A 57,671-nucleotide genomic window follows, 5' to 3' on the forward strand; every position below is an offset into this window, starting at 1 on the left:
GCTGATTTTACGGTAAAACCCGAGATAACGCTGGATAAGTCAGAACAGACGATCGACGGACCGGTAAATATCAGCGGCAGCGGCTTTGCCTACCGCTCCGATATAACTGTTACTATCGACACAGACAGGATTGCCACTACCCCGGCATCCCTGCACACCAACCATTACGGCAGCTTTACGGGAAGCATCACCATACCTTACTATTCCATCTATGTTGGCGGCAAGCCCAGCAAGGTTACCGCCCATGACACCAGCGCCAACTCTGCTTCAGCAGATTTGACCGTTTTGTCTCTCCCTGCCGGGATAACCCTCGAACCGGCTACCAGCCTAGCCTCACCCGGTTACGTCGGAATGGAGCTTACCGTTACCGGCACCCACTTCACACCCGGCAGCAGCGTCACCATCGCCTATAACGGCAGCACTAGCACTCATACCACAACTGTCTATACTGATAGCCTCGGGGATTTTTCAGCTACTTTTGTCGTCCCCGCCAGTGCTGCCGGCATCCACCAGGTAACGGCAGCCGGCAGTGACGGCAGCATAAGCTCGCTCTTTACCATGGAATCGAAGCCGCCGCCAATCCCGGTAACTCTAATACCCCAGGTTACCACTGCCGCACCTGTAAAGACGCGCTTTGACTGGCAGGATGTTACCGACCCCAGCGGCGTGACCTACCTTCTCCAGATTGGGGCTGACAGCAGTTTCAGTAACATACTGCTGGAGAAAGAAGGGTTGACCGGATCGGAATACACCCTTGCTGAGAAAGAGGAGCTCGAACCACGAGGCCAGGATATGCCATATTACTGGAGGGTGAAGGCGATAGACGGCGCCTTCAACGAGAGCGGCTGGACTGCTCCCGGTTCATTCTATGTAGTATCCCCTGCGACGTCAGCATCCGCCTGGACCAAATACCTATGGATAGCAATCGGGGTGCTGGTTTTCCTCCTCATATACCGAATAAGGAGAGGGGGAACTGTGTAGCCGGGGCCGTACCGGTCGTTATTCAATCTTCAGGCCGTAAATACTGGACTATCGTGGCAGCCTTTGCTATCATTTACTACTAGCCCATTCGGGGGATTGTGTCCGGCACGAGAGTAAGGTAGCATAGGGAAGGATAAGGTTAGGACAGTTTAAGGGAGGAGGAAAAGGGAGAAATGACCGATAGCAAGATCAACCCTATGCTGACCACAAGCGACGTAGCCCGCCTGCTCAACGTCCACATCAACACGGTAAGGCGCTGGAGCAACCAGGGGATAATCAAGACCTATCGCATCGGCTCCCGGGGTGACCGCCGGTTCGACCGCAAAGATATCGAGCAGTTTCTCCGCCGGAAAACAAGAACAAAGTAGACCGTTGAGCCGGACATTCTCACCGGATGGACCCGGTGCCTAAGTACAGCATTGGCTTATTTGTTAAACATAATGTAATGTATAGATACTATATATAGTGGTATAATACAAAACAATAAAATATTAGCACCTATATCCCTATAATACCTGACTGAGAGGTAGCTTGAGTGAATAAGATAATCGTAATGATAATTGATGAACAGCCCTTTTTCCGGACCGGTGTCCGTCAGGTATTATCCCAAGAGGCTGACTTCAAGATAATGGACTGCGACCCGACTCAGGACCCGTTAGGGATGATCGAAGCCAACATGCCCAACATAGTCCTGCTGGGCTCGGACCTCGGTGCACACAGCGGTCTGGAACTGAGCCGGAGAATTGCCCGCTACTACCCGAACACCAAGGTAATAATGCTGAGCCCCAACCCCAACGATGAAGAGCTTTTTGAGGTTATCAAGACCGCGGCCGTCGCCTGCCTGAGCAAGAATGCTGATACAACAGAGCTGATCAGCACCATCAGACGGGCCTGTCGGGGTGAATACCCAATAAACGATAGCGTCATAAACCGGCCCAGGATCGCCGGCCGCGTTCTGGAGCAATTCCAGAGCACCTCGCCGATATCAAAAACAATGGAGTCGGTCATCGCTCCCCTCACCAACCGGGAGACGCAGATTATGAGATACATCGCCGACGGCAACACCAACAAGGAAATCGGGCTGGCCCTGGGCATCAGCGAGCAGACTATTAAAAGCCATGTCAGTGCTATTCTGCGCAAGCTGAATGCCAATGACAGGGCACACGCGGTCGCCCTCGCCATACGCAGCAGCTTGATCTCACCGGAAAGCAGGAAACAAGAGCCGTCTCAATAAATAGCTCTAATAAAATCTAAATGACGGCTGCCAGGGTAATCAGCCAGGCGGTTTAAGAACAAAGAAGATGGACAATAATAGAAAGAAAGCCGGGGATAACGCCGATACACTCGACCTTAGCAAATCGAAGGACTTCACCGGGGAGCAATCGGAGGAGAGATCACAGCCGCGGCCGGAAGATGAAGCGGCGCGCGATACTCCGGCCCAGCAGCTAAGGCAGGTTATTCCCGCAGAGGTGTTACAGCTTATTCCCGAGGTCATGGCAAGGCGTTACAACGCCATCCCTATCAGCGTCTCCGGCCATACCCTGAAGGTCGCCATGGCAAATCCGACCGACATCTTCGCCCTGGAGGCATTCTCAGCGAACAGCAAGAAGAGAATCAAGCCGGTACCTGCCGATGCCAAGGACATCAGGAGCGCCATCGACTTTAACTACAAGAACTATGGCGAGATCGAAAAACAGATTTCCAGCATTGCTATTCCTTCCGACGCCCTCGACGAAAGGCTGGCCATCGATGCCGTTGTCGATGCTCCGCTGGCACAGGCGCTTAACCTTATTATCGAGGAAGCAGTTCGCTCCCGCTCATCCGATATCCACATCGAGCCGCAAGAGGACAGAGTGAGGATACGCTACCGCATCGACGGCACACTGCATGACATGATGTCCCTGCCCTTGAACATCCACCGGGCCATTATATCCCGCATCAAGATCCTGGCCGATATGAACATCGCCGACCATCATCACTCCCAGGACGGCCAGTTTTCCACCAAGGCTAAAGGGCGTGATATTGATATCCGGGTAGCTACCGTTCCCACCGTTCTCGGCGAGATGGCAGTTCTGCGCCTCCTAGACAAATCACAGGCTGTGCTCGGGCTGTCCGAGCTGGGCTTCCTCCCCGACAGCCTGGAGAAGTACGCAAACCTGCTCAAGGTCCCCTACGGGATGATCCTCATCAGCGGCCCCACCGGAGCCGGCAAGACGACCACGCTCTATGCCTCGATCAACTCACTGGACACGATAGGCAGAAACATAATCACTATCGAAGACCCTGCCGAGTACCGCTTCCACGACATCAACCAGATTCAGGTCAACCCACAGGCAGGCATTACCTTTGCCAGGGGACTGCGGGCCATACTCCGTCTCGACCCCGATATCATAATGGTCGGCGAGATACGTGATACCGAGACGACCAACATCGCCGTCCAGTCGGCTCTGACCGGACACCTGATGCTCTCCTCTATCCATGCCAGCGATGCCGCCGGCGTGCTTACCCGCCTCATCGACCTGGATGTGGAGCCATTCCTGATCGCATCGTCAGTTATCGGCGTGGTGGCGCAGCGGATGGTACGCCGCATATGCCCCGACTGCGCTCACCTTATCGAAGCACCGATGGTAGAGCAGGCGGCATACCAGAGGGAGATGTCAGATAGCAGGAAGGAATTCTACTACGGCACCGGCTGTGCCTCCTGCTCCTATACCGGCTACCTCGGCCGTACCGGAATATTCGAGATACTGCTGATCAGCGACAGTATCAGGGCACTCATTATTAAACAGGCTTCAAGCAGCGAGATTCGTTCTCAGGCGATTGCCGAAGGTATGATCCCGATGATGGGTGACGGAATGCGCAAGGTAAAGGAGGGCATCACCACTCCCGCCGAGGTGCTGCGCAGCGCCTACTCTCCCGATTTAAAACCATTAGGTTAAAAGATGAAATATGCCTATGTAGCCTACACCAAAAACAAGAAACTGGTTAAGGGCCAGCTGGAGGCCAACAGCGAAGAGACCGCCGCCAATCTGCTGGGTTACGGCGGCTACCAGGTGCTCAGCTTAAAAGAGGTGGTCCCCTTCTTTGACAGTAAGCAGATGTTTGCCCGCTTCAACCGGATCAAGCCGTCGGAGATGGTGATGTTCTCCCGCCAGCTGGCTCTGCTGCTTGAGTCCGGCACCGATATTGTCACCTCGCTGGAACTGCTGCAGGATCAGGTAACCAACTCGAGCCTCATGAAGATTATTACTCAGGTTATCTCCGATATTCGCGGCGGCAGCTCGCTATCGGCAGCGATAAGCAAACACCCGCGTGCTTTCTCACAGCTATACTACCGGGCGATGGCGGCCGGTGAGCAGGGCGGCAACCTGGAAGTGGTTCTACGACAGATGGCCGACCACATTGAGAGAGCAGCGTTAACCGAAAAGAAGGTGAGGGGAGCCCTGATGTATCCCCTGGTTGTTATCATTGTAGCCATCGCTGTGGTATCCATGCTGGTTACTCTGGTATTACCCCATTTCAGCGACCTTTACCGCGCCATGGGCTCGGACCTGCCCATTTTACCCAAGATGCTCATCGGCTTCAGCGACTGGGCACAAAAGTACGGGCTCTATGTTTTGATCGGTATCATCGTGGCCTTCGGCGGTATTACTGTCTATATCAGGACCGCCCAAGGCAAGTACCGCTGGGATAAGTTCATGCTTAATGTACCGCTCATCGGACGCATCAACCTGCTCAATCAGCTCTCCCGCTGCTGCCGGACGATATCACTGCTCTTCCGGGTCGGCGTGCCCCTGCCCGAAATTATCAGCGTTACCATCTATAGCACCACCAACAAGATAATAGAAGAAGCTTTAAGCGGGGTGCAGGGTGATCTGCTCAGGGGCGAAGGCTTGTCCCGGCCGATGTCGAAAAGAAAGGTTTTTCTCCCCTTAATGGTGCAGATGACTAGTGTCGGTGAAGAAACCGGCAACCTCGACAAAACACTGGCTACCGTCGCCGATAGCTACGAAACCGAGTCGGCCGACAGGACCAGTGCCGCCGTGGGCATGATTCAGCCGGTAATGACAATCATCATCGGGCTGATAGTCGCTTTCGTCGCCATTGCCTTGATTACCGCAATGTACTCGATATACGACCAGTTTTAATAACAGGAATAATCATGAAATGAAAAGCGAAAAGGGCTTTACCCTGATCATGGTGCTGGTCGCCATCGCCATACTTGGTCTGATAGCAGTCATCTTCGCCGGCGGCATCTCTACGGGTGCCAAGTCAGTCTTCGTAAGCGACGAGCGGGTTACCGCGGAGAGCCTGGCCAGAAGCCAGTTGGAGAGTATCAAGAACCAGACTTATATTTATTATTCCGATGACCCGCACGATACGTATGACATAATAAGCACCCCTGAAGGCTATATTATTAACCTCGATGTTGCCCCCTTCGACCCGGATACATCAACCCCCTACAGCGAGAGCGACGGGGTTTTTGACGGCGATGACGGCATACAAAAGATAACGGTAACGGTTGACCACCATGATAAAGAAGCCGTGTTTACCCTGGAGGATTACAAGGTAGACCGATGATTACGCGCATGTCGGGGCTGCTACTCAAGAACCAGCGTGGATTTACCCTGATCGAAATACTGATCGTGGTCGCTATCGGTAGTGCTATCGCCGTGGTAGGCAGTATGGCAACCCGACAAGTAATGCTGGAAACCGTCCGCAACAACAACCACGAGATTGCGGTAAGGCAGGTACAGAACGCCGGATTCTGGGTAACCCACGACACCCAGACTTCCCAAACCGTAGCGGTCGAGGCAGATGCCGACGGCCTACCCCTTACCCTTACCTGGCAGGATTTTGAGGGCACCAACGAATATCAAGTGGTCTATTCTCTGGAGGAAGTGGAAGGCGTGCTCAACCTGAAACGGGAACACTACACCAATAGAATCGACAACCCGGACCCCGATGCCACCAGCTATGTCGCCAAATATATCGATGACGACCCGCTGAAGACCAGTTGTAGTTTTGCTAATCCCGTGCTAACATTTACGGTAACCGCTACTGTAGGCGGCGGCTCGCTGCAGGAGCAGAGCGAGACCCGGGTATATGAGATTGTCCGTAGACCTGACGGCAGTTGATGTCCAGGCAGGAGGGCAAGAAATGATACGCAGAATATGGAATAAGATTAACCAGGAGCGGGGTGTTGTCCTGATTGTCGTCCTCATCCTGCTGGCGGTGGGCGGGCTCACCATCGCGCCGATGCTGTCCCATATGAGCACCGGGCTAAAGGCCGGCCAGGCCTACGAGAAGAAAACCAACCAGTACTATGCCGCCGACGCCGGGGTGGAGAATGCGCTGTGGCAGATAACCCGGGAACAGCGGCTCCCCGAGTTTCCCAGCGAGCCAGGCGACCAGTGGCAGTATCCGATTGAAGACCTCAACGGCAAAAGCATTACCGTGACTATAGAGTACACCGGGAAAGATGCCGCGGGGAACGATATCTACAAAATCAACTCCGCTGCCAGTGATGACAGCGGCAATACCGCTATTGAGTCCTACGTTACCTTCGGCGGCGGCTTCGCCTTCCTGCTCGATAACGCCATTACTGCTGTCGGTGACGTTACTCTCATGCCCGGAGTAGTGGTCAACGGAGATATTCAGTATAACGGAGATCTTTCATATAACCCCAATCAAGTCACCATTAACGGTGAAACGTCCGATGACCCGATACCCAGCTGGCCCACTGCTGAGTATTTCTCCGATTATTACCATAAAGACGTCGATGGCCTGACCTGTGTGCCCGACGGCTACAGCATTGATATCAGCGAGGGCACCGAAGCCAACCCGATTCTGATCGGGCCAATCTGCTCGCAAGGAAACCTGACCATCACCGGGACAGACGGAGTAGCCAGGCTGGAGGGGACAGTCTACGTCGGCACGCAGTACAGCAAGGTAGGGGATTTTAACATTATGCCGCAATGTACCCTGCAGCTCAACGGACAGACCATCTTCGCGGAAGGAAATATTAACTTTCAACCGCTCTGTATCACCTCCGGAGAGGGATGCATCATCGCGGTAGGCGATATTGATTACCAGCCCAATATCAGCGGCGAAGATTTTGTGGCACTGATGTCCATCGAAGGAACGGTTCACCTGCAGCCCGGTAACGACTTCTACGGATGTATTATTGGCGACTCTTCGGTTGAGCTTTGGCCGCACACCTCTCTCAACTATATCGCCCCCACCGAGGGAGGTATTAACTTCCCTGGTCTGGACGAGGATGACACCAGCATTATGGAACTTAAAGTCCGCACCTGGGAGACCAGCTAAAGGCAGGATATTGAATGAAACTGGGTAGAACGGCCCGGATAGTATTGATAGTAGGCGCCTTCATCGTCGCCTTTTTTGTCATCAACCAGATGAAAGAGGAAGCGGAGAGCGAGCAGCGTTCCCTAAACGTGCAGCTTCAGTTGAGCCAGGGCATACTGCCCAAGCTTGCTGCTGAAAAAGCAGACCTTCAGGGACGTATTGTTCTGCTTGAGAGTGAACTGGCTGAAGCCGCCGCATCGCTTGAGGCGAGCCGGGCGGAATTTCCTGCCGATATCCAGAGCATCGAATACGACGAAATCATATTCGACATCGCCCACCAGCGGGACCTGGATGTCGTCAGCCTTACCGTCTCCGAGCCAGCTTCACAAAAGGTAGAGGTTACCGTTCAACCGGCCGACCCGCAGGCAAAGAGTGTTACCTACACCGTTAACTACACCGTCACCAACTTCAACATAGCGGTCGAGGGCCAGCCGGTAGAACCCGCCCCGGAAGAAACGAATCAGTTCCGTGAATATATCTATCAGACCGTAGATGATATCTTGGACTGTATTAACTCGATAGCCACCGGGGATGACTTCGCCACGGCGAATGTATCTTCCGTAGACATCAATATCCCGGAACCATGTACAGAACAGCCCTTGGCTATCACCATCCCGACCTGTGCCGCGCTGGAACGAGCCGAAATCGAAGAAGAGGAAGAAGACGAAGAGGCAACAACGGAAGACACGACATCGATAGAAGCCGTACCGGCCAAGGCGATTATTAACCTTGTCATATACAGCTACGAAGGTAATGAATAACTATGGCTGAAGTAAGTCTATTCATTGAAGATACCGCTATCAAGCTGCTGTCAACTAAGGGCCGCCATGTGGATAAATGGGCAATGCTGCCGCTGGAGCCTGGGCTGGTCAGTGACGGTATTATCCTTGATGAAGCTCAGGTTGCCGAAAAGATCAAGGAGCTTTTTAAGCAGCAGAAGATAGGGGCAAAGAAGGTAACCGCCGGTTTAAGCGGCCTGAATTCCATCTACCGGCTGACCTCCCTGCCTGAATTACCCGAGGCAATACTACCTGAAGCCGTAGAGCAAGAAGCCAGCCGGATCGTACCAGCACCTCTTGAGCAGTTCTACCTGTCCTACCAGACCATTCCCGCTCCGGTTGGCGAGACCGGCGTTTTCCTGGCCGCCTTTCCCCGAAACACCGCCGATGCCCTGTTTAGAACGCTAAAAAAATCCGGCATCAAGGCTACCGCTGTAGACCTGGCTCCGTTAGCCCTCTGCCGGACTGTCGATGCTCCAGAAGCCATCATCATCGACGCCCGCTCCGCCGGTCTTGATATCGCCATAATGGTAGACCGCGTCCCCCGGGTGATCCGCAGCTTCTCACTACCCGGCGAGGCTGAGTCTCTGGCCGAGCGTATGCAGACTATCTCAGAAGAAATGGAAAGAACGATTGCTTTCTATAACTCCGGACACCAGGATAAGCCCCTGCCACCGGCGACGCCGGTATTCGTTTCCGGCGATCTTGCCGAGGCACCGGAAAGCTGGACGCTGCTTGTCGGGACGGAAGATACCCCTGTTGCCAGGCTGCTGTCGCCGATGCAGGCTCCCGAAGAATTTGATGCCAGCCAGTTTATGGTAAATATCGGGCTTTCCTTAAAGAACCTGCCGTCGGAGAAAGAAGGCAACTTCTCGATAGTTAACTTCAACGCCCTTCCCGAGTCGGAGAAACCCCAGGGGATATCGCTGGCCCGGATTTTAACCCCGGTCGGCATCGTCATCGGCATCGGACTGGTCTTCTGGCTCTGGCTTCAAGTCCAGGATATCAGGACCAAAAACGAGGCACTGCGCTCCCAGGTAGATATCAACCAGGGCCTGATCACCCAGCAGCGTGAAGAAATAGCCGCACTCAACGAAGATATTGCCGCGATAGAGCCCCAGATTGCCCCCCTGGAGGCCAGGGCTAATATCTTCTCCGGCACCTTTGCCGACCTTGATGCCAACCGCAGCCAGATCAACCGGGACTTAAGCGGGATTGTCGGTCTTAGGCCTGATGATGTCGATCTTGTCAGTATCAGCCATAATGGCTCCCAGATCACCGTAACCGGTACCGCACCGGAAAAAGAAATCCTGAAGTATGCCAGGAACCTGAGAAGCAGCGGCAGGTACTCTGAAGTGAATATCTCGTCACTTAGCTATAAGTTGATACTGGAAGACTGGGAAGACCTGGAAACCGAGGTGGTCTACAACTTTGTGCTGCTGTTGACCAGCATGGCGGTGGAGTGAAGTTGTGGATATCCTATCCATATTAAAGAAGGCAAGGTCGATGGCTGCCTCGGACCTGCATCTGGTTGCCTTTAGCGCGCCGCTGGTCCGGGTCCATGGCTATTTAACGCCCATGGACGATATCAAGCCCCTCAGCCCTGATGATACCAGACAAATATTCCTCCAGATAACCACGCAAGAACAACAGAAGTATTTCCACGAGCACCTTGAGCTTGATTTCGGCTATAGCCTGCCTGATGTCGGCAGCTTTCGCTGTAATGCCGCTCAGGAGCGAGGAGCTATTTGTCTGGTTCTGCGCCTGCTACCTCCGGAAATTCCCACTGTTGAAGAACTGGGGCTGCCCGCAATATATAAGGAGCTTATAATGCACACCAGGGGGCTGCTGATAGTTACCGGCGCTACCGGCAGCGGCAAGACCACCTCACAGGCGGCGATGATACACCATCTCAACCTGACCGAACGCCGACATGTGGTTACTATCGAGGACCCTATTGAATATGCCCACTCCAACATCAAATGTGCCATTACCCAGCGGCAACTGGGCAGCGACACCTATTCGTTCCCAGCTGCGCTGCGCCACATCCTCAGGCAAGACCCGGACATCATCCTGGTGGGCGAGGTAAGAGACCTGGAGACGGCAGCGGCTGTGCTGTCTGTCGCCGAGACAGGCCACATGATAGTGACCACCGATCATGCTCCCAACGCCAGCCAGGCGGTAGAAAGGTTAATCGACCTCTTCCCACCCCACGAACGCGACATGGCACAGAAACGGCTGGCCTCCCTGCTGCTGGCTGTAATCTGCCAGCAGCTTGTGCCACGGTCCGATCGATCGGGAAGGATAGTCGCCGTAGAGATTATGCTGGCCAACTCAGCGGTGCGCAACCTGATTCGAGAAGGTAAGTCCTATCAGCTCCCCAGCGTCATCTGTACCCACCAGGACATCGGAATGATATCAATGGACGAATCTCTGGTCAACCTATACCGTCATGGGAAAATCAATAAGAAGCACCTGTTCGAATTCTGCCATAACGAACACGAAGTAAAGCGGCTGCTCGAAGAGAAAGGCTGCCAGTAACCGCTTCTGGAACTATTCATACCCATTGGTTATTCTTATACCCCAACATGATTCGTATTGACAACATAATCCATCCGGGCTATATTCATTAACAAACCATGAAGCATACCTGGTACGACCCGGCCGCCTGGTTCATAACAGGCGGCACAGATGAGGACAGCGCTGATAGCGGCACCAGTGGCTACCGGAAAGCAATCGAAATATGCTGGCTGGTGGTAATCTTTCTTATCCCCGTCTTCTTTAACCCTCTGGGACACCACCAGTTTGACTTCGTTAAAACCCTGCTCCTTCAGGTGCTGGTCATTACTATGTTCGGGCTCTGGCTGGCCAACCGGATAAAATGCCAATCTTACCACCAGCACATCAAATGGAAGGCTCTTATCGATTCACCCCTCAAGATATCCATCCTGATATTCGGACTCATGTTCATCATCTCAACTGCCGCTTCTATTACTCCCGAAATAAGCTTCTGGGGAACCTGGCAAAGGGGTAGCGGAGGGCTATCGACTCTGTTATGCTGGATAACGTTCTTCTTCATCCTGACTCACCAAGTCCGATCCCACAATCAGTCAATGAGAATTCTATACACACTGCTTCTTACCTCGGCGGTGGTATCAGTAGTTGGCATACTGCAACACTATGTTCCAGCGGTAAGCACCCTGTTTGGATGGTCAGCCACAACCAGGGTCTTTGCCACCATTGGTAACCCGTTGTTCCTGAGCAACTTTCTTGCCATGACCATACCGCTTAATCTGGCACTGCAAATCTATGCGTTTCGACAGAGGGGCAAGAGGTCTCCAGGAAACAATACGCTGTCAGTAGCATCAAGTGTTCTGCTCGCCATTCAATTCTGGTGTCTCTTGCTCGCCCAGTATTCGGTTACCGTCCTGGCTTTTATTATCGGTGCTGTCAGCTTTATCGCCCTTCTGGGCTTTGTGGAAAAGAGAAAACCCCTCCTCATAACTGGCAGTGCGATCCTTATCATTATTACCGTAATGGCTGCAGTTGTGGTAGGGCCGGCATTGATAACCGCTAATAATGAGACATCACCGGGTGACGATAGCAGTGTACCGATATCGGACGAGATGGGGCTTACCACTATCAAGTACCGTGCCGAATACTGGCGTGCCGCAGCCGATATCGTATACCGAACCCCTGAAGTTCCGTTTACCGAAAACAGTCCGGCCACGGTAAGAAGATTGATTGGCTATGGTCCGGAAACATTCATCTTGGTAGCCCAGCAGTACCCTTTTCAGGAAACGATTAATCACTATATCTCCCAGAGGACCGGCGCCCTTATTCTCGACCGGCCCCACAACCACTATCTGTACCTGGCCACCACCGTCGGAGTATTGGGGCTGGCTGCTTTTATTGCCATCATGGCTATCTATTTCCGCAACATGTTCCGCTTTCTGGGCCAGGCCACCCGCGATAACGAGCGGCTAATCATTATTGCCCTGATTGCCGCGATGGTTCAGTATACAATCAACAACATATTTAACCCCGTTTCAATAACGACCGAGCTCTTTTTCTGGCTGCTGCTGGGACTGACACCGCTGGTGGGGAGAATGGTATCGAAAAATCAGCAACAGTCAGTCGCGTATAATGGCGAAAAAATCCCTCACCAGCAAAATAGTACCGATATAGGGATCCGGGTTAAATACAGCGGAGTCATCGCGATAGTATCGCTTGCCTTACTGGTTTTTATCGCCGCCGGGGTGACCGTCAGGCCCTTCCTCGCGGATATGGAATTTCAGAAGGCAAAAAAATTCGAGCAGGTTAACAGTGAGCTCACCATTTTTGCCTACAATCAGACCGTGCGACTGGAGCCCAGGTACCCCGAATACTGGAGCAACATGGGAGCATACATTTTCAATAATGCTGTCGCCGCTCCAACTGATACCGTAAGAGAGAGACTGGTTGATTTCAGTATTGAAACCTATGAACAAGCGCTGGCTAGGGAGCCTTACCTGGCCTTCCGCAACTACTCCATGGCAGATATGTATTGCTACCGGGCATACTGCGGCTCAGCGGATAAATGGGCTAGAGCGCTTGAGCTGTATGACAGAGCAGCTCGGCTTTGCCCCTGGAATCCGGTTATTCTGAATAAGTGGGCATTAGCGCTGATCATCAAGGGGGACCTCTATGCTGCTCGAAATAAGCTCGAGCAATCGGCGATGACCTACCCTGAATGGGTGGAAACCGATTTTCTTGCCGGACTCCTGATACTCGAGGAAGGGGAGAATGATGCGGCTGCCGATAGCCTGGTTACTATCATAGAACAGCACCCGGAGAGCTTGAAAAAGTTATCGGATACCTGCTTCACTCTGTATCTATACGACCTCGTAGTTCCGGTTCACAATTCCGTTCAAGAATACAAGCGTAATCACCCCCGCGAATGGGCACCTCATGCCATACAGGGAATCACCTGTTTCTTCTCCGGTCATCCCGAGCACAGTATCGTTGAATTTGATACCGCCATGTACCTTGTTCCGGAAGATGAGGCCGGCAGTATTTTTGGCGTTGCTCTCGACCTTGCCGGGAAAAGCCCACACTTTAAGGCCCTACTCGCCGGCTCAGCGCCTGCCTGGCGGACCAAGCTATCCGGAATCCCCGGAGCCGACCGGTGGCTTAAAGCGCTTGACAAACTGGCAGAAGCCGGCTTATGAAAACTACAGTATTCCGGGCATAGCCCTGGTCATGTCGATAGGACAAAGCCGTAAAAACAAAAAGCCCACCGGAAGATTGCTATCAATTCTTCCGGTGGGTCTTCCTTTATTAATTAGGAAACTAACTCTTACGCTTTAGGGAGAGGGAGTATATTCAGCTCCCTGCGTCACGGTACCATTATCATCCCAGATATATGTCCAATTTGTGTCAGTCTGCAAGTAATTACCAATTAGAGCGGTGCTAGGAGTTAGCTGTATATACGTAGCTTGTGGGCTTACCGTAGCCGTTTTTGCATCGGTCATCGCGGCCACCATCGCCGTCTGGACAATGGAAAGCTCGGTTGTGGCTGCCTCAGTCTGCCCCCTGCCGATCAAGCCGGTGAACCGTGGTATGACCACCGCTGCCAGGACACCCAGGATGGCCACTACTATCAGCAGTTCCATCAGGGTAAAGCCCTTCTGACCGCGGTGGAGTCTCCTGGTGAAGCTCAGATCGAAACCCCCTATCCGCTTTATCAAACCCTTCATCGATTAAACCTCCTTGCGATTTTCAATTTATTTACTCTATGATGAAGTTTGTATAACTAAGGTCACTTAAAACTAGTTTAGCATATCTCAATCACAGGCACAAGTCAATCACTCGTTAGGGATAGTAATATCGTATAATTACCGCCGGTGTTTCTGACCGGTACTTACGCCACAAGTTAAGAGCTGCCAAAACACCCTTAAAGGCCTAAAATATGCCCTGGCGAGTTATATATACTATCCTAAGCCGGATATTATACCATAAGAGTATAAAATAGACAATACATAAAGTAGATAAAGTTCAACCCCGTCAAGGGAGGAAACGACCCCGGACGGGAGCGCACAAGAAATACTCATTTGACTATATCACCCGAAACATCCAGAATATAGAGCGATATGGACGCTATCGGCATCGCCATCTTTACCGTACTGGGGGCAGTTATCGCCAGCTTCCTCAACGTCTGCATCGACCGACTGCCCGCCCGGCAGTCGATAATCTCTCCCCCGTCCCACTGCCCGTCCTGCCGGCACCGCCTGGCGGTAAAAGACCTCGTTCCCGTTTTCAGCTACCTGGGACTGCGCGGACGCTGCCGCTACTGCCGGGCGACTATTCCCCGGCGCATTCTCTGGCTGGAGATTGCCAACGCCGCCCTCTTCGGCTACCTCTACGGCCAGTACGGCGCCGGAGCCGAGCTGGGCGTCATCGCCTCTTACTGCTGTTTGTTTATCGTGATTATGATCATCGACCTCGAGCGGGGCCTGATCCCCAACCGTATCGTCTACCCCGCCATGATAGCCGCTCTGCTCGTCAGCGTCTTCAGTGTCTTCCTGCCCGGGCTGGCCATCGTACCCGGGATCAAGTACGCCGCCATCGGCGGCGGCATCGGCTTCGGGATAGCGCTGCTGGTGGCCGTCTTGTCGCGGGGCGGCATGGGCTTCGGCGATGTCAAAATGGCAGCGCTGATGGGCCTTGTTATCGGCTATCCGATGATATTCTTTACCCTGATCCTGAGCGCAATAATCGGCGGTGTGGTCGCCCTGGTCCTGCTAATCACCAAAAAGAAGAAGCGCAGGGAAGGCATCCCCTTCGGCCCCATCCTCTCCATAGCAACCATCGTTACCCTGCTCTGGGGAAGCAGCATCCTCAACTGGTACCTGAGCCTGTTCTAGCCCTGATATCGCACATATCCAACATCACAGTCCTGCTTTCCGCAGCCTGTCTGCCTCTCAACATAATAAACAGTGAATAAACTGCTCCATTAATAAGTAATTCACCAACCGCTGAAATACCCCCTTGACAGGGTGTAGTATAATAGTACTAGTTCAATAGTATGAGCCAATACGTTAGGGTAAGCTAGTAATGGAACGGCGAAGGTCAAGTATCGAGGTAATAGCCGATATGCTCCGTCTCGGTGAAGCCGGCAAGACGGAAATAATGTACAGCGCCAACATGAGCTACTTCCAGCTGCAGAAATACCTCAAATTCCTGCTGGAGCTGAAGCTCATCGACAGGGTAATGATCGGCAACCCGGTGGTCACCTACAGGGTGACCAGGAAGGGATTAAAGCTGCTGAGGCATATCGATAACATCCTGGAGATACTCGAGTTCAAGGAAAAGGATGACTTCCAGTGACATCAAACGAAGGAGCTAGTATATGTCTGAAAAAAGAATGCTGATACTGCCGGCGGAGCTCGTTGATAAGATCGACGAAAACCGGGGCGACGTGGGCCGGGCGGAATTTATCGAGTTCCTCATCAGCGGCCAACTGAAGGAGGAAAGCAAGGAAGCCAGGCGCACCGGCAAAGCGGAAAGCTATGTCACCAAAGAGGAGCTGCGCTCCATAGAGCAGGACATCAAGAAGCTGCTGCGGAGTTTCATCGACTTCTTCGTCAATTACGGACTGGAGATCGGCAAACAATCACCCCGGGCCGAGTTTGAAGAGCTTATCGGCAAGCTGCAGGGACTGGAAAAGGACCTGAACTCCGATAACGATAACGAGAAGAAGGCGACCATTAAGTGGAAGTAGCCCGTTAGCAAGCTCCCGGCTCCGGACAAGCCGGCTTGGGCCTCTCTCTTTACTCAAGGAGAGAGGCTTTTTTTATTGCTATCTTTATTGCCGCCGGGGGATAGAACATTGTTCTAGAACAAGATACCTTCCTATATCCGCGATTCTCTGCAATAGTTATTGGCGGAGGAAGGTATTATGCTCTATATCATCCTGGGAATAGTCGGTTTTACGGTGATACACCTCTTCGACCTGGTCTCCCTGAAAAGGGTCCCCCGGGCCAAACCTGTCGTCTGGGCAGCGGGCAGCGGCCTGCTGGTCTACTCGCTGGTGATGATATGTCTGGCCCCGGAGAAGCTGGTATTGCCGGCGGGGCTGACCTGGCTGGGCTGGGGAATGCTCGCACTGTCCCTGCCCCTGTTAATACAATCGCTTTTCGTCGGCCTCCCCTTCCGCAAAACATACCTCACCACCGGCGTCGGCGACCGGCTGATAACAACCGGAATGTACTCTCTTACCCGCCACCCGGGGGTAATCTGGTTCACCATCCTGATGCTGGCCCTGATACCGGTGGCAGGATCGAGACTGCTGCTGCTGGCCGCACCGGTTTTCATTGCGCTGGACATCCTGCTGGTGACCATTCAGGACAAATTCATCTTCGGCAGGATGTTCGACGAATACGAAAGCTACCGGCGGCAGACGCCGATGCTGCTCCCAACTCGGAGCAGCCTGCACGCTTTCCTGGATTCCCTGCGCAAAAATAAAAATAAATCAATAAGCAATCACGGAGGTTACACAATGAGCAAAGAAGCAGAACTTATCGTTCAGGGTAAGAACGAAGAGCTATGGCAGCGGTGCTGCGGCTTCATCGACCTGAGCCTGGCGGAATGCATGAGCATCCAGCGGCGGCTGCTGCTGGAGCAGATAGGACTGCTGAAAAAGTGCAAGCTGGGCAGGAGCATCATGCGCCGGGCCAACCCCGAGACCGTGGATGAGTTCCGCCAGCAGGTACCGCTGACCACCTATTCCGATTATGAGCCGTTTCTCCTCACCCGGAATGAGAGCGCCCTGCCGGCGAAACCGCTTTTCTGGCAGCACACTTCGGGCAGGTCCGGTGAATACCCCTTCAAGTGGGCCCCCGTCACCACCCGGCAGTTCGAGGAAATACAGGCGCTGCTGTTCGGCTGTCTGGCCTTCTCCAGCTGCAAGCAAAAGGGCGAAATAGCCTACCGCAGAAAGGACAAGTTTCTCTATGCGCTCGCCCCGCCGCCCTACACCACCGGCTCGCTGATACACTATGCCCCCAACGAGGTCTTTGACTTCCTGCCGCCGGTCAAGGCAGTTGAGGGAATGTCCTTCGAGGACCGGATACGTCTCGGTTTCCAGATGGCCCTATCGGATGGGGTAGACCTCTTCTTCGCCTTATCCAGCGTAATAGTAGCCCTCGGCGACCGCTTCAGCCAGGGAAACGGCGACCTTGATCCAAGAATGCTGATGGGCAAACCGAAGACCCTGCTCAGGCTGCTCAAGGGCGTTGCGAAAAGCAAGCTGGCCCGCCGGCCCCTGCTGCCCCGGGATGTCTGGAAATTGAAAGGCTTGATCGGAACCGGTTCCGACAGCTCCGTATTCCGGGAAAAAATTAAGGAGATGTGGGGCAGATATCCCCTGGACGTCTACGGAGGTACCGAGGGCATTATTATGGCGACCCAGACCTGGGACTATCAGGGATTGAGCTTTATCCCCCACACCAACTTCTTCGAGTTTATTCCCGAGGAAGAGAGCCTGAAAGCTAAAGCCGATCCCCTCTACCAGCCGAAGACGGTGCTGCTGGATGAGGTCGAGGCAGGGGAGAACTACGAGCTGGTAATTACCAGCTTCCACGGCGGTCCCTTTGTCAGATATAAGCTGGGTGATATGATCCGTATCACCGCACTGCGTAACGAACGGCTCGATATCGACATTCCCCAGATGGAATATTACGCCCGCATTGATAATATGATCGACATCGCCGGATTTACCCGGTTAACGGAAAGGGTTATCTCGCAGGCGATAGAGAATACCGGTCTGGACTACGAGGACTGGACAGTACGCAAGGAACTGAGAGCTAAACCGGTACTGCACCTCTACCTGGAGCTTAAGGAGAACGGACACGTTACCGAGGAAGAGGTTGCCGTCTCCGTCCACGAGAAGCTCAAAGAACTGGACGCCCCCTACGCCGACCTAGAAACGTTCATCGGTCTGAGACCCCTGGAGGTCACCCTGCTACCCGAGAATACCTTCAGAAGCTATATGATCCGGCAGCAGGCTGCCGGTGCCGACCTGGCACACCTCAAGCCGCCGCACGTCAACCTCTCCGACAGCATCATAGACTCCCTGATCAACGGGTCTCTGGCCGAGCCGGTAGCACAGGAAGAGGACTACGAAGAGACGGTTAAACGCTACCGGATGAACCGCAGGAGACGCCAGCGCCAGCCTGCGACAACCAAAACAAACAAATGATAATAAGAGATGGAATATACCGGTCACTGAGATATCAAAATAGGCAGTAATCTAAGAGAGGTAATTCAAAATGTCTGATAATAACGGCGCCAATAACAATAAGCGGGTAGTGATTACCGGACTGGGAATAATCTGCCCGGTGGGACTGACTGTTTCTGAAGCCTGGTCCGGTCTCGTCTCGGGAAAGTCAGGGATTGATTACATTTCCAGTTTTGACACCACCGCCTTTAAGACTCGATACGCCGCCGAAGTGAAGGGCTTCGACCCGCACGCCTACATCGGCCCGAAAGAGGCCGGGCGTATGGACCGCTTCACCCAGTTTGCCGTGGTCGCCAGCCTTCAAGCAGCCGAAGCGGCCCGTCTGCGGCTGGAAAACGGGGACGCCGAGGAGACCGGCGTCATCATCGGCGACAGCATCTGCGGTCTGCTTCAGATCTGTACCCAGTTCAAGGTGCTGGCTGAATCGGGACCGGACCGGGTCAGCCCGGTCCTTGCCCCGACAATGTCGGGCGATGCTGCCCCGGTACAGGTATCCCTGACGCTGGGAACAAGGGGAATCAACTACTCTCCCTCTTCGGCATGCTCCAGCGGCAGCGATGCCATCGGTCAGGCATTTCAGCTAATCCGGAGGGGAGACGCCCGCGTCATGATAGCCGGCGGTGCCGAAGCCCCGATAATGCCTATCATACTAGCCGCCTTCAACTCCTGCCGGGCGCTATCGACCAAGAATAACGGAGTAGAAACATCCTGCTGCCCGTTCGACGCCGAGCGGGACGGTTTTGTCCTCGGCGAAGGTGCCGCCATTATGATTCTGGAAGAGGAGAGCTATGCCCGGAATCGGGGAGCCCCCATTCTAGCTGAAATCATCGGCTACAGCGCCACCAGCGACGCCTTTCACCTCACTCAACCTTCACCTGATGGAGAAGGAGCCGCCAGAGCAATGAGGATGGCGATGAAGGATGCCGCCGTTACCCCCGCCGATATCGACTATATCAATGCCCACGGCACGGCAACGCTGCTTAACGACCGGGCGGAAACCCGCGCCATGAAAAGCGTACTGGGCGAGTACGCCTCCCGTATACCCGTCTCGGGCAGCAAATCAATGACCGGCCATCTGCTGGGGGCATCAGGCAGTGTCGAAGCCGTGATCTGCGTGCTGGCTATCAATCACGGGGTGATACCACCGACGATAAATCTCACCCACCCCGACCCCGAGTGCGACCTGGACTATGTACCCAACGAGGCACGGCAGATGAACGTCAAAACCGCCGTATCCAACTCCTTCGGCTTCGGCGGGCATAACTCGACACTTATCTTTCGCCGCTATGACGGATAAGCGCTACGCCGACCGGCAGACATGCGGTACATCCCGGAGCCGACGCGCCCCTTCATTGACAAGCCTGGTACCATAAGGCATAATCTCTACTGATAACGGTAAGGATTGTCCCGCCTTCTTCTTGGTATCGGGGAGAGACTTGTTGATGAATATCTGGACGGCAATACCGCTGGTAAGCTTTTCGGTGTTTACCGTTCTGGCCGTGCTTACCCTGCGGCAGCAGAGGACACGGGTAAACCGGACCTTCGCCTGGTTCCTTATCGCCTCCGGCACCTGGAGCTTTACCTCCTTTATGCTGCACCTGAACGTCAATCCACAGCTTGCCCTCCTCTGGAACGAGCTGCTGGTCGCCGCACTGCTGTGGACAGTAGTCAGCTACTACCACTTCGTCAGGGCCTATAACAACAGACCCAGCGGAATAGGAACCTACCTCGGCTATGCCGCCGTAGTTACCGTTCTGCTGCTTTCCTTAAACGGATACATAATCAAGTACGCCTACGTCAGCAACGGCATCCTGTACCATGACCTCGGTACTTCACTCTATGTTATAGGCGGTATCAGCGCCGCCTTCCTGATTTTCTCCATGCTGATGCTGACCCAGCGCTACCGCAGCTCTCTGGACCCCACCGATCGCAACCGGACAATGTACCTAATAATAGGCTCGGCAATTGTAATAAGCTCAAGCTATATCACCAACCTGACGCCAGCCATAGCCGGCTTGTCCATCGACCACATCGGCAACCTTACCAACGCTTCGATTATCACCTACGCTATTATGAGGTACCAGCTACTTAACATAAGGTTTGTCGCCAAGAGAACGCTGGGCTATGCTCTGGCAGCCGCCTGCCTGGGCGGAATATACGTCGGTGCGATATTACTATGGCAGAGCGTCCTGCCAGCTCAGACGACCTACAACATTGCTCTGCGTACCACCGCGCTGGTCCTCCTGCTGGCTCTGATGGCACGACCGCTGATGCACAGAATCGAAAACAGACTGGACCATTTGTTCCACCGGAAAAATTATGAGCCGCGTCGGGCGCTGCTCGAATTCAGCAAGAGAATGAGCAGCGTCATTAACCTGGACGAACTCGCCGAGGAAATGCTAAGCACAATAACCAAAGCACTGCATCTGACACAAGCGAAACTGATGATACAAGACCTCGGCAGCGGTGATTTCACGACGCAGTTCACCTATCCCAAAGCGGAGGGGGAACCGGACGGCGACATCAGTTTTAACGTCGACAATCCCGTCGTTACCTGGCTGCATAAAGAGAATCAGCCGCTTAACCTGGAGCCGATCGACAATATGCCCAAGTTTAAGGGCTTATGGGAAGCAGAAAAACAGCAGATAACAGCATCAAATCTGGGAATGCTGTGTCCCATTAAAACCCAGGGCCGTCTGGTCGGCATACTGGCCCTGGGCAAAAAGCGATCCGGCTCCATCTACTCTCACGAAGACCTGGAACTGGCAATGAATATGGCCAGCCAGGCCGGTGCTATTATCAATAATGCCCAGCTTTATTCACGAGCTATGGTGATGGCAAATACCGACGGACTGACCGAGCTATACAATCACCGCCAGTTTCATGAACGCGTCGACCAGGAGATCGCCCGCGGGTCGCGTTTCGGAACCACCTTCTCCCTGATAATGCTGGACGTGGACCTTTTCAAGGCCTATAACGACATTCACGGGCACCTGGCCGGTGACGAAATCCTGCGTAGAATTGCGCTGGCCATCAGGACATCCATTCGAAGCCTGGACACCGCTTTCCGCTACGGAGGAGAAGAGTTTGCCATCATCTTACCCGAGGCTCAGCTTGCCGACGCCTACAAGGTGGCAGAAAGAATCCGCAAGACAATAGCCTCGAAAACGAGCTCCCGGGCCACCCCGATAACGACCAGCCTCGGAATTGCCAGCTGGCCGGTTGACGGCGTAACCAAAACGGAAATCATAACTCGCGCCGATGCAGCGCTGTACCGAGCCAAGCAAACAGGTAGAAACCGAACCTGCCTTTCTTCAGAGGTGGCTAAAACGGAAACGTTGCCGGCGGATGCGGAGCATGAGACGCAATCAAGAGCCCTGAGCATAATATACGCTCTGGCGGCTACCGTCGATGCCAAGGACCACTACACCTACGGACACTCGAAAAAGGTGAGCGACTACGCAGTAGCCCTGGCAGAAGCACTGGGACTATCCAAAGAGGTAATCGACACTATCCGTGCTGCCGGCCTGCTGCACGATGTGGGCAAAATTGCCGTCCCGGACTCCACACTTAATAAGAGCGGGCCTCTGAATAATGATGAATGGGAATTAATTCAGGCGCATCCCAAGCTCGGCATCGAGATACTGAGACACGTCATCGACCTGGTCAACTGTATTCCGATTATCCTGCATCATCACGAACGCTATGACGGCTCCGGCTATCCCAACGGCCTAAAGGGGGACAGCATTCCCCTGGAATCCCGCATCCTGGCAATTGCCGATGCTTTCGACGCCATTACCTCACCGAGGCCATACCGCAAGCAGCTATCCGTACCGGAAGCACTCAGCGAATTGAAGCACTGCGCCGGAACCCAATTCGATGCCAAACTGGTAGACGTTTTCTGCAAGGTGATAGAGTCAACTCCGTCAACAAGACTGGAGATAGGATGATCTTCAAGCCGTCGGGTAAGGAAAAGCACAGGATACCAATAGGGGATTTACGAGACGGCGAATATATAGTAGAGTATCTCACGACACGATCGAAAATAGAGAAGGGAAAGCTGCGGAGATACCGATATGATAGAAGAGCAAGTAACCAAGCTGCTTAAACTAACCGTAGACAAGAAAGCCTCGGACCTCCATCTCAGGGTACCGAGCCCTCCCGTGCTTCGTATCGACGGGGCACTGGCACCCCAGGAAGATCTGCCGCCTGTCACCGTCGAAGATGTTGAAAAAGTGTTTGAGCACATTACCACCCCGGAGCAGAGAAACACCTTTCTCAGCGAGCTGGAACTGGACTTCGCCTACAGTATTGCCGGGTTAGCCCGGTTCCGTGTCAGCGTTATGAAACAGAGAAATACGATAAGCATTGCCTTCCGCGTAGTGCCGTTCAGGGTCCTCACTATTGATGAACTGGGGCTGCCCCAGATCTGCAAAGAGCTTATTCTCAAGCCGAGAGGACTTATCCTGGTAACCGGCCCCACCGGCAGCGGCAAGTCAACGACTATGGCCGCGATGGTCAATCACCTCAACGAGAACGAAAGCCGGAATGTCATTACTATCGAAGACCCGATCGAGTACCTGCACAGCAATAAAAAATGCCTTATCGCCCAAAGAGACCTCGGAGACGACACCAGGTCTTTCCATATTGCGCTGGTACACGCACTGCGTCACGACCCGGATGTTATTATCGTCGGCGAGATGCGCGACCTGGATACTATCACTACCGCCATCAGAGCCGCCGAGACCGGACATCTGGTACTGGGGACCTTGCACACTACCGATGCCCCCCAGACCGTCGACCGTATAATCGACATCTTTCCTCACGGGCAGCAGCAACAGATCAGGCTACAGTTGTCACAGGTAATGGAGGCGATACTATCGCAAACACTGTTGCCCCGCATCGGGGGAGGGCGGATAGGTGCTTTTGAGATTATGCTCGCCACACCCGCCGTGAGAAACCTCATCCGGGAGCAGAAGACCTTTGAGTTACACAGTATTATGCAGCTCAACAGCAAGGATGGTATGCAGACCCTGGATAACGCCCTGGCCAGTCTACTGAGAGCAGGCATCATTACCAAAGAGGAAGCATTGATGAAGAGCAGCAGTCCGGAACGATTAAGCAAATTGCTTCAGCTTCCTCACAGGAGCAACTGAGGTTCAAAGCATCAGCTTACGGTGATCCCCGCCCTGAATTGACCGATATATCCGGATGTCAACCGCTGCCATCATTCAACGGAAGCAATATAGTGATAGTGCGGCTGCCCACCCCGCACCAGTTCGACCTGCAGGTTAGGATACTGCTCGCGGAACTCGGTGGTAAACGAACCAAGCTCAACACGCTCTTCGTCACCCCGGTAGTAGATGGTGACTATCTCGACATCGCTCAAATCAAGCTTGGCCAGTACTTCATTCAAGGCCACGGTAGCACTATCGCCAGCGGCAACCAGGTCCCCGTCCAGGAATCCGATGAACTGCTTCTTTTTAATCTGCAGACTGGCTAACCGAACCGAGCGAGCCGCTTGAGTAATCGCGATAGACCTTACCGCCGACTGTGCCTTTTTCATGGCAGTAACGTTTGCATCCAGGTCTACCTCGGTATTGAAAGCCAGCAGAGCGGCTATTCCCTGCGGGATTGTCGTTGTCGCCAGTACCTTAACGGTCTTGTCGGTCAGGGAACGCACCTGTCTGGCGGCAGGGATGACATTCTTGTTATTAGGTAGAATAATAATCTTGTCCGAGGCTACCGACTTCACCGCCTGAAGCAGGTCCTTGGTGCTCGGATTCATGGTGCGGCCGCCGGGAACAACTACCGCTCCCAGACTGGTAAAAACATCGGCCAGGCCGTCTCCGGAAACTACCGCCACCACAATCATATCAGCCACCACCATACGCTCCTTCTGCATCTCAACAAAGCCTTCATGCTGCTCATCCATATTCTGGATGCTGACCTGATGTACGGTACCCAGTGAAGTCGCCAGGCGGATGATACCACCCGGGTCCAGAGTGTGAATATGAACCCTGATGGTAGAAGAGTCGCCAACCACGATGAGCGACTCTCCCTTCTTCTTCAGTCTGCGCTTGAGTTTCTCAGGATCAAGCTCCTTCCCTTTGATGATGAAACAGGTACAATAACCGTAAGGATTTTCATCCGCCGCTATCATCTGCGGCGTCTTGGCCAATTGGGCCGCATCACTGATAATAATCCCCGGCTTGCTTGCCTGGGATTCTTCCGTCCCTCCCTTAAGATAACGTAGAGAGCCTTCCAGGATGGTATACAGCCCCTGCCCCCCGGCATCTACCACGCCGGCCTCTCTTAATACGGGAAGAAGATTGGGAGTATTAGCCACCGACTCCCTGGCGGTATTGACCACCGCATCCATAATCGATACTATGTTAGCGTTCTTACTATCGGCCTCATCCTTAGCCGCCGATGCCGCCTCACGAATCACGGTAAGAATAGTCCCCTCTACAGGATTGGCTATCCCGTTATACGCCTCTGTAGACGCCTGTAACAAAGCTCCCGCCAGGTCCTTACCGGTACAGGTATCCTTCCCGGCCATACCCTTCGCCAGACCATGCCAGATCTGAGAAAGGATCACGCCGCTGTTGCCACGGGCACCCATCAGCGCCCCCCTGGCGATAGACTCCGCCACCGCCGAAGTACTGTGGTCGGGTGCCCGGTAGGCTTCCTCAAGAGTGGAACGCATAGTAAGCAGCATGTTAGTCCCGGTATCGCCATCCGGCACCGGGAAAACATTTAAGGCGTCAACCTCCGAGGCATTTTTCTCCAACCACTCGGTAGCCGCCATAATCATATCCCTTAGCTCTTGCCCACTGAGAGAATTAACTTGCCTCATAATACACTCTCCTTATCCGAAAGTGCCCTCTTAAGACAATCGCCACGACAACCACGCCATCCTTGCCAAGCTGACTAAAGCTATGATAACATTATATTGCTATTACTAATGTAAGCATTAGCCACTGTCCCGACATTCTACAATAAAACTAATGCGCAGTAAAGGGGTAACTTCATCAGCTATGAAATGTGACTTGTGCGGTAAATCACCACAGTTCGGTCATAACGTCAGTCATTCTAAACGCCATACCAACCGCCGTTGGTTACCTAATATTCATCCGGTTACTATCACCGTAGACGGGAAACAAACGCAGCTTAACCTCTGCACCAGATGTCTGCGAACTCAGAATAAGACCGCCAAGAGCGGGTAGGGCTTATAGCTGACAACTGTCATAATTTATTGGGTTCATATTTTTATTGGGACACGGTAGTAAACAGGAGTCATCAGAGCCTCTCTTCCTCAAAAGGGCGGAGGGGTTTTGTTCAGTATCGAGAGGTTTGGTAATTTGAACCATGGCTCATAGTAAAGACCAGCAAACGGAAGTTGAGGATAAGAGACTGGAGATTATGCGGCATTCCGCTTCCCATATTATGGCGGAAGCTGTCCAGGCCATCTTTCCCGATGCCAAATTTGGCATCGGGCCGTCAATCAAAGACGGCTTTTACTATGATTTCGACCTAACCCGTTCACTCACCCCTGATGACCTGCCTCTAATTGAGGCTAAAATGGCGGAAATAATTGCTTCCGATAAGCCATTCATCTTAGAGGATTCCCCCAAGGAAGAAGCACGACGGATACTGGCCGGCCAGCCCTATAAGCTAGAGTTGATCGATGAAATTCCGGATGAGAATGTCCGCCTCTATCGACAGGGCACCTTTGTTGACCTGTGCCGCGGGCCGCACCTGAGTTCCACCGGAGAAATAAAGGCCTTCAAGCTCCTCAGTATTGCCGGTGCCTACTGGCGCGGTGATGAGCGCCAACCTATGCTGCAGCGAATATACGGGGTAGCCTTTAACAGTAAAGAAGACCTGGACGGTCACCTGACCAAAATCGAGGAAGCCGACAAGCGCAACCACAGAAAACTGGGTAAAGAGCTTGACCTGTTCAGTATTAACGATGAGGCTGGCCCGGGTTTGGTTCTCTGGCACCCCAAGGGAGCCATAATACGCCGGACCATTGAAGACTTCTGGAAGGATGAACACATCAAACGCGGTTACGATATCGTATACACCCCGCACATTGCTAAAGCAGACCTATGGAAAACCAGCGGACACTGGGAATTTTACCGCGACTACCTGTACAGCCCGATGGAGGTAGAAGGGCAGGAATATATCCTTAAACCGATGAACTGCCTGGGACACATCCTGATCTACAAAACAAAACGGCGCAGCTATCAGGAACTGCCAATTCGTTATGCAGAGCTGGGCACTGTTTACCGCTACGAACGCTCCGGGGTACTGCTCGGGCTGTCACGGGTAAGAGGCTTCACCCAGGACGATGCCCACATTTTTTGCTCTTTCGACCAGCTGCAGGATGAGGTAGCCGGGGTGCTGGATCTGGCCCGCTTTATGATGGAAAACTTTGGCTTCAGCAACTACAAGGTATACCTGTCCACCCGTCCCGAGAAATATGCCGGCGACCTGAAAGTGTGGGAGGAGTCGACTAAGATTTTGGGTCAGGCGCTGGACCAGCTCGGAATTGACTACAGCATCGACCCGGGAGAGGGTGTCTTTTACGGTCCTAAGATAGACATCAAGTTTGAAGACGCCCTGGGTAGGGGATGGCAGGGTCCCACGATACAGGTAGATTTTAATCTACCCCAGCGCTTCGATGTCACTTACATCGGCCAGGACGGCAATGAGCATATGGCGGCTATGGTACATCGTACAGTACTGGGCAGCATGGAGCGCTTTCTGGCTTCACTTATTGAACACTATGAGGGAGCCTTCCCGGTATGGCTATCGCCGGTCCAGGTAGTAATACTACCGGTAGCCGACCGCCACCTGGACTATGCCCGTGAAATTGAGAATAAGCTTAGCAATGAAGGAATACGAGTAAAGGTTGACGGGCGTTCGGAGCGGGTAAATCGCAAGATCCGACAGGCACAACTGGATAAAATACCTTATATGCTGATAATAGGCGATAAAGAGGTGACTGCCGCCAGTGTTTCATTACGCCTGCGTAGCGGCGAACAAATAGACTCGCAAACCCCGGAAAGCTTCATAAAGCGGGTAAAGCAAGCTATCATCAGCCGGGCTAAGGATTTGAATCCGTAAGAAATATTTGCTTCCCGAGCGCTAATGTGCTATATTCCTGTCTGTAGTAAGCTGTTCTTGAAAGAAGGGGAATTAGAGAAATAATTAAAAAACTTCGTATCAATGAGAGAATCATAGCCAGAGAAGTTCGTCTTGTGGGGGAGAAGGGGGAGCAGCTAGGCATAATGACCTTGCAGCAGGCACGAGAGGTAGCAGAACGGCAGAACCTCGACCTGGTAGAGGTAGCACCTACCGCAGCACCTCCGGTATGTCGCCTGCTTGACTACGGAAAATACAAGTACGAGCAAGCCAAAAAGGAGCGTGAGGCCAAAAAGAGCCAGCGGGTGTCACTCCTCAGAGAGATCCGTTTTCGGCCTAGAATCGATAACCATGATTTTGAGGCCAAGGCGAGGTCGGTAAAGAAACTCCTGGAAGAAGGCGACAAGGTAAAAATTACGGTTATGTTCAGGGGTCGTGAAATAGTACACCCTGAAACCGGCGTGAAGCTGCTACAGCGGATGGCAGAATTATTGAAAGAGACGGCTTCTATTGAAAAACAACCGCTACTATATGGCAAGCGACTGATTATGATATTAGCACCGCTAACGATGCCAAAAAGCAGAATAAAGGAAGGTGTGAAGCAAACGTAGGATGCCGAAGATTAAAACACATAAGGGAGCTCAGCGCCGCTTCCATATTACCGGCAGCGGCAAACTAATGCGGGTTAAGATCGGTAAGAGTCACTTCCGTCGTCGCAAGACAAGACAGGCGAAAGGACTTTACGATGAAACAATACCGGTAAACAAAAGCGACAGGACCCGCATCAAAAGACTCTTACCCTACGGGGTTTGACTTAAACAGGAGGATATTTTGCCACGAGTCAAGCGAGGTGTGACCACCGGTCACCGACATAAGAAGGTATTAGCACTAACTAAAGGCCATAGGGCAACCAAGCACTCCCTTTACCGTCGTGCTCATGAGTCTATGCTTAAGTCCTTGAGCTATAGCTATATCCACCGCCGCGATCGCAAGGGCGATATGAGACGTTTGTGGATTTTAAGGGTTAACGCCGCCAGCAGAAATGAAGGTATTACCTACTCTCAGCTTATGAATGGCTTAAACAAGGCAGGAGTAGCTGTTAACCGCAAGATGTTAGCCGACATGGCAGTAAGAGATCCTGAAGCCTTTGGCAATTTAGTAACCATAGCCAAAGCACAGATCCAGCACTAAAAGACAAGACTGCGCAGAAAGATGAAGTGCGGCGTTGCTATCCATTGCTAGCCGCATTTTCTGTTAGTATCGGACAGGTTAATCCGCCATCAGGCCAGGAAAAAGGTGAGTATGATAAGCCGGCTTGAACAACTGAAACTAGGCGCACTGAAGGAATTGGACTTAATTACCGATGCCAAGGAGATGGAACTCTGGCGAGTTAATTACCTGGGTAAGAAGAGCGAGCTAACCGGAATTCTGCGTAGTTTATCATCATTAGCTGTCGAAGAGAGAAAACCGGTTGGCGCTGCGGCTAACCGTATCAGAACGGAGCTGGAGAAGGGGCTAAACCAGAAAAAGTGCGCCCTGAGAGAAATACAACTGGCAGCGGTAACCAGAGAAGAGGATATCGACGTTACCCTGCCCGGGCGCCCTCTGCCGACGGGGCGGCTGCATCCCATTACCAGGACGATTAATGAGGTCTGCGAGATATATAACTCCATGGGTTTCCAGGTAACGTCAGGGCCGGACGTAGAATGGAACTATTACAACTTTGAGGCACTGAATATCCATGACGACCACCCGGCCCGTGATGTAATGTCAACCTCCTGGGTCGATATCGAAGCTGACAAGGACAGAGGTCCGATGCTGCTGCGTACTCACACTACCTCGGTAACCGCCAGGGTAATCGAATCCCAAAACCCACCGATAAGAGTGGTTGAACCGGGTAGGGTCTACCGCTATGAGGCTACCGACGCTACCCACACTCCTATGTTCCATCAGATAGACGGCCTGGCTATCGACAAAGGTATTACCATGGCAGACCTTAAAGGTACGCTGTACGAGTTTGCCCGCCGCTTTTTCGGGGAAGGAAGAGGAGTACGCTTTCGCTGCGATTATTTCCCCTTCGTCGAGCCGGGAGTCGAGATGGCTATCGAATGTTTGGTCTGCAATGGCCGAGGATGCCGACTTTGTGGAAATACCGGCTGGATAGAAATACTGGGCGCCGGAATGGTACACCCCCGGGTACTCGAGCGCGGGAATATCGATCCGGAGACATATTCCGGTTTTGCCTTCGGGATGGGTATTGACCGTCTACCCATGCTGCGTTATGGGATAGACGACATCAGGCTATTTTATAGCAACGACCTCAGGTTCTTATCCCAGTTTTAGCTATCGGGCAATAGCAGAATAGTCTTATCAGGTCTAAAATAATGAAAATATCGCTCAAGTGGCTTCGAGAATATTTAGACATCACCCTCTCTCCACACGAATTAGCCAATCGGCTGACGATGGCCGGTACTGAGACTGAGGGTATGCAGTGTATCGGTGAAAACTGGACAGGCATCACTATCGGCGAGATAACTGATATTAATCCTCATCCCAATGCCGACCGCCTCAAGCTGGTTACTATAGATTTGGGTAGCGAGCAGACGACGGTCGTCTGCGGAGCACCTAACGTTAGAATCGGGAGCAAGGTAGCCTTTGCTCCGGTCGGTGCTCAGCTTATCGATGGCCATAGTGGAGAACCATCCCGTTTGAAGTCCGCCAAAATTCGGGGTATTACCTCAAACGGAATGGCCTGCTCAGAGAAAGAACTAGGGATCTCAGATAGCCACGAGGGAATCATAATCCTGCCTGATGAAGCGCCTATAGGCACGCCACTGGCTGAGTATCTGGGCGACGTTATTTATGATCTGGCGATAACCGCTAATCGACCCGACTGCCTGTCGGTAATCGGTGTGGCCAGAGAGGTCGCCGCCCTAACCGGACAGGGATTGCATCTTCCCGATACCAGCTATACCGAAGCAGGACGTCCCATCGAGCAGCAAATCTCAGTAGAGATTACCGATCCCGAGCTTTGCTCCAGATACTGCGCCAGTTTAATCACCGGGATCAGAGTAGCCGATTCCCCCCGGTGGCTGAAACAGCGCCTGCTGAAGTGCGGTATGCGCCCGATAAGTAATATCGTAGATATTACCAATTACGTCATGCTGGAATACGGTCAACCCCTGCACGCCTTCGACTACGATCGGATTCAAGGCAGGAAGATTATCGTACGCCGGGCCGCCGCCGGTGAAAAGATGACCACCCTTGACGGGCTGGAACGAACCCTCTCTGACAATATGCTGGTTATTGCCGATCAGGAAAGAGCAACGGCTATCGCCGGTATTATGGGCGGCATCGATAGTGAGGTTACCGACGGTACAAGCTCGGTATTACTGGAAGCAGCCAACTTCAATCCCACCAGCATTCATCGTACCGGCAGTATCTTAAATATGCCCAGTGAAGCCTGTACCCGTTTCGAGAGGGGAATTCGCCCCGAACTGGTGGATGAAGCAATCAGAAAAGCCACCAAGCTCATTATAGAGCTGGCCGGCGGTCAGGCAGCCAAAGGACTGATTGATGTCTACCCCAACCGGCAGGAGCAGGAGCCGATACTGCTAACCAATGAAAAAATAAGGGGCCTTTTGGGTATCGATTTTAGCACCGACCGGATAGTAGCGGCGCTGACTTCCCTCGGTTTTACCTGCAAGATAGCAACAAATCCCTCAGGAGTCCGGGCTACCGCTCCCTACTGGCGAAGCGACATCAAACAGGAGGTTGACCTTATTGAAGAGGTAGCTCGTATCATCGGCTACGACAAGATCCCCACCACCCTGCTGGGTACGACGCTACCCAGTCAGAGCCCTGAACCGATGGTCAAACTGAAGCAAACGATAAGGTGCCACCTCAGAGGCTACGGATTCCAGGAGATAGTCACCTATTCCCTAACCAGCCTGGAGATGCTCAGGAAACTGCTTCCGGACAATTACATCGAACCGCCCCCCCTCCGTATGACCAATCCGATGACAGCGGAACAGGAATATCTGCGCCCCAACCTGCGGGCCAACCTATTAACTACCCTCTACTCGAACAGAAAACATGAAGACGACAGCATCAGAATCTTCGAGCTGGGTAAGGTATATCTCCCCAGGCAGAATGACCTGCCTGATGAACCAGAGATTCTTTGTGCCCTACTAAGCGGACCCAGGCAGAGTAAATCCTGGCACGAAGGAGACAGCCCGGTTGACTTCTACGATGCCAAGGGAACCGTCGAAAGCCTGCTCCATAACCTGGTAACAAATCTCGATTTCGAGAAGAGCAGCGACTTAAGTCTACACCCTAACAAGCAGGCCGCCATCCTGATAGACGGCAACAAGGCGGGCATCGTCGGCGAGCTTCACCCCGGGGTCAGGGAGGCTTTCGATATCTGTGAGCCTACCTACCTCATCGAATTTAATGTCACCACACTTTTACCCTTTACCACCGGCCACAAAATGTTCCGGCCTATACCACGCTTTCCGGCAGTAGTAAGAGACATTGCTCTTACAGTGGATAGGGAAGTGTCCCACCACAGCATACAGAGTAACATCGAAGGCACCCATCTGGTCACCAAGGTTACCGTATTCGACGTCTATTCCGGCGGCCAAATCCCTGATGGCAAGAAATCCCTTGCCTACCGGATTACCTTCCAGTCACCGGACCATACCTTAACCGACGATGAAGTTGATAAAATTCAGCAGCAGATAATCGATAAGCTGTCCCGAGAGCTGGGCGCTACCCTGCGTAGCTAAAATATGACTTACGTTTTTGTCAAGAGGAAATAAAATCTAGCGGGGGTATCGAATGAAAGACAGGGAAATAAAGAAGGTAGTAAGGCAGAGCTACGCCAGGATCGCAAAAGATGGTAGCTGCTGCTCCAGCCCGGTTAGTTCATGCTGCGGGAGTCCCGACTCCGTACAAGATATCAGCAGACGGATAGGATATACGAAGGCAGATCTTAGCGCAGTACCCCATGGAGCGAACCTGGGCCTCGGCTGCGGCAACCCGCTGGCTCTTGGCTCCCTAAGAGAAGGGGAGACCGTTGTCGACCTCGGTTCGGGAGCCGGTTTTGACTGCTTCCTAGCCGCCAACATAGTCGGTGAGGCAGGGCGAGTCATCGGCGTCGATATGACCCCGGAGATGATTGAGAAAGCGAGAGAAAACGCCGAGAAGGGCGGCTACACAAATGTGGAGTTCCGGCTCGGTGAAATTGAACACCTGCCGATAGCCGATGGCACAGCCGATATCATTATATCAAACTGTGTTATCAACCTTGCCCCCGATAAAAGAACGGTCTTCGAGGAAGCGTTCCGGGTACTGAAACCGGGCGGCAGGCTGATGGTCTCGGACGTAGTTTTATTGAAGGAGCTTCCCGAATTCATTAAGAACTCGGCGGCAGCCTATGTCGGCTGCGTCTCGGGAGCGATCACAAAAGAAGAATACTTGGCTAACATAAGAGCAGCCGGGTTTCGCAAGGTTAACATAACCGGTGAGGCAGTCTTCCCCATAGAGTGGCTGACGGACGACCCGACGGTAGAGGCAACTATCCAGGATTTACAGATACCACCGGAGAAGATGAAAGAAGCCGCCGATTCGGTCATCAGTATCAAGGTTCAAGCAGTCAAACCTGAGTCGGCAGCGCGGACATCCCTTCATCGACAAGCTGCCTGAGCCTTTCTGCTATCTCCGCCAGAGGTACAAGCTGTGACTCTTTCTCAGAGCGCTTTTTTACCTCGACGCTATCCTGTTTTAGAGTACGCTGGCTAACGGTCACCCGGATAGGTATCCCCAACAGGTCGGCATCATTAAACTTTACTCCCGGGGATTCCTGACGGTCATCCAGAAGCACCTCAAACCCTGCCGAACTGAGCTCGGAGTAGAGCTTCTCCGCCGTCTCCGCAACACCGGTATTCTCCCGATATAAAGGACAGAGATGGACCTGGTAGGGAGCGATAGGCAACGGCCAGATAATGCCCTGGTCGTCATGGTTTTGCTCAATAGCAGCCGCCAGCAGCCTGCCGATGCCGATGCCGTAGCAGCCCATAACAACAGGACGATCAATACCGTCAGGATCGGCGTAGAATGCACCTAATTTTTTCGAGAGAAAGGTACCCAGCTTGAAGATATGTCCGACCTCGATGCCGTGTGTCGAAATCAACTTGCCGCCGCACCTGGGGCATTTTTCACCGGCGCAAGCCCTGGCTATATCAGCCGTGATATCGGCACTAAAATCACGGGGGTAGTTGACATTCCTAAGGTGTGTTTCCGGGCTGTTGGCACCGGCAACAAAGTTCACCCCGGGGATTACCGAATCATCAACAACGGTCCTAATATTTCTGAGGCCTACCGGTGAAGCGAAGCCAGCGATAATACCGGCTTTCCTAATCTCCTCTTCATCAGCCAGATGGAGTTCAACGCATTTCAGGATATTCTTCAGTTTAACCTCATTCACCTCAAGGTCTCCCCTGATAACAGCAAAGACAAGCTCGCCGTCAGCCGCATAGAATACCGCCTTAAGGATATGGTCCGGCGATACCTTGAGAAAATCAGAGAGAGCACTGATAGTACTCACTCCCGGTGTTGCCACCTCTTCTAACGGCAACGAATCCTCTCCATCCCCCTTGCCTTTTGCGCAACAGGCCTTTTCCGAATTAGCCGCATACTGACAACCGGAGCAATAGATGATTTCATCCTCTCCGGTCTCCATAATGACCATGAACTCGTGTGAGTCCTTGCCACCAATAGCACCGCTGTCAGCTTCGACAAACAAAGCAGGCAGACCACAGCGAGCATATATCCTCTGGTATGCCTTAAGCATCTTGTGATAGCTCAAATCCAGACCCTTTTCATCAATATCGAAGCTATAGAGGTCTTTCATAGTGAACTCGCGAACCCGGAGCAGACCGGCCCTGGGACGGGGTTCGTCACGAAACTTGGTCTGGATTTGATATAGAAGCAGCGGCAGGTCCCGGTAGCTCTTAACATACTGGCTGGCCAGCCTGGTAGCAACCTCTTCATGGGTCGGGCCTAAACACAGCCTGCGCTCCCTGCGGTCATTCAGAACGAAAAGTCCCTCGCCGAAAGCCTGGTCGCGACCTGTTTGCTGCCATAACTCGAGGGGCTGGAGCACAGGCATCATCAGTTCCTGACCGCCGGCGGCATCCATCTCGTCACGGATTATATTTTCTATCTTCCTGAGCGCCCTCAAAGCCAGAGGCAGATAGGAATATATCCCGGAGGCCACCTGATATATCATCCCCGCTTTCAGAAGCAGTTGATGACTGACAGTATCTGCTTCGGCAGGTATTTCTCTCTGCGTCCTGCCGAACAATCTTGATATTCGCACTTTACTCGTTATCCAATCTAATCATATTCGCCGGTCTATTCGGCTTTTAATCATAAGAACAACTCCGCTATCCCCAAAGTCACAGGACAGCCAGATGATGAAGACACCCAATGCCTACCTTAAGTGTCTCAGGTAATATTGCGAGAGATACAGGACGCATCTGGTCTGATCCAGACCAGATTAGGCAAATTCCTTCTTACCCATTGCGACAAAAATAATTGCCACTACCCCCAGGGGAATGACAGGAAACATGGCACAGATAGCAGCAAACAGGCAGTATCCCCAGACTTTTCTCTTGAACATCAGAATACTACCGATTACGGCCAATATTCCGAGTGCGAGAAAGACAGCAGCCATACCTGTCGCCCAGCCAAATCCTGTTAATGATGCAAGTACCCCAGTTACTCCACTGCCAGCAACTATTCCGAAAATACCACCGATTAAGGTAAAAATAGCAGCCAGTGTTACCTTCCAGGTTCTTTTCATCGCTTAACCTCCCTTTGATTAAATTAGGTTATCAACAATGATACATAAGGCGTGACTATTTTTCAATACCCGGTCAGGTCTTTCGACACTTAAAATACCTTATTCCGGCAATTCAGGCTTAAGATTTTCAATTTCCCTCATCAATACGTTGATGAAATCCTTTTCTCTGATAGTCCGTATCTTCTTACCTTTTTTAAAGAGGACGGCGCTATTCCTGCCACAGGCGATGCCGATATCGGCATCTCTGGCTTCACCGGGCCCGTTGACCACACAGCCCATTACGGCTACCTTGAGCGGCCGGTTAACCTTCAGAAGCGCATCCTCAACCTCCCGGGCCAGGCTGATGATATCGACCTCAGCCCTCCCGCAGGACGGGCAACTGACCAGTACCGGACCACGCTGACGCATATTCAGGGTCTTCAGGATCTCATAACCAGCGGCAACCTCCTCCCGAGGATGAGCGGTCAGGGAAACCCGGAGGGTATCCCCGATACCAAGGTAGAGCAGGGTGCCAATACCCACTGAACTCCGGATAATACCTGCCCTCGGTGTGCCGGATTCGGTAATTCCGATATGCAGGGGATACGGAATCCTACCGGCAATATCACGATAGGCCTCAATGGTAGTAGGAACATCGAAGGCTTTCAGAGACACCTTAATCAGGTCGAAGTCCAGACTCTCCAGCAGCCTGATCTGCTTTAAGGCTGCTTCCACCATCCGCCGGGCAACGGATAGACCAGGGTGCTCTGCCTCAGGCAAGCTGCCAGCATTTACCCCGATGCGGATAGGAACACCTCTTTCTTTAGCCAACCTGGCCACGATAGATACCTCATCCGGCTTGCCGATATTACCGGGGTTTAAGCGCAAACCGTTGGCCCCGGCCTCCAGTGCGATTAATGCCAGCCGATAATCAAAGTGAATGTCAGCAACCAGCGGCAGGGAGGTGCCTTTTTTTATCTCTGCTATCGCCCGTCCTGCCTCGGCATCAAGCACCGCCACACGCACCAATTCGCAGCCGCAGTCTTCCAGCTCCCTGATCTGGGCAATAGTTGACATAATATCTCTGGTATCAGTCTTAGTCATTGACTGTACCACGATAGGGGCACCACCACCGACGGTAACATTCCCAATTTGAAGCGGCCTGCTGTTTCGACGAATTTCCATGATATCATCTGCCTCTATGGCATCAGGCTCCCTCCACCGACAATGCGCAAAATATCACTATAGGTCACCGCAGCAAAAACACCCATAAGCAGTAGGAAACCGATCAGGTGTACCATTCCTTCCGTCTTCGGCGACACACGCCGGCCCCGGCGTACTTTCTCCAACAGAAGAAAGCCTATCCTTCCCCCATCCAGGGCAGGGAGAGGGAAGAGATTTATCAAACCGATATTAAGACTGAGAAAAGCAGCGAACTCCAGCAGCGGACTAATCCCCACCTTGGCTGCCTCACCGGTCATTTGAGCAATACCTACCGGTCCTGTTAATCTGAGAGAGGTAGTACCGGCAAGCATACTCAGTATACCATTCTTAAAAAGGGCCATGGTTTCCACACATGCCGAGACGGCTAAAGACGGCACCCTCCAGAACGGCTCGCTGCGGCGAATAACGGTCGCCTCCGGCATGCTAATCACGATTCCCACTGCCCCCTGGCCCTCGGGAGGTCTCCACCTTGGTACCATATTAACATCCTCTACGGTTAAATCACTGTGCTCGACTCTTACCACGATCTCCCTGCCCAGGCTAATCTGGATGTAGCGCTGCAAGTCGCTACTGTTCTCCAGAGGCTTTCCGTTTATACTGACTATCCTGTCTCCGGATTCAATACCGGCTAAAGCCGCCGGGGAACCGGACGCTACATCCTCTACCAGCACCTCTCCGATTACCGTATTGTGAGGAACCATAAAAGCAATGGCAAAGAGTATCAGAGGCAGCAAAAAGTTCATCAGCGAGCCGGCGCTGAGCACCAGAAGCCTGATGCCAAAAGGCTTACCGGCCAGGCTTCTCGGCGCCCCGGGGTCTTCTTCGCCGGACATTTTGGTAAACCCCCCCAGCGGTATCGCATTCAGTGAATAGATCGTTTCGCCCCGTTTCACCGAGAATAATCTGGGGGGTAGTCCGACACCGAACTCCTTCACTTCCACCCCGGAGGCTTTGGCAGTGATGAAATGCCCCAGCTCATGGGCAATGATAATTACTGCCAGGACACCAAGGAAAATAAGCACCGTAATCAGCACGGGCTATCTCCGCTAACAAATCGGGAGGCCGTCTCCCTGGCCCAGCCATCAGCAGATATAATCTCATCCAGGTTCGGACAGGCCACCATCTGATGCCGCTCTAACACCTGCTCGACAAGGCGGGCGATACCGGTAAATTCAATGCGCCGGGAGAGGAACAGGTTAACCGCAACCTCGTCAGCGGCACAAAGCACAGCCGGGTAAGTGCCCCCCTTCCTGCCCGCCTCAATAGCCAGCCTGAGACAGGGAAATACATCCGGGTCAACCTGCCCGAAGGTAAGATTACTCATTACGTCCCAGTTGAGCCGCTCGAGATAGGGATTAGGCAAGCGCTCGGGATAAGATAGGGCGTACTGGATAGGCAAGCGCATATCGGGACATCCCAACTGGGCCTTAACCGAACCATCCACGAATTCTACCAGGGAATGGACAATACTCTGGGGATGAACTAGAACCTCAATGCTCTCAAAAGACATATCGAACAGCCAGTGGGCCTCAATTACCTCAAGGCCTTTGTTCATAAGGGTAGCCGAGTCAACGGTAACCTTCCTACCCATCCGCCACGAGGGATGTTTTAGCGCCTGCTCGACGGTGACTTGACCCAGCCGCGCTTTCGAATAATGCAGGAAGGGCCCCCCCGATGCCGTCAGCACAAGCCGAATCGGCTTCTGACTCTCTCCTTGAAGGCATTGCCATATCGCGCTATGCTCACTATCGAGAGGCAAAATGCGGGCTTTACTCAGCCCGGCTTCACGGGTGATAATCTCGCCGGCTGCAACCAGCGACTCTTTGTTGGCCAGGGCAATTTCCTTTCCGGCCTTTACCGCCGCCATCAGGGGCAATAAACCCGATCTCCCGGAAGTAGCGATAACAACGGTATCCACCTCAGGATGAGAAGCGATATCCTCCGGCGGTAAGAACTCACAGTTTATATCAGCCGGTCTTTGTCCTGACTTCCCATCCTGGAAATAGACAAGCCTGGGCCGGAACTCATTTACCTGCCTGGCCAGCAAGTCAATATTCTTCCCCGCAGCCAATCCGATGACACGAAACCTGTGCGGAAAAGCACGTACTACCTCAAGAGTTTGTTGACCGATAGAACCGGTTGAACCCAGAATGGCCAGTTGCTTAATTACGCCAGTCATATCAAGCAATAGTATACATAGTATACCACATAGTATGCCAGCGCACCGGCAAAAATGAGACTATCGATACGGTCAAGGACTCCGCCGTGGCCCGGCATCATGCTGCCGGAATCCTTTACTCCCATATTGCGCTTCAGCAGGGACTCGACAAGATCACCAATCTGCCCGAAGATACTGACCAGTACGGCTAACGGAATTACCTGCCCGGGAAAAAGCGGAAGACGGAACGGGGTAGGGGTAAAAAACAGTATGCTCACTACGGCAGCAGCGCCTATCCCGCCTGCTACTCCCTCCCAGGTCTTGCCCGGACTTATGCCGGGAGCAAGCTTGTGCCTGCCGAATTTTCTACCGACAAAGAAAGCCAGGGTATCGGAAGCCCAGGTAACAAACAGGATAAAGAATACCCAGTTTCTGCCATCATCCAGCCCCCTCAGAGCAACCAGATGACCCAGCAGCCAGCCCACATAGAGTATACCGGCGATTGTCCAAACCCAGCTCTGGAAAGCCCCTTCTTTATTCCGACGCGCCAGAAGTCCCATTAAGGGTAGCACCACCGCCGAGGTCAACAATAAGGGCATGAGTAAACCAGGAGTAAGATAAGGCGCCAGGAAAGACAGCAGCTCCGGGTTGCGCTCCAGAATAAAGAACGCCGTCCAGATTAGACCGAAGCAGGCGAACGGCAACAGCTTTGCCATAGCTGCCATTCGATAAAACTCAAGAGCAGCCAGGACGCCAAAGACGACCATTAATACGGTAAAACCCCTCTCGCCACCAAACCAGACAACCACCACCAGAAGAGGAGCAAACCAGAGGGAAGTTATAACCCTTTTCTTAAGCATACGCTTCTGCCGGACATTTAGTTATAATCCACCGAAGCGCCTATGCCTGTGACTATAAGACAGCAGCGCTTTATCGATATCCTTCTCATTGAAGTCGGGCCACAGAACATCGGTGAAATAGTATTCGCTGTAAGCCGATTGCCATATCAGAAAATTGCTGATACGGAGTTCACCGCCGGTGCGGATGAGCAGGTCAACATCGGGGATATCGTTAGTATAAAGGAAACGGCTAAACAACTCTTCGTCTATATTCTGCGGCGGGACGCCTTCAGCGATAATACCACGTACCGCATCCAATATCTCAAGGCGTCCTCCGTAGTTAAAGGCAAAGCCGAGGGTCATCCCGGTATTGTTTTCTGTCAGCTTAACGGCCTTACCTATCTCCTGCTGGAGACCTGGCGGGAGTTCCTCCAAACGGCCGAGATGGCGAAGCCTGACCCCTTCTTTATGAAGCTCCTGAGACTCTCCACCGATTACCTCTTCGAAGAGATGAAATATCCCCCCGACCTCATCCTGAGAACGGTTCCAGTTTTCGGAGGAGAAACCATAAAGGGTGAGATACTTTAAGTGGTACCGGTTGTTGAAATAACGAATCGTAGAGCGGGCGCTGTCTACTCCGGCGATATGCCCCCTGAACCTGGGCAGCCCGCGACGCTCTGCCCACCTGCCGTTGCCGTCCATAATGATAGCAACATGACGGGGATTGCCGGCCTCTTCTTCAGCAGTTAACGAATCAACTTCCATGACACAAGTGAAAAACTGGCGACAACCTTTAGCCCGGACTAGACTTCTTCAATCTCTATTTCTTTATTCTGACCAGCCTGCTCGGCAAAGGCTATGAATCTGTCGGTAATCTTCTGCAGCTGGTCTAAGGTGCGCTTCATCTCATCCTGCGACATCTCTTTGTCTTTCTCCAGCTTCCTCAGTTCATCCATAGTCTCACGCCTCAGATTACGGATGATCACCCTCTCCTTCTCCACCCTTGCCCTTACCACCTTAACCAACTCCTGACGCCGTTCTTCACTGAGAGGCGGAATATTTATGCGAAGTACATTTCCGTCACTGACCGGATTCAGCCCGAGGTCAGATTTCAGAATGGCTTTTTCAATACTGTGCAGGCTGCTTTTATCCCAGGGCTGTATCACCAGCAAGCTGGCTGCCGGTGCGGAAACGCCGGCGATTTGAATAAGCGGGGTCGGGACGCCGGCATATTCTACCTTGATATGTTCAACCAGAGCCGGAGCCGCATGCCCGGTCCGAATTGTAGTCAGCTCCTTCTTTAAAGCTTCTACAGAGGCCTGCATCTTTGCTTCAGTGTTCTTCAAAAGTACGCTAATATCCATTGTTCCGCTCAATCATTAGTCACCATAGTACCAATATGTTCGCCGTTAACAGCGCGCTCCAGTCCCTGTGGAGCCTGAAGATCGAAAACCACTATCGGCAGCTTATTCTCCAGGCAGAGAGAGAGAGCAGTGGCATCCATCACGTTAAGACGCATATTCAAAGCTTCAAGATGGCTGATTTTATCGAATTTCTTAGCCTCGGGATTCTTATTAGGGTCGGCGCTGTAGATACCATCAACATTATTCTTGGCCATCAGCAATACTTCCGCTTCGATCTCTATAGCCCGCAGAGCCGCCGCAGTATCGCTGGTCATATAGGGATTACCGGTACCTCCGGCAAAGATAACCGCCCTGCCTTTCTCCAGGTGTCTGATGGCACGGCGTCTGATATAGATCTCCGCCACCTGCTGAATACCGATTGCCGTCTGGGTCCTGGTAGTTACACCTACCTTCTCTAGGGCATCCTGAAGAGCCAAAGCATTTATCACGGTAGCCACCATACCGGCGTAGTCGGCGGTAACCCTGTCCATCCCTTTACGCTCAGCAGCGGCGCCACGCCAGATATTGCCGCCGCCAACAACAATGGCGACGCCGACACCCATTTCCATCACCTGTTTGATCTGCCTGGCTATCCGGGTAAGGGTATCGGTATCAATACCATAATCTATTTTGCCGCTGAAAGCCTCACCACTGAGCTTAAGCAGAACCCGCTTATACCTGGTAGTGGTCATAACCAATAATACCTATCTACCTAATTCAAATCGGGCGAATCTGGCTACCTTGATATTCTCACCTAACTTGGCGATAGTCTCAACGATAATGTCCCGGATAGTTCTGCCGGGGTCTCTAATGAAAGGCTGTAACAATAAGCAATCCGCCTGAGGTTCGACGTCAGCTTCATCTTTAATCTCGTCATCCGAAATAAATTTAGGAGGCATGGCCGCTACCTGCATTACCAGATTATGCGCCAGCTCCTTAAATTCAGCGGTACGGGCAACGAAGTCGGTCTCACAATTGACCTCGATCATAGCGCCGATACGCCCGCCGGTATGGACATAGGTCTCAATCACACCACAGGTAGTAGATCGCTCCGACTTATCCTGGGCCTTGAGAATACCCTTCTCCTTCAATATCTGTTGTGCCTTCTCCATATCACCGCAAGCTTCAATAAGGGCATTGCGACAGGATATCACTCCAGCCCCTGATTGCTCCCTGAGCTCCCGTATTTTAGCCGTTGGAATATTCAACTCCCGCTCCTTATACTACTACTCATCACCAGACATGAAAACAACCGGTTCGGTATCCTCGGCAACCGCAACCTCTTCTATGCTTTCTCCATCTGGCTGCTCTTCACGGGCCAGGAATTCGGCCCCTCCAGCCTTACCCGCCAGAACCGAGTCGGCGATCCGGCTGCAGGCAAGCTTAATGGCCTTAATAGCATCATCATTAGCCGGAATCGGATAGTCAATACCGGTAGGGTCGCAATTGGTATCGGCAACAGCCACCACCGGTATGCCAACCCGTTTTGCCTCTTCTAAAGCCAGCCTCTCCTTGGTAACATCGACAATGAACAGAGATGAGGGTAGACTGGTCATCTCTTTGATACCGCCTATCATACGATTGAGACGCACCAACTCCTTACTCAACTTGAGGGCTTCTTTTTTAGGCAAATGTTCAAGCTCACCCCTGGCTTGCTGGTCTTCCAGACGAACCAGATAGTCTATACGACCCTGTATCGTACTAAAATTGGTCAGCACTCCACCGGGCCAGCGCTGGTTAATGTAATACATATTACAGCGCTTAGCCTCTTCCTCTATCGACTCCTGGGCCTGCTTCTTGGTACCGACAAAAAGCACGGTACCGCCGTCGGCGACCAACTGCTCGATAAAACTGCAGGCCTTCTCCAGCATGCCAACCGTCTGCTCTAGGTCAATGATATGAATACCATTACGCTTGGTGAAGATATATCTCTTCATACGAGGATGCCAACGACTCGTCTGATGGCCGAAGTGTGCCCCGGCTTCCAAAAGCTGCTTGATTGTGACTGTACTTGCCAATCTTACCCCCCCCTCCTGAACTGTTAAGTAGTATAACATAACTACTCGCTATACAGCAACACGATAATAGGGCAGCCAAAACCCGGCACCTGTTGCTTCGGCGTAGTGTATTTACCAAGTAGACAACCGGGCCTAACCACAGTTAAACCCGATAAGCCTTATCTTGCTGTCTTCCTCTCTAAGCGTCCAGATAGTCAGGCAGCTGCCCCAGGCACTGGTCGTGACCGTGCCCTGAATCCTCCAGCTGCCATTGCCTTCATAATCAGCAACCCACTGGCCAACCGGGGTTGCCGGGCTTATTTTTACCGGTGTCTCGGAACCCTGTCCTTCAACCGCCTCCTGGTAGTAATCGTCGATATACGGTATGCCGGCAATCTGAATTATAGCAATCGCCTGTTGACTGCTCAAAGCAGCAGGCGATACTAACGTATTTACCAGGCCGCAACCCAAGAGCGGAACAACCAGCAAGACAGCAAGTCCACTTAGCAAAAGCGATTTGGCTTTGTTTCCCATTTCAGTCCACCTTTCCCTGCTTGACAAACTCGTTAATGGATACTTTAAGTACCGGAGTCGCTTTTGTCAAGCAGAGCCCGGCACCAACGATATACCACCGGGTTCCGAACCGGAGCATACCTCCGACAGGTACGTCACTGGCGGGATAATATATAATAGGGGAGAAGGATGGGAAAGGCCGGATCAGCCGCCATACCGGAAGGAATCTTATAATTGCTATTGTCACAATATTACTGATTAAAGAGAGGTAACATATCTTGTTAATAAGAAAAAAGGAAACGGTCGCCCGGGGGAAATATATAGACTTTGTCAGGAAACACTTTCTTACCAGGTCAGGCAAAGAAGCGGTATGGGAACTGGTGGAGAGGAAAAACACGTTCCACTGCGGGGCGGTTGCCGTCGTCGCCATTACCCGGGATAAAGAGTTAATTCTGGAAAGACACTGGAGATACGCAATAGAGTCTTTTGTTATTCAACTACCGGCGGGGTTGACCGACCGGGCAGAAGAAAGTGAAGAAGATGCCGCAAGACGCGAGCTCCTGGAGGAGACAGGCTACCTGGCGAAGGAGCTTATCCCGATTAAGGTAACACCAGAATGCTCGGTTCTGACACCCAGCCGGGTCAATCATTTTCTAGCACCGGACGTAGAATATATCGGAGGCGAGAATCCCGATGATGCTGAGATAATTGAGGTCCTGAAAATACCCATCGCAGGATTGCCGGATTTTCTACTCAACCTACCTGCAGACACCACCATGGACCTTAGAGTTCCCGGAATAATCTGGATCATAGAAAAAATGGGGTTAATCTAAAAAAAGGTTCGGCGAAACTCATTAAGGTTATTATCGAAAGGGGCAAAGAATAATGAGTTCACGGCTATACAGTCGTGCTGGCGTCCCTGGAGGGATTCGAACCCACGACCCGCTGCTTAGAAGGCAGCCGCTCTATCCACTGAGCTACAGGGACGGCTTTCACTACTAAAATGTAGCACGAGCCAGGTGAGAGGTCAAGCTAACCTGGCTTTACCCCGGATAGCCAATCCCCCCTTGGGTGAGCAGGCAGACAGAGGTAACAATAGCGCCGGCAATACAAACACCGGCCAGGATGGACAGGAAGGCGGGCTTGAATTTTATCTCGAAAATAGTCGCCGCCAATGAACCGGTCCAGGCGCCGGTTAGCGGCAGCGGAACGGCAACAAATGCCATCAGCCCGATCCACTTGTATCGCTCCACAATCCCACCCCGCCGCCGGGCACGCTCCTCAAGCCACCGGAACCACCTCCTGAAGACACCCACCCTGCTCAGTCTCCGGGCAATGGCATTGAAGAACAGCAGCAGGAACGGCACCGGAATCAGGTTGCCGGCGATAGCCAGCGGCAGGGCATAATACCAGGCGATGCTATACGGATAGACGTCGGAAGGTATCAGGCCCAGGGCGAACGGTATCGCTCCACGCAGCTCGACTATCGGCAAAGCAGAAACGGCAACCACCACGAGTTCCTTGGAGAAACCGAGCCCATGAAGTACATTGAGAATATTATCGAGGAACACGCTAATCCTTAGCCTTTACTTACGCAAAACTGTAGTCCGGCCGGAAGGCAGCACCTACCGAGTGTAGCAAACAGGTTCATCAGCGTCAAGACAATTTGCGAGAACCACAGTAATATAGTAGACTTTGGGGAGGCTATAGGAAGCGATGAACAAAGCAACTATTCGGGACATAGACGTCAACGACAAGAAAGTCCTGGTAAGAGTCGACTTTAACGTCCCCCTGGACGAGGAAACCGGGGCTATCACCGATGACAGCCGCATCAGGGCAGCGCTACCGACGATCAGGTACCTTATCGACCGGGGAGCCGGGATTATCCTCTGCTCGCACCTGGGCCGCCCGAAGGGTGAGATTGTTGATAAGCTGCGCCTGACAAACGTAGCCCGGCGCCTGGCAGAGATTCTGGGGAAGCCGGTGAAGTATGCCAGGGACTCGATCGGCCCCGAGGCAAAGAAGTACGCAGCCGAACTGGGCGACGGAGAGGTCCTGGTTCTGGAGAACATCCGCTTCCATCCGGAAGAGAAGCAAAACGACCCTGCCTTTGCCCGGGCCCTGGCCTCACTGGCCGACTGCTACATCAACGACGCCTTCGGCACATCGCACCGGGCCCATGCCTCCATAGTCGGCGTTACCCGTTACCTACCTTCGGCAGCAGGACTGTTGCTGGAGAAGGAAATAGAAAACCTGAGCGGCATTACCGAGAACCCGTCCCACCCCTTTGCCGCTCTTCTCGGCGGCGCTAAGGTGAGCGACAAGGTCGGTGTGATAGAGAACATCATGAGCAAGGTGGACTACATTCTCATCGGCGGCGGTATGGCTGCCACCTTCCTGAAGGCACAGTCCTGCCAGGTAGGGTTGTCGCTAATCGAGACAGACAAGCTAGGCGTTGCCGCCGACCTGATGGAAAAGGCATCAAAAAACAACGTCCGCCTGCTGCTGCCGGTCGATGTTGTCGTTACCGATGAAATCAGCCCAAAGGCAGAGGGCAAGGTTGTCGCGATAAAAAACATCACCGCCAACAAAAGGATTGTCGATATCGGCCCCCGCACAGCCGGCACCTTCAGGGAAACACTGCAAAAGTGTAAAACGGTTTTCTGGAACGGGCCGATGGGGATATACGAGATACCCCAGTTCGCCAACGGTACGAAGACCATGGCCGATACTCTGGCCGGTCTGAACGCTACCACGGTGATCGGGGGAGGCTCCACTGCCGAGATAGTAACCGAAATGGGACTGGCCGGCAAGATGACCTTCGTCTCCACCGGCGGCGGTGCTTCGCTCGAGTTTATCAGCGGTAAGATACTGCCGGGAATAGAGGCTCTGCCGGACAGGGAATGATGACTATGGACAGCCTGGAATTAATGCGGAACCTAGCTCAACCCTCCACCGGTAAGATTGTGCTGATGGTACTTGACGGACTAGGAGGACTGCCCCGCTCCGAAACGGGAAAAACCGAGCTGGAGACAGCGGATACGCCCAATCTCGACAGGCTGGCAAAAGAAGGCACGACCGGCCTTATCGACATAGTGAGTCCGGGCATAACCCCGGGCAGCGCCGCAGGGCACCTGGCCCTGTTCGGTTACGGCCCGATCCGCTTCATTATCGGGCGGGGCGCTCTGGAAGCAGTCGGTATAGACTTCGACCTCAAGCCGGGAGACGTGGCCGCCCGGGGGAATTTCTGCACCGTCGACAAAAAAGGACTGGTTACCGACCGGCGGGCCGGCCGTATCACCAACGAAGAATGCACCAGGCTCTGCGGGCTGCTGGACGGTATGACGATAGAAAACACCAGGCTCTTCGTCCGTCCGGTAAGGGAACACCGCTTCATCGTGGTATTTCGCGGCGACGGTCTCAACCCGGCTGTCAGCGATTCCGACCCGCAGCAATTGGGAGTCCCCCCCAGGGCCGCCAGCGCATTGCAGCCGGGGGCAGCCAAAACAGTGAGCATTTCCAATAAATTCATCGCTCAGGCAAAGAGAATCCTGGCCGGGCAGCATCCCGCCAATATGCTTCTTCTCCGCGGCTTTTCGGAAAGACCGGATTTCCCAGCCATGACCGAGATATATAAATTGAAGCCGGCGGCTATCGCCGTCTACCCCATGTATCGCGGCCTGGCCAGGCTGGTGGGCATGGACATTCTGGACCCGGGAACCGGCCTCGAAGATGAACTGAAGGCACTGAAAGCAAACTACTCCGCCTATGATTTCTTCTTCTTACACGTGAAAGGGACCGACAGCGCCGGTGAAGACGGCGACTTCGAACGTAAGGTCAGTGTTATCGAGGAACTCGATAGGGCATTGCCCGAACTGATAGACACCGGGCCTGATGTTCTGATAGTCACCGGAGATCACTCAACACCGGCCATACTGAAAGGGCATAGCTGGCACCCGGTACCCGTGCTCCTGCACTCCAGGTGGTGCCGCCCCGACCGGGCAATGGAATTCGGTGAGTCAGCCTGTGCTTCCGGAGGATTGGGGCGCTTCCCCGCCACCCAGGTTATGCCTCTGGCAATGGCTCATGCTCTCAAACTGAGGAAATTTGGCGCTTAGGAGGTAGGACCAGGATGCGCATCCCGATGATAGCCGGTAATTGGAAGATGAATACCACGGTAAGCGAGGCGGTAGAGCTGGTCAGCAAAATGCGCACCGGCCTTGATGAAATAGCCGGCGTCGAGAAGGTAATCTGCCCGCCGTTCGTCTCATTAACAGCGGTAAAAGAGCTAATCAAAGGGAGCTCGATAAAATTAGGGGCGCAGAACCTGTACTTCGAGGACAAGGGCGCCTATACCGGCGAGATTTCCCCGTTAATGCTGGCCGATCTCTGTGAGTTTGTCATCATCGGCCACTCGGAGCGCAGGCAATACTTTGGCGAGAGCGGAGACATCGTCAACAGAAAGGTCAAAGCGGCGCTGAAGGCTAACCTAAAGCCTATTCTTTGCGTCGGTGAGAAACTTGAGGAAAATGAAACCGGCAGAACCGAGGAGGTGATTGCCGAGCAGCTCAGATCGTCCCTGGCCGGAATCGATTTCCTTGACGCGGTGACGGTAGCCTACGAACCAATCTGGGCTATCGGCACAGGCAGGGCAGCCACCGGACGACAGGCAAACGACACCATTGCTTTCATCCGCATCAGTATCGCCGGACTGGGGACGAAAGAAGCCGCCGGGAAAATGCGGATTCTCTACGGAGGCAGCGTCACCGCAGAAAACGCCGCTGAATTTATCAAGCAACCCGAGATAGACGGCGCCCTGGTCGGTGGGGCCAGCCTAAAAGCAGACCAATTCTTGAGCATCGTGACCCAGGCCAGGGCAAGCAGCGGCTAAGGCCTCTTATCGGGCTGGTCACGGGAAGAGCGCCACGATCGAATAAAGAAACACCGCCCTTACCCGCAATTGCCCGCGTGTTACAGTGCTACTTTATTATCACGAGCGGGGCAGCTTGCACAGATTTAATCATATCGAGGTTTAGAATATGAGCCATCTGGTAGCCATAGTCGGACCTACTGCCATAGGTAAAAGCAAACTGGCGATAAGACTGGCCCAGGCGTTTAACGGGGAAATAGTAAGCGCCGACAGCCGTCAGATATATCGCTTTATGGATATCGGTACGGCCAAACCAAGCCCTGAGGAGCTATCCCTTATTCCCCACCATCTGGTCAACATCATAAACCCGGATGAAGACTTCAGTCTGGCGCAGTACCAGCGGCTGGCCTACCGCGCTATTAATGACATCCAGAAACGGGGAAAACTAGCCGTGTTAGTCGGCGGCAGCGGGCAATATGTCTGGTCGATACTGGAGGGCTGGGGAGTACCTGAGGTACCACCCGACCCGGAGTTCAGACAGAGCCTGTCGGAAAGAGCCGCCAGAGAGGGCGAAGGCAAGCTCTATCAGGAGTTGAGGGAGGTTGACCCTGACTCAGCCCGGGATATCAACCCGAATAATGTGCGCCGTGTCATCCGGGCACTAGAGGTATATCAGAGCACCAGCATCCCATTTTCCCGGCTCAAGAGTAAGCAAAAACCGCCCTTTGAAACGATGATAATCGGTCTGACCACGGATAGGGCAGAGCTGTATCGCAGAATCGACTCAAGGGTCGACGAGATGATAGAGCAGGGGTTGATAGCCGAAGTGGACAGGCTGCTTAATATGGGCTACGGGCTCGAACTACCGGCTATGTCCAGCATCGGCTACAAGCAAATCGGCGCCTTTCTAAACGGCGGGCTGCCCCTGGCTGCAGCAATACAGCAAATCAAGTTTGAGACCCACCGTTTCGTCAGACACCAATACGCCTGGTTTCAACTCAAGGACAGCAGAATCAGCTGGGTTGACATCGGCAGTAATAATACCAAATCACAAATCACGGAATCATTTGCCCGTTTCACGGCAGGTACGGTAGAAACAAAACTCCTGCCAAGCCCACCCACTTCAAGAAAGGGCACACATGTTATATAATGAGTTATCCTCAAAACAGCAGGGCTGGTTCAGTAAAATGGATTTCACTAAACTAGAGGGAGCCGGTAACGATTTTATGCTGGTAGAGGCCGGTGATACCAACCGTGATTGGTCGCGGCTGGCCATTGCTGTCTGCAACCGCCACTTCGGTATCGGCGCCGACGGTCTGCTGCTCCTGCTGCCGTCAGAGGCGGCCGACTTCCGGATGTGTATGTTTAATCCCGATGGCTCCGAGGCGGAAGCCTGCGGCAATGGTCTGAGGTGCCTGGTAAAATACATCATAACCAGGAAGCTGTTAGCCGGAGATAAGGCACAACAAATCTGCTATATCGAAACAAAAGACGGCGTCAGGAAGGCGATAGTAAACCGTTCGGAAGGGAAACCGCTCAGCATCCAGGTTAGTATGGGTCTGCCTAAATTTAAGGCCGGGGAAATACCGGCCGCAATAGGGGAGCGTGATCGGAAATTAGTTGACATAAAGTCTATGCTGAACTATACTATTAACCTGGATGACCGGAAACTACCCCTGAACCTCGTTTCGATGGGAAATCCACATGCTGTCTATTTCACCGGGCAACCGGTGGCGGATTTCCCTTTAACCCGGATAGGGCCGGAGGTAGAGCATCACAGAATATTTCCACAGCGGGTAAACTTTGAGGTCGCCCGGCTGATCGACCGGCAGCAGATAGAAGCCAGGGTATGGGAGAGGGGAGCCGGTGAGACGCTGGCCTGCGGCACAGGCGCCTGTGCAATAGCAGTAGCCGCCCGGTTAAACGGCCTCACCGATGGCAGTGTAGCGATAAAACTGTCCGGGGGCATATTGAATGTAGAATGGGACGGCAAGGGTGAAGTATTGCTCAGCGGTCCTGCCGAAATAGTATTTACCGGCCGGTGGCCGGGCGGGGCATAGTGAAATGAGACTATCAAAACGAATAGAGAATCTGCCGCCCTATTTATTTCGCGAGATTACGCGCAAGATTGCCGAGAAAAGGGCCAAGGGGGAAGAGGTAATCAGTTTCGCTATCGGCGACCCGGATTTCCCCACACCAAACAACATAATCAACAGACTCTGCCAGGCAGCGCAGGACCCGGCCAACCACCAATACCCGGAGAGTGACGGTCTTCCCGAACTACGCCGGGCGATAGCGGGATGGTACGAAAAACGCTTTGGCGTTTCTCTTGACCCGGACAAAGAAGTGCTGCCTCTTCTCGGCGCCAAAGAGGGCATTGTCCATGCCGCTCTGTGCTTTATCGATCCCGGCGATATTGCCCTGGTACCCGACCCCGGCTACCCTCCCTACGCGATGGGCACCATAATGGCCAATGGCAAGCCGTACTATATGCCTATTACGGAAGGGAACGATTTTCTTCCCGACCTGGAAATAATACCTTCCGATGTAATTAAGAAGGCTAAACTGCTCTGGATAAACTATCCCAATAATCCCACCGGTGCCGTAGCGGAGCTCGATTTCTTCAACCATGTCGCTAAGTTTGCCAGTAATCATGATCTGGCCGTCTGTCACGACGCTCCTTACAGCGAGGTTGCCTTCGACGACTATCAACCGACTAGCTTTATGCAGGCAGAAGGCGGCAGGGAAACCGGCATCGAGTTCCATTCCCTGTCCAAAAGCTATAACATGACCGGGTGGCGGATAGGAATGGCAGTCGGTAACGCGGAGATGATAGACGCCCTGAAGAGGGTTAAATCGAACATAGACTCAGGTATTCCCCAGGCCATTCAGTACGCTGCTATCGAAGCGCTCAACGGTCCTCAGGACCTGGTTAGAAAGCAGAGCCTAAAATACCAGAGACGGCGTGACCTGGTCGTGGATATGCTTAGCGACATCGGTCTTGAAGCCAGGCGGCCCAGAGCAGGTCTCTATATCTGGACCAAGGTTCCCAGCGGATATACCTCTCTCGAGTTTGCCAACGCCCTGCTGGAAAAGGTGGGGGTGGTGGTTACTCCGGGCATAGGCTACGGGCAGAATGGTGAGGGCTACGTACGTCTGTCTCTGACCATTTCCGACGCTAACCTGGTCAAAGGGTTATCGCGGTTAGCCGAATGGCGTACCCACTAAAGCAGTCTTGAGCTAGAAAAAGTAAGTTGACATAATAATCGGGGGCCATTATCACCAAGAAACCGGTTGCGACCCACGCGTCTCGGGAACGGGCATGCCTGGTAGCGGTAGCAATCAAAGAGACCGTTAACAAACAATGGCCGGTAGAAGACTCGGTAGAAGAACTGGCACAGTTAGCCAGCGCAGCCGGCGCTGACATAGTAGGCAAGCTCACCCAGCAGCTAAACGTACCGTCGAAGACATACTACCTCGGCAAAGGCAAGCTTGATGAGTTGATCGCTCTGAAGGAAAGCCTCAACTATAGCATGGTGGTCTTTGATGACGAACTGTCGCCGCTGCAGCAGCGGAACCTGGAGCAAATTCTCAAGGTAAAGGTGATTGACCGCTCCGCCTTGATCCTGGACATTTTCGCCCGGCGTGCGCAAACCAGAGAAGGTCAGTTGCAGGTAGAACTGGCCCAGCACCAGTATCTACTGCCTCGCCTTGCCGGACAGTGGAGCCACCTGGAAAGGCTTGGCGGTGGTATCGGCACCAGGGGCCCGGGTGAATCACAGCTTGAGACAGACCGGAGACTGGTTGACCGTAAGGTCAATCACCTGAAAAAACAGATTGAATCGGTAAAGAAACACCGTAATCTGTACCGGCAGCAACGCAGACGGCAGGGTATCCCCATTGTAGCACTGGTTGGCTATACCAACGCCGGTAAAAGCACTCTGCTGAATGCCTTAACCCATTCCGATGTACTGGTCGAGGATAAGCTCTTTGCCACCCTGGACCCGACCACCCGCAGCCTTACTCTACCCGGTAAGGGTAAGGTACTATTTACCGACACCGTCGGCTTCATACAAAAGCTGCCGCCCAGCATTGTCACTGCATTCCGGGCAACGCTGGAAGAACTGGCCGAAGCCAGTATCCTTTTGCACGTCGTCGATTTGACCTCGCCCAATGCCGCCGAGCAATGTCAGGCCGTCGAGCATATTCTAGAAGACCTCGGCCTTGCCGACAGGCCCATAATCACGGCACTGAACAAAATCGATTTACTGCTTAGCAGGGAGAAGAAATGGGACGAGCAGTCCGCCATAGACCACCTTTCCGGACAGGACCTAATAGCCAGCAAAAATACGGCACTTGTCTCGGCAGTAAAGAAATGGGGCCTTACCCGGCTCCTTGAAGTGATCCAGGATATTTTAGGCCGGATCCGGGCCTAGTTTAAGGCATCAAGAAACATGACGCTCTAGAATCAAAATCTAGGGGCCTTAAAATATTTTTTAATGGTAATCTACCTTCGGAAGCAGCATTTTAGGAATAACTCCCTGATTTTATCGTTTCATTAAGATAAGCATCGTCAAAATATGCAGATCGTCGGAACATCCGACAAATAAAAAGGACGGAGACAATAGAAACTCAAATTCCAAATGCTTCCTTAATATCATGGGTTACAAAATAAACCCTCGCAGGAATAATCGGGAACCATTACGTCGGAGTCGGAGATAGCTGAACTGTTCGAAAGCCGTCTTGAATGGAAGAAACAGCTTGAGTGAGAAATCTACTTCTACTTCTGTTTCTGTTTATTATTATGGGCGCACAATATATGTTATGTAATCTACACGTTATAAAACAGCCATTGGGAAATACCCCAAAACAGACAAATGGCTAATTATCATCAGGGGTTAGTCTAAGATAACCTCAAAAGCCCTCTACTCTTAAATACACCATCAGGAGTAACTAACACGGTATTTTCTTTTAAGTGCAGACGGAGAAAATGCGCCCTTGCTATCCTGTTCTCCCAACACCCCGATAAAACCTTTGTAACGCCCTCCCGAACGTTTTACCTGTCCTACCGACCCTCCGGTTACCTGGTGGTGTTATGTCAAGTTGATTTCCGCATACCCTACTGTAATACAGGTATTACCAATAACGGGATAGCGGCCAGATCTGCTCACCGATTTCTTTCCGGGAAGAAAAATCATATGCGGTCCGACCTACCTTGAGGCAGGCCCTAGCTGGAGATACCTCGATAACCATTTCTGCATCGGGCAGCCGGCTGTGCAGAATATTGGCAAGAAGCACGGCCTTTTCCAGGCCGTCGCCACGGCCGTAGTTCCACACCTCGTCAGGTTGAGCAAGACGCCCCGGCCCATCGTATATCGACATCTCAGGCATCTCGCTTAATCTCCGTACTAATAGTGAGCTATCCTCAATTCCCCCGGCACCTTCAATGGAGACCGGGTTACGCTGCATAGCGGCAACCAAAAACGGCCACGGCTCCGTACGTATCAGGTCGCGGTAGGCATAGAACGCCATATTAGCGGTATCGTTACGCTCACGGATAGATTCCAACCGGTTGACGATTTCCGCGCGTGTCATGCCGAGAACGATACCCAGCGGCTCCTGCCCGGAGACGAATTCCTTCTCACTGGCATCAGGAAGCCTGGGGTCGGTATTACAGAACGCAGCCAGCCTCTCCAGAGCCACCTCCGCTTCCAGACAATCAGAAGCCAGCCGTCCCTTAAGCAGCTCCAGATCGCCCCGAGTATTACACTTGATGTTCTCCTGTCGTACCAGATCCTCAAGCTCATTAAGAACAATGCGGTGGCGTAAAGGGGTAATCTGAAATTCTTCAGCATCAATCTGGGCCATCAGTTTATCTCTGGTCCTATCGTTTATCCGGTACGGGCTGCCGTGCTCATAAGCAAATACCCTCTCGGCGCCTATGTAGTTATCCCCCCCGTGCATCGACCATCGAATCTGGAAGCATTTCTGCAAGTCGCGGCTATGCCGCAGGAAATTAACGATATTCTTGTCATCCAGCGGGGCCTTGAGATAGCTTTTCAGACGATCGGCGAAATGCGCATAGGCCCCTTTGTCAATGGTTGCCTGGTTATAAACGGTGTGGACATAACCGGTCGGGTGGGCAACAATCGTAACCGCCTCCTTCTCCAGTGCCCGACGGGCCTGTGCCGACAATGCGGTACCGTTAAACCACATGCTCTTTGTTACCAGCCGCCGGTTGTTGGTCAGAATCCCGTCATCAACATCGATGAAGTCCTGGGAATGCAATGGCGTAGCCATCAGATAGATGTCTTCAAGCGGGATCCCGGCCACGATGAATAAAGCCGCCGCATAGAGCGCCGCCAGAGAAACACATTCCCCCGCCCCTGTCTCGTAGTTAGTTTTGTAGCGAAAGGCATCCATCGCCTCAACCGTCTCAGTCTTCCAGTACGGTATGACATTGCTATCATACTTATCCAGGCCGAAGTGAGCCCGGATGTCCATATCGAAGTAATACCGGTCACCCTCATAGCCGAACAAGGCATTAGACTTCCGGATCGTATCCTCACTGATGAAGCCGCGAAATCGCGCTATTTCACGCTCCCTGGTGGTAAGCCCCCACGTCTCCAGATCCAGGTTAAAGGTATAATTGTCCATAATATACTGCTTCAGCTTTGAGATGCGACGGTAGGGGCTCATCTCCGCCAGCCCGGAAAACCACGGATTATCACGCCATAACCAGATACGCGGCGACATGATATTGGCCAGGACCAGGCTGTACATCAACTCCGGGAAAATAAACACCTCCATATCGGAAAGCGTAACAGCCGATGACCTGCGTTCCATCTCTTTCGAATTGTTTTCGGTCATTTACCCTACTCTACCCAATCTGTTCTTTAATACCGATTAAATAATCACAAGAGAGAGGAGGATATCAACAAGAGGAGCCAGAAAAAACGCTAATCGCAAGGGAAGTGGGCTCGGTAGGGTTCGAACCTACGACCAATCGGTTATGAGCCGACCGCTCTGCCGCTGAGCTACGAGCCCCCAAAAGTCAGTGACGAATTAACCCAATAGATTGATGGTAAATGGTAACAACAAAACCGCCTGCCAGAAAACAAGCAGTTCTCTCTAACTGAATCAGCTGCTCTCTGCTATAGTTAGATTATATTGGCTGGAGAATTTGAAGTCAATACAGAACAGGAAGTCCGAAAGAACAAGGATGTTCGAGCCAACGTCAGCCTTCTGCTTCCTAACGGCTCTTTCTTTTGCGAACGACCAGCAGCACAACAACGAGAGCTACGATTATTGCAACACCTATCCGCCAATCCATTAACAGTCTTCTCCAATCTTCAATACTGGAACGGAGCATCATGCCCGTTCTCAGCGCCTATGACAGAATCCGTTAATGGACACTTTAACCAGTTGGACTCCCCTTGTCAAGTCTGGCGCCTGATATGGCGAGGATACACATGCTTAATCAAAGGATACTCACCGGAAGTTTGCTTTTTAGCCCCGCTATGGCGTAAAATCTACGTGTAACTTAGCGGTGCGGGAGTAACTCAGTGGTAGAGTTCCTGCCTTCCAAGCAGGCTGTCGCGGGTTCGAGCCCCGTCTCCCGCTCCATATAAACTGCGATTTTGCTTAACTTTTTTCACCGCTCTACTCTCCCGTTTTGTATCTGGGTAATCCGCTGTATTATGCTTTTCGACAAAGTCAGTGTTAAGGGGATAATGAAACTCAAAACAGTACTAACATGCTTTGCTTTTATCGCATTAATGCCTCTCTTAGCATGCTCACCAAAATTAGAGAAAGCCACCATTACGGTCACCTGTGAGGATTTTGCTCAGAAGCAAGACATTGTTGCAGCTGCCAAAAACCCGTTTTCTGTGGGTAAATCGTTCACAGTAGCCTTATGCTCAGAGTCATCGGCAGGATTTCAGTGGCAAGAATCCGCGTTGATAGGCGACGGAGCTGTGGTACAGCAGACTGCTTACAGGCCCGGCACCGAACAGGATGTCTGGACTTACAAGACACTTAGTCCCGGCAATACTATGCTTCAATGGAGCACCACCGACGACAGCGTTGAGCAACGGACATTCCGCATAGCCATCGCTGTTGAATAGTCTTGCCTATATTACCCCTATATTGCTTATCAAAGGATGCTACCTACCAATCCGGCATAACAGAGTCATAGCCTGCCCTTCTTAAGCAGCCCGAACAGCCGCATTCTATACGGCTTCCCCGACGAGACGTTGCCGTTTTGTGTTTAGGCTGATATAATAACCAAGGTTGGTTTCTTAAACATCCCGAGCAAATATCTGAACCAGTACGCTCCGGGAAAGATTCGATACGATTTCTGTATCTCCAGCCATTTTTGTAGTTCGTGGCGCATTCGTCTAGCGGCCTAGGACACCTCCCTCTCAAGGAGGAGATCACCGGTTCGAATCCGGTATGCGCTACCAAACTTGACTTTTAGAGCACTCGTTTTTATAATATGCCAGTTGTTCATATCATTTAGCGAACAGCTTCGAGAGGCGGTGCCCGAGTAGCGCAATGGTAGCGCAACCGACTTGTAATCGGTAGGTTAGTGGGTTCGAATCCCCTCTCGGGCTTAGTTCTTGGTGGTTATACGAGGAGGGGTGCCGGAGTGGTTAATCGGAGCAGTCTGTAAAATTGCCGCCTGAAAGGGCTACGTTGGTTCGAATCCAACCCCCTCCACCATCCAATATGTGAGCCGCGATACTAAGTAGACGGAACAACCGTTCGGGAAGGGCTCATGTATAGTCGTCCCGAAGCGGAGCTTCAGTGAATTCCGGGTTTCTCTTTTTCACCGGCTGTTCTGTGGCCCGGTTTTTTAGAGACCGAGGATAAGACTATTTGATCGGAATTATCCGAATCCTGCAACGCAGCCTCCAGCTTTTCCAACCGCCGGCTAATCATATAGAGGCTGCCTACCAAAAGCCTGGCGGTCCGGTTGCTTGAGCGCTGGGTATAATCCGCGATACCCCATCCTACGAAAGAGAGTCCGATGGCAAGCATGAGGAAACTGATACCGATCTGCGTGCTGGTAGCGTTCAGACGGAGAACAAGAACATTCCAGGATAATTCAGGATTGAGGCTTACCTCCGATATCAACTCAGACAATGAAGAGTAGGTCTGATAAACCCACACAATCGCTACCACTACGAATAATGAGCCTATCAGGACAAACCTCATTTCGCTTAATGCACGCGTTACTCGCATCACCAGTCACCTCA

Annotated in this window: 54 protein-coding genes and 6 tRNA genes (1 of these 60 cut by a window edge); 40 read left to right on the forward strand and 20 right to left on the reverse strand. The window is 52.6% G+C overall.

Annotation, left to right across the window (positions count from 1 at the left end; all coding sequences use genetic code 11):
* The 12 genes from PHI12_00880 to PHI12_00935 form a co-directional block, all read left to right on the forward strand.
* Positions 1 to 981, forward strand: the 3' portion of a protein-coding gene (locus tag PHI12_00880; GenBank protein MDD5509362.1) for a hypothetical protein. 678 nt of this gene lie to the left of the window's left edge; the window shows 981 of its 1,659 coding nt (coding positions 679-1,659); the start codon falls outside the window, past its left edge; its stop codon occupies positions 979 to 981.
* Positions 982 to 1,154: 173 nt separating this feature from the next.
* Positions 1,155 to 1,349, forward strand: a complete 195-nt coding sequence (locus PHI12_00885) for a helix-turn-helix domain-containing protein (GenBank protein MDD5509363.1) — start codon at positions 1,155 to 1,157, stop codon at positions 1,347 to 1,349.
* 167 nt (positions 1,350 to 1,516) lie between these two features.
* Complete coding sequence (locus PHI12_00890; GenBank protein ID MDD5509364.1) at positions 1,517 to 2,215, forward strand: response regulator transcription factor; 699 nt, start codon at positions 1,517 to 1,519, stop codon at positions 2,213 to 2,215.
* A gap of 67 nt (positions 2,216 to 2,282) precedes the next feature.
* Complete coding sequence (locus tag PHI12_00895; GenBank protein ID MDD5509365.1) at positions 2,283 to 3,920, forward strand: GspE/PulE family protein; 1,638 nt, start codon at positions 2,283 to 2,285, stop codon at positions 3,918 to 3,920.
* A gap of 3 nt (positions 3,921 to 3,923) precedes the next feature.
* Positions 3,924 to 5,129, forward strand: coding sequence for a type II secretion system F family protein (locus PHI12_00900; GenBank protein ID MDD5509366.1), 1,206 nt, complete (start codon positions 3,924 to 3,926; stop codon positions 5,127 to 5,129).
* 19 nt (positions 5,130 to 5,148) lie between these two features.
* A complete protein-coding gene (locus PHI12_00905; protein ID MDD5509367.1) occupies positions 5,149 to 5,562 on the forward strand; it encodes a type II secretion system protein in 414 nt (137 codons plus the stop codon).
* The gene (locus PHI12_00910; protein ID MDD5509368.1) at positions 5,559 to 6,119 is read left to right on the forward strand and encodes a prepilin-type N-terminal cleavage/methylation domain-containing protein; all 561 of its coding nucleotides are present in this window, start codon (positions 5,559 to 5,561) and stop codon (positions 6,117 to 6,119) included. The genes PHI12_00905 and PHI12_00910 overlap by 4 nt, the downstream gene beginning before the upstream one ends.
* A 22-nt stretch (positions 6,120 to 6,141) precedes the next feature.
* A complete protein-coding gene (locus PHI12_00915; protein MDD5509369.1) occupies positions 6,142 to 7,311 on the forward strand; it encodes a hypothetical protein in 1,170 nt (389 codons plus the stop codon).
* A gap of 14 nt (positions 7,312 to 7,325) precedes the next feature.
* A complete protein-coding gene (locus tag PHI12_00920; protein ID MDD5509370.1) occupies positions 7,326 to 8,111 on the forward strand; it encodes a hypothetical protein in 786 nt (261 codons plus the stop codon).
* Between the two features lie 2 nt (positions 8,112 to 8,113).
* Positions 8,114 to 9,595 carry a pilus assembly protein PilM gene (gene pilM / locus PHI12_00925; protein ID MDD5509371.1) on the forward strand — a complete coding sequence of 494 codons (1,482 nt, stop codon included), beginning with the start codon at positions 8,114 to 8,116 and terminating at the stop codon, positions 9,593 to 9,595.
* 4 nt (positions 9,596 to 9,599) lie between these two features.
* Positions 9,600 to 10,670 (forward strand): PilT/PilU family type 4a pilus ATPase, encoded by a 1,071-nt coding sequence (locus PHI12_00930; protein MDD5509372.1) that lies wholly within the window; start codon positions 9,600 to 9,602, stop codon positions 10,668 to 10,670.
* A 98-nt stretch (positions 10,671 to 10,768) separates the two neighbouring features.
* Positions 10,769 to 13,339 (forward strand): O-antigen ligase family protein, encoded by a 2,571-nt coding sequence (locus PHI12_00935; protein MDD5509373.1) that lies wholly within the window; start codon positions 10,769 to 10,771, stop codon positions 13,337 to 13,339.
* Positions 13,340 to 13,474: 135 nt separating this feature from the next.
* Here PHI12_00935 and PHI12_00940 read toward each other — a convergent pair whose 3' ends face one another.
* Positions 13,475 to 13,867, reverse strand: a complete 393-nt coding sequence (locus tag PHI12_00940; protein MDD5509374.1) for a prepilin-type N-terminal cleavage/methylation domain-containing protein — start codon at positions 13,865 to 13,867, stop codon at positions 13,475 to 13,477.
* 393 nt (positions 13,868 to 14,260) lie between these two features.
* Here PHI12_00940 and PHI12_00945 point away from each other — a divergent pair, with 393 nt between their 5' ends.
* The 7 genes from PHI12_00945 (at position 14,261) to PHI12_00975 (ending at position 23,564) form a co-directional block, all read left to right on the forward strand.
* Complete coding sequence (locus PHI12_00945) at positions 14,261 to 15,034, forward strand: prepilin peptidase (GenBank protein MDD5509375.1); 774 nt, start codon at positions 14,261 to 14,263, stop codon at positions 15,032 to 15,034.
* A 190-nt stretch (positions 15,035 to 15,224) separates the two neighbouring features.
* Positions 15,225 to 15,497, forward strand: coding sequence for a winged helix-turn-helix domain-containing protein (locus PHI12_00950; protein MDD5509376.1), 273 nt, complete (start codon positions 15,225 to 15,227; stop codon positions 15,495 to 15,497).
* A gap of 22 nt (positions 15,498 to 15,519) precedes the next feature.
* The gene (locus PHI12_00955; protein ID MDD5509377.1) at positions 15,520 to 15,891 is read left to right on the forward strand and encodes a hypothetical protein; all 372 of its coding nucleotides are present in this window, start codon (positions 15,520 to 15,522) and stop codon (positions 15,889 to 15,891) included.
* Between the two features lie 177 nt (positions 15,892 to 16,068).
* Complete coding sequence (locus tag PHI12_00960) at positions 16,069 to 18,369, forward strand: GH3 auxin-responsive promoter family protein (GenBank protein MDD5509378.1); 2,301 nt, start codon at positions 16,069 to 16,071, stop codon at positions 18,367 to 18,369.
* Positions 18,370 to 18,439: 70 nt separating this feature from the next.
* The gene (gene fabF, locus PHI12_00965) at positions 18,440 to 19,705 is read left to right on the forward strand and encodes a beta-ketoacyl-ACP synthase II (GenBank protein MDD5509379.1); all 1,266 of its coding nucleotides are present in this window, start codon (positions 18,440 to 18,442) and stop codon (positions 19,703 to 19,705) included.
* A gap of 145 nt (positions 19,706 to 19,850) precedes the next feature.
* Complete coding sequence (locus PHI12_00970; GenBank protein ID MDD5509380.1) at positions 19,851 to 22,358, forward strand: diguanylate cyclase; 2,508 nt, start codon at positions 19,851 to 19,853, stop codon at positions 22,356 to 22,358.
* A 126-nt stretch (positions 22,359 to 22,484) separates the two neighbouring features.
* Positions 22,485 to 23,564, forward strand: a complete 1,080-nt coding sequence (locus PHI12_00975) for a type IV pilus twitching motility protein PilT (GenBank protein MDD5509381.1) — start codon at positions 22,485 to 22,487, stop codon at positions 23,562 to 23,564.
* 71 nt (positions 23,565 to 23,635) lie between these two features.
* Here the strand turns inward: PHI12_00975 and PHI12_00980 are convergent, their stop codons facing one another.
* Positions 23,636 to 25,267, reverse strand: coding sequence for a DAK2 domain-containing protein (locus tag PHI12_00980; protein ID MDD5509382.1), 1,632 nt, complete (start codon positions 25,265 to 25,267; stop codon positions 23,636 to 23,638).
* 181 nt (positions 25,268 to 25,448) lie between these two features.
* Here PHI12_00980 and rpmB point away from each other — a divergent pair, with 181 nt between their 5' ends.
* The 8 genes from rpmB to arsM all read left to right on the forward strand — a co-directional run bounded on the left by rpmB (position 25,449) and on the right by arsM (position 33,267).
* Positions 25,449 to 25,637 carry a 50S ribosomal protein L28 gene (gene rpmB, locus PHI12_00985; protein ID MDD5509383.1) on the forward strand — a complete coding sequence of 63 codons (189 nt, stop codon included), beginning with the start codon at positions 25,449 to 25,451 and terminating at the stop codon, positions 25,635 to 25,637.
* Positions 25,638 to 25,833: 196 nt separating this feature from the next.
* A complete protein-coding gene (gene thrS, locus PHI12_00990; protein ID MDD5509384.1) occupies positions 25,834 to 27,543 on the forward strand; it encodes a threonine--tRNA ligase in 1,710 nt (569 codons plus the stop codon).
* A 98-nt stretch (positions 27,544 to 27,641) separates the two neighbouring features.
* Entirely contained in the window at positions 27,642 to 28,172 is a 531-nt protein-coding gene (gene infC / locus PHI12_00995; GenBank protein ID MDD5509385.1) for a translation initiation factor IF-3, read from the forward strand.
* Between the two features lies 1 nt (position 28,173).
* Complete coding sequence (gene rpmI, locus PHI12_01000) at positions 28,174 to 28,374, forward strand: 50S ribosomal protein L35 (protein MDD5509386.1); 201 nt, start codon at positions 28,174 to 28,176, stop codon at positions 28,372 to 28,374.
* A gap of 18 nt (positions 28,375 to 28,392) precedes the next feature.
* Complete coding sequence (gene rplT, locus PHI12_01005; protein MDD5509387.1) at positions 28,393 to 28,752, forward strand: 50S ribosomal protein L20; 360 nt, start codon at positions 28,393 to 28,395, stop codon at positions 28,750 to 28,752.
* Positions 28,753 to 28,863: 111 nt separating this feature from the next.
* A complete protein-coding gene (pheS, locus tag PHI12_01010; GenBank protein MDD5509388.1) occupies positions 28,864 to 29,904 on the forward strand; it encodes a phenylalanine--tRNA ligase subunit alpha in 1,041 nt (346 codons plus the stop codon).
* Positions 29,905 to 29,945: 41 nt separating this feature from the next.
* Positions 29,946 to 32,348, forward strand: a complete 2,403-nt coding sequence (gene pheT / locus PHI12_01015) for a phenylalanine--tRNA ligase subunit beta (protein MDD5509389.1) — start codon at positions 29,946 to 29,948, stop codon at positions 32,346 to 32,348.
* Between the two features lie 52 nt (positions 32,349 to 32,400).
* On the forward strand, positions 32,401 to 33,267 hold the full coding sequence (gene arsM, locus PHI12_01020) for an arsenite methyltransferase (GenBank protein MDD5509390.1): 867 nt from the start codon (positions 32,401 to 32,403) through the stop codon (positions 33,265 to 33,267).
* Here the strand turns inward: arsM and PHI12_01025 are convergent.
* The 13 genes from PHI12_01025 to PHI12_01085 all read right to left on the reverse strand — a co-directional run bounded on the left by PHI12_01025 (position 33,218) and on the right by PHI12_01085 (position 43,788).
* Complete coding sequence (locus PHI12_01025) at positions 33,218 to 34,942, reverse strand: proline--tRNA ligase (protein MDD5509391.1); 1,725 nt, start codon at positions 34,940 to 34,942, stop codon at positions 33,218 to 33,220. The two genes, arsM and PHI12_01025, sit on opposite strands and share 50 nt — an antisense overlap.
* 180 nt (positions 34,943 to 35,122) lie before the next feature.
* The gene (locus PHI12_01030) at positions 35,123 to 35,428 is read right to left on the reverse strand and encodes a hypothetical protein (GenBank protein MDD5509392.1); all 306 of its coding nucleotides are present in this window, start codon (positions 35,426 to 35,428) and stop codon (positions 35,123 to 35,125) included.
* A 99-nt stretch (positions 35,429 to 35,527) separates the two neighbouring features.
* Positions 35,528 to 36,592 carry a flavodoxin-dependent (E)-4-hydroxy-3-methylbut-2-enyl-diphosphate synthase gene (ispG, locus tag PHI12_01035; protein MDD5509393.1) on the reverse strand — a complete coding sequence of 355 codons (1,065 nt, stop codon included), beginning with the start codon at positions 36,590 to 36,592 and terminating at the stop codon, positions 35,528 to 35,530.
* 14 nt (positions 36,593 to 36,606) lie between these two features.
* Positions 36,607 to 37,665, reverse strand: a complete 1,059-nt coding sequence (locus tag PHI12_01040; protein ID MDD5509394.1) for a M50 family metallopeptidase — start codon at positions 37,663 to 37,665, stop codon at positions 36,607 to 36,609.
* A complete protein-coding gene (locus PHI12_01045) occupies positions 37,659 to 38,810 on the reverse strand; it encodes a 1-deoxy-D-xylulose-5-phosphate reductoisomerase (GenBank protein ID MDD5509395.1) in 1,152 nt (383 codons plus the stop codon). Before PHI12_01045 ends, PHI12_01040 begins: the two co-directional genes overlap by 7 nt.
* Complete coding sequence (locus PHI12_01050) at positions 38,807 to 39,649, reverse strand: phosphatidate cytidylyltransferase (GenBank protein ID MDD5509396.1); 843 nt, start codon at positions 39,647 to 39,649, stop codon at positions 38,807 to 38,809. Before PHI12_01050 ends, PHI12_01045 begins: the two co-directional genes overlap by 4 nt.
* Positions 39,650 to 39,670: 21 nt before the next feature.
* Positions 39,671 to 40,393 (reverse strand): polyprenyl diphosphate synthase, encoded by a 723-nt coding sequence (gene uppS, locus PHI12_01055; GenBank protein MDD5509397.1) that lies wholly within the window; start codon positions 40,391 to 40,393, stop codon positions 39,671 to 39,673.
* A 38-nt stretch (positions 40,394 to 40,431) separates the two neighbouring features.
* Positions 40,432 to 41,004 carry a ribosome recycling factor gene (gene frr / locus PHI12_01060; protein MDD5509398.1) on the reverse strand — a complete coding sequence of 191 codons (573 nt, stop codon included), beginning with the start codon at positions 41,002 to 41,004 and terminating at the stop codon, positions 40,432 to 40,434.
* The gene (pyrH, locus tag PHI12_01065; GenBank protein ID MDD5509399.1) at positions 41,001 to 41,723 is read right to left on the reverse strand and encodes a UMP kinase; all 723 of its coding nucleotides are present in this window, start codon (positions 41,721 to 41,723) and stop codon (positions 41,001 to 41,003) included. Before pyrH ends, frr begins: the two co-directional genes overlap by 4 nt.
* A 12-nt stretch (positions 41,724 to 41,735) precedes the next feature.
* Entirely contained in the window at positions 41,736 to 42,239 is a 504-nt protein-coding gene (locus PHI12_01070; GenBank protein ID MDD5509400.1) for an elongation factor Ts, read from the reverse strand.
* Positions 42,240 to 42,257: 18 nt separating this feature from the next.
* Entirely contained in the window at positions 42,258 to 43,049 is a 792-nt protein-coding gene (rpsB, locus tag PHI12_01075; protein ID MDD5509401.1) for a 30S ribosomal protein S2, read from the reverse strand.
* 132 nt (positions 43,050 to 43,181) lie between these two features.
* On the reverse strand, positions 43,182 to 43,562 hold the full coding sequence (locus PHI12_01080; protein MDD5509402.1) for a hypothetical protein: 381 nt from the start codon (positions 43,560 to 43,562) through the stop codon (positions 43,182 to 43,184).
* Position 43,563: 1 nt separating this feature from the next.
* Complete coding sequence (locus PHI12_01085) at positions 43,564 to 43,788, reverse strand: hypothetical protein (protein MDD5509403.1); 225 nt, start codon at positions 43,786 to 43,788, stop codon at positions 43,564 to 43,566.
* Between the two features lie 31 nt (positions 43,789 to 43,819).
* Between PHI12_01085 and PHI12_01090 the strand changes: the two genes are divergently transcribed.
* Positions 43,820 to 44,374 carry an NUDIX hydrolase gene (locus tag PHI12_01090; protein ID MDD5509404.1) on the forward strand — a complete coding sequence of 185 codons (555 nt, stop codon included), beginning with the start codon at positions 43,820 to 43,822 and terminating at the stop codon, positions 44,372 to 44,374.
* Between the two features lie 78 nt (positions 44,375 to 44,452).
* Here the strand turns inward: PHI12_01090 and PHI12_01095 are convergent.
* Positions 44,453 to 44,528 (reverse strand) — tRNA-Arg (locus PHI12_01095).
* A 56-nt stretch (positions 44,529 to 44,584) separates the two neighbouring features.
* On the reverse strand, positions 44,585 to 45,112 hold the full coding sequence (locus tag PHI12_01100) for a small multi-drug export protein (protein ID MDD5509405.1): 528 nt from the start codon (positions 45,110 to 45,112) through the stop codon (positions 44,585 to 44,587).
* A gap of 145 nt (positions 45,113 to 45,257) precedes the next feature.
* Between PHI12_01100 and PHI12_01105 the strand changes: the two genes are divergently transcribed.
* The 7 genes from PHI12_01105 (at position 45,258) to hflX (ending at position 52,847) form a co-directional block, all read left to right on the forward strand.
* Entirely contained in the window at positions 45,258 to 46,448 is a 1,191-nt protein-coding gene (locus PHI12_01105; protein MDD5509406.1) for a phosphoglycerate kinase, read from the forward strand.
* A 5-nt stretch (positions 46,449 to 46,453) separates the two neighbouring features.
* Positions 46,454 to 47,659 carry a 2,3-bisphosphoglycerate-independent phosphoglycerate mutase gene (locus tag PHI12_01110; GenBank protein ID MDD5509407.1) on the forward strand — a complete coding sequence of 402 codons (1,206 nt, stop codon included), beginning with the start codon at positions 46,454 to 46,456 and terminating at the stop codon, positions 47,657 to 47,659.
* Between the two features lie 14 nt (positions 47,660 to 47,673).
* Entirely contained in the window at positions 47,674 to 48,432 is a 759-nt protein-coding gene (tpiA, locus tag PHI12_01115; GenBank protein ID MDD5509408.1) for a triose-phosphate isomerase, read from the forward strand.
* A gap of 148 nt (positions 48,433 to 48,580) precedes the next feature.
* The gene (miaA, locus tag PHI12_01120; protein ID MDD5509409.1) at positions 48,581 to 49,561 is read left to right on the forward strand and encodes a tRNA (adenosine(37)-N6)-dimethylallyltransferase MiaA; all 981 of its coding nucleotides are present in this window, start codon (positions 48,581 to 48,583) and stop codon (positions 49,559 to 49,561) included.
* Positions 49,562 to 49,598: 37 nt separating this feature from the next.
* Positions 49,599 to 50,471, forward strand: a complete 873-nt coding sequence (gene dapF, locus PHI12_01125) for a diaminopimelate epimerase (GenBank protein ID MDD5509410.1) — start codon at positions 49,599 to 49,601, stop codon at positions 50,469 to 50,471.
* 4 nt (positions 50,472 to 50,475) lie between these two features.
* Positions 50,476 to 51,639 carry an LL-diaminopimelate aminotransferase gene (locus tag PHI12_01130; protein MDD5509411.1) on the forward strand — a complete coding sequence of 388 codons (1,164 nt, stop codon included), beginning with the start codon at positions 50,476 to 50,478 and terminating at the stop codon, positions 51,637 to 51,639.
* Positions 51,640 to 51,737: 98 nt separating this feature from the next.
* A complete protein-coding gene (gene hflX, locus PHI12_01135; protein MDD5509412.1) occupies positions 51,738 to 52,847 on the forward strand; it encodes a GTPase HflX in 1,110 nt (369 codons plus the stop codon).
* Positions 52,848 to 53,547: 700 nt separating this feature from the next.
* Here the strand turns inward: hflX and PHI12_01140 are convergent.
* Positions 53,548 to 55,281, reverse strand: coding sequence for a hypothetical protein (locus PHI12_01140; protein MDD5509413.1), 1,734 nt, complete (start codon positions 55,279 to 55,281; stop codon positions 53,548 to 53,550).
* A gap of 105 nt (positions 55,282 to 55,386) precedes the next feature.
* Positions 55,387 to 55,458, reverse strand: a tRNA-Ile gene (locus PHI12_01145).
* Between the two features lie 504 nt (positions 55,459 to 55,962).
* Here PHI12_01145 and PHI12_01150 point away from each other — a divergent pair.
* From PHI12_01150 to PHI12_01170, 5 genes are all read left to right on the forward strand, one after another.
* Positions 55,963 to 56,037, forward strand: a tRNA-Gly gene (locus tag PHI12_01150).
* Between the two features lie 107 nt (positions 56,038 to 56,144).
* Positions 56,145 to 56,537 (forward strand): protease inhibitor I42 family protein, encoded by a 393-nt coding sequence (locus tag PHI12_01155; GenBank protein ID MDD5509414.1) that lies wholly within the window; start codon positions 56,145 to 56,147, stop codon positions 56,535 to 56,537.
* Between the two features lie 262 nt (positions 56,538 to 56,799).
* A tRNA-Glu gene (locus PHI12_01160) sits at positions 56,800 to 56,876 on the forward strand.
* A 77-nt stretch (positions 56,877 to 56,953) separates the two neighbouring features.
* Positions 56,954 to 57,026, forward strand: a tRNA-Thr gene (locus tag PHI12_01165).
* Positions 57,027 to 57,047: 21 nt separating this feature from the next.
* A tRNA-Tyr gene (locus PHI12_01170) sits at positions 57,048 to 57,135 on the forward strand.
* A gap of 81 nt (positions 57,136 to 57,216) precedes the next feature.
* On the opposite strand, the gene PHI12_01175 is transcribed toward PHI12_01170, so the two are convergent.
* Complete coding sequence (locus PHI12_01175) at positions 57,217 to 57,657, reverse strand: hypothetical protein (GenBank protein MDD5509415.1); 441 nt, start codon at positions 57,655 to 57,657, stop codon at positions 57,217 to 57,219.
* Positions 57,658 to 57,671 lie beyond the last annotated feature (14 nt).

The organism is Dehalococcoidales bacterium (assembly GCA_028716225.1).
In the GTDB taxonomy this organism is placed as follows: domain Bacteria; phylum Chloroflexota; class Dehalococcoidia; order Dehalococcoidales; family UBA5760; genus UBA5760.

Coding starts and splice junctions, on each gene's coding strand:
- PHI12_00885 (MDD5509363.1), top strand. CDS start 1,155: ATGACCGATAGCAAGATCAACCCTATGCTGACCACAAGCGACGTAGCC.
- PHI12_00895 (MDD5509365.1), top strand. CDS start 2,283: ATGGACAATAATAGAAAGAAAGCCGGGGATAACGCCGATACACTCGAC.
- PHI12_00900 (MDD5509366.1), top strand. CDS start 3,924: ATGAAATATGCCTATGTAGCCTACACCAAAAACAAGAAACTGGTTAAG.
- PHI12_00905 (MDD5509367.1), top strand. CDS start 5,149: ATGAAAAGCGAAAAGGGCTTTACCCTGATCATGGTGCTGGTCGCCATC.
- PHI12_00910 (MDD5509368.1), top strand. CDS start 5,559: ATGATTACGCGCATGTCGGGGCTGCTACTCAAGAACCAGCGTGGATTT.
- PHI12_00915 (MDD5509369.1), top strand. CDS start 6,142: ATGATACGCAGAATATGGAATAAGATTAACCAGGAGCGGGGTGTTGTC.
- PHI12_00920 (MDD5509370.1), top strand. CDS start 7,326: ATGAAACTGGGTAGAACGGCCCGGATAGTATTGATAGTAGGCGCCTTC.
- pilM (MDD5509371.1), top strand. CDS start 8,114: ATGGCTGAAGTAAGTCTATTCATTGAAGATACCGCTATCAAGCTGCTG.
- PHI12_00935 (MDD5509373.1), top strand. CDS start 10,769: ATGAAGCATACCTGGTACGACCCGGCCGCCTGGTTCATAACAGGCGGC.
- PHI12_00940 (MDD5509374.1), bottom strand. CDS start 13,867: ATGAAGGGTTTGATAAAGCGGATAGGGGGTTTCGATCTGAGCTTCACC.
- PHI12_00945 (MDD5509375.1), top strand. CDS start 14,261: ATGGACGCTATCGGCATCGCCATCTTTACCGTACTGGGGGCAGTTATC.
- PHI12_00950 (MDD5509376.1), top strand. CDS start 15,225: ATGGAACGGCGAAGGTCAAGTATCGAGGTAATAGCCGATATGCTCCGT.
- PHI12_00955 (MDD5509377.1), top strand. CDS start 15,520: ATGTCTGAAAAAAGAATGCTGATACTGCCGGCGGAGCTCGTTGATAAG.
- PHI12_00960 (MDD5509378.1), top strand. CDS start 16,069: ATGCTCTATATCATCCTGGGAATAGTCGGTTTTACGGTGATACACCTC.
- fabF (MDD5509379.1), top strand. CDS start 18,440: ATGTCTGATAATAACGGCGCCAATAACAATAAGCGGGTAGTGATTACC.
- PHI12_00970 (MDD5509380.1), top strand. CDS start 19,851: ATGAATATCTGGACGGCAATACCGCTGGTAAGCTTTTCGGTGTTTACC.
- PHI12_00975 (MDD5509381.1), top strand. CDS start 22,485: ATGATAGAAGAGCAAGTAACCAAGCTGCTTAAACTAACCGTAGACAAG.
- PHI12_00980 (MDD5509382.1), bottom strand. CDS start 25,267: ATGAGGCAAGTTAATTCTCTCAGTGGGCAAGAGCTAAGGGATATGATT.
- rpmB (MDD5509383.1), top strand. CDS start 25,449: ATGAAATGTGACTTGTGCGGTAAATCACCACAGTTCGGTCATAACGTC.
- thrS (MDD5509384.1), top strand. CDS start 25,834: ATGCGGCATTCCGCTTCCCATATTATGGCGGAAGCTGTCCAGGCCATC.
- rpmI (MDD5509386.1), top strand. CDS start 28,174: ATGCCGAAGATTAAAACACATAAGGGAGCTCAGCGCCGCTTCCATATT.
- pheS (MDD5509388.1), top strand. CDS start 28,864: ATGATAAGCCGGCTTGAACAACTGAAACTAGGCGCACTGAAGGAATTG.
- pheT (MDD5509389.1), top strand. CDS start 29,946: ATGAAAATATCGCTCAAGTGGCTTCGAGAATATTTAGACATCACCCTC.
- arsM (MDD5509390.1), top strand. CDS start 32,401: ATGAAAGACAGGGAAATAAAGAAGGTAGTAAGGCAGAGCTACGCCAGG.
- PHI12_01030 (MDD5509392.1), bottom strand. CDS start 35,428: ATGAAAAGAACCTGGAAGGTAACACTGGCTGCTATTTTTACCTTAATC.
- ispG (MDD5509393.1), bottom strand. CDS start 36,592: ATGGAAATTCGTCGAAACAGCAGGCCGCTTCAAATTGGGAATGTTACC.
- PHI12_01045 (MDD5509395.1), bottom strand. CDS start 38,810: ATGACTGGCGTAATTAAGCAACTGGCCATTCTGGGTTCAACCGGTTCT.
- PHI12_01050 (MDD5509396.1), bottom strand. CDS start 39,649: ATGCTTAAGAAAAGGGTTATAACTTCCCTCTGGTTTGCTCCTCTTCTG.
- uppS (MDD5509397.1), bottom strand. CDS start 40,393: ATGGAAGTTGATTCGTTAACTGCTGAAGAAGAGGCCGGCAATCCCCGT.
- pyrH (MDD5509399.1), bottom strand. CDS start 41,723: ATGACCACTACCAGGTATAAGCGGGTTCTGCTTAAGCTCAGTGGTGAG.
- PHI12_01080 (MDD5509402.1), bottom strand. CDS start 43,562: ATGGGAAACAAAGCCAAATCGCTTTTGCTAAGTGGACTTGCTGTCTTG.
- PHI12_01105 (MDD5509406.1), top strand. CDS start 45,258: ATGAACAAAGCAACTATTCGGGACATAGACGTCAACGACAAGAAAGTC.
- PHI12_01110 (MDD5509407.1), top strand. CDS start 46,454: ATGGACAGCCTGGAATTAATGCGGAACCTAGCTCAACCCTCCACCGGT.
- tpiA (MDD5509408.1), top strand. CDS start 47,674: ATGCGCATCCCGATGATAGCCGGTAATTGGAAGATGAATACCACGGTA.
- miaA (MDD5509409.1), top strand. CDS start 48,581: ATGAGCCATCTGGTAGCCATAGTCGGACCTACTGCCATAGGTAAAAGC.
- dapF (MDD5509410.1), top strand. CDS start 49,599: ATGGATTTCACTAAACTAGAGGGAGCCGGTAACGATTTTATGCTGGTA.
- PHI12_01130 (MDD5509411.1), top strand. CDS start 50,476: ATGAGACTATCAAAACGAATAGAGAATCTGCCGCCCTATTTATTTCGC.
- PHI12_01140 (MDD5509413.1), bottom strand. CDS start 55,281: ATGACCGAAAACAATTCGAAAGAGATGGAACGCAGGTCATCGGCTGTT.
- PHI12_01155 (MDD5509414.1), top strand. CDS start 56,145: ATGAAACTCAAAACAGTACTAACATGCTTTGCTTTTATCGCATTAATG.
- PHI12_01175 (MDD5509415.1), bottom strand. CDS start 57,657: ATGCGAGTAACGCGTGCATTAAGCGAAATGAGGTTTGTCCTGATAGGC.